Source organism: Prauserella cavernicola, assembly GCF_016595675.1.
GTDB lineage: Bacteria > Actinomycetota > Actinomycetes > Mycobacteriales > Pseudonocardiaceae > Prauserella_A > Prauserella_A cavernicola.
In genome coordinates, this window is the sequence record NZ_JAENJH010000006.1 from 226,829 (window position 1) to 283,080 (window position 56,252).

Genomic DNA, 56,252 nt, shown 5'->3' on the forward strand with positions numbered 1-56,252 from the left:
TGATCGTCCGCCCCCCGGCGGTGCGCACGCCGGCGGCTCTGCCGCCGGTACGGACCACCTCGGCGACGGTCTGCCGGTGCAGGAACGTCACGCCGAGCCTCCTGGCGGCCGCGGCGAGATTGTCCGCGGCCAGGCGCGGATCGTCGACGTACCCGGCGTCCGGGGTGAACACCGCGCCGAGATCCCCGTCGGGCCCGGCCCAGAACCGGTCGTCGTCGATCCGGGCAGGCGGCCAGTAGCGTCCGGTGTCGATGCCCGGCACCCGCGCGGCGAGCGTGGCCGGGTCCCACTCCTCGTACGGCACGCCCGCCCGGTCGAAGAGCGGGAGCGAGCGTTCCCGGGGCGCCACGTCGACGTCGAGCAGGGCGAGGCCGGTGCGGTGGTAGCGGGCCAGTGCCAGATCGTCGGGGGCCTCGAGGTGATCGCGCCAGTTCTCCCAGCAGAACTTTGATTCCCAGGAGGTGGCAACGCCGTCCCAGGTGGAGAAGTTGAAGCGCACCACCGCGCTGGAGGCGCTGGTGGAGCCGTGTCCCGGGCCCGCACCCTTGTCGACGACCACGACGCTGCGTCCGGCCCTGGCCAGTTCGAGGGCGATCGACGACCCGATCACGCCCGCTCCGACCACGACCACGTCCGCGTTCACGCGGCCTCGTGCGCTGCTGTGCGCGTCCTCTGTTCCATGTCCTCAGCCTGGCTCACCGGTCCGGAGCGGTGCGACAGACGAGTGTCGAAATGACGACCGGTCCGCTGTGACAGCTGACCATGGCGGAGGCGCTCGTCGCTGAGGCACGATGCTGGAATGAGCGATGCCGCACGCTGGTTCCACGACGTGACCATCATCGACGGCACCGGCCGGGACCCAGCCGAACGGACCGGGCTGCTGGTGGAGGACGGGCGCATCACCAGGATCGGCGGAACGGCTCCCGCCGGCGCCGATGTCGTCGACTGCGCGGGACTCACCGTCACGCCCGGTCTGATCGACGCGCACGTCCACCTGGGACTGTCCAGCCCGATCAGCGCGAGTCTGCGGCACGAGCTGTCCGTGGCCGAGCTCGCCGCCGACATGTTCCTCAACTGCGCGCGGACCCTCGACGCCGGATTCACGTCCGTGCGCGACACGGGAGGCATCGACGCGGGACTGGCCAGGGTGATCGAGTCCGGGAAGCTGCCGGGACCGCGGATCAAGCAGTGCGGGCCGGTGCAGTGCCAGACCGGCGGGCACGGGCATCTCGCCGCGGAGTGGGAGCCCACGGCGGACTGGCACCGCCACGACATCCCCGGGCTGCGCTCACTCGCGCTGCTCTCCGACGGCGCCGACGAGATGCGCAAGAACGTCCGGGAGACGTTCCGCCGCGGCGCCGACTTCATCAAGCTCTGCGTCACCGGTGGCGTGGTGTCGACCCACGACGAGCTCACCGACACCCAGTTCAGCGTCGAGGAGATCGCGATGGCGGTCGCGGAGGCGACGGCGCGCGGCAGCTACGTCACCGTGCACGCGCACAACAACGACGGCGTGCGCAACGCGATCTCGGCGGGAGTGCGCTGCGTGGAGCACGGTTCGTCGGTGGACGCGGAGATCGCCGAGCTGATGGCCGCCCACGACGTCGCGCTGGTTCCCACGCTCACGGTGGTCGAGGACCTCGTGGCCGACGCCACGGACACCGGTCTCCCCGGCGAGATCGGGCAGCGGGTCGGCATGGTGCGCGAGGGCCAGCGCAAGGCCATCGCGGCGGCTCGGGCCGCGGGAGTGCGCGTCGGGCTGGGTTCCGATCTCATCGGGCCGGAGCAGTCCCACCGGGGCCGGGAACTGGCGCTGCGTTGCGAACTGGAGCCGCCCATGGACGTACTGGTGTCGGCGACCCGCGTCAACGCCGACATCCTGGGAATCGAGGACGAGGTGGGCACGATCGAGGTCGGCAAGCGAGCCGACCTGGCGATCTTCGACGCGAACCCGCTCGACGAGCCCGCACTGTTCGGCGACCGTGATCGCGTGGTGCTGGTCGTCAAGGACGGCCGCGTCGTGAAGGGGTCGTAGCACAGGCCGGCTGGCCGATTCTGGCTCTGGCGGCGTGAGAGGTTCCGCGTCCGGATCAGGTCGTGGAGCCGAGCCAGTCTTCGGTGCGGCGGTGTCGGCCGAGTCCCACGGCGAACTCGTCGAAGTGGCCGCCTGTGCGGACGCCGAGTCTGCGCAGTGCCTGGGAGATCGGGCCGCCGTCGGCAGGGGCCGGTCATGGTCAGCGGTGTGCGGTGGGCCGAGGACCACCGCGCCGCGATCCCACACTTGGGCTGACTGTGTTCCGGCTCCACCGAAGAACTCCGCTTCGACGTAGGCGACGGGGCCGCTCGCCGAGCACGTTGCCAACGTGGTGGCGAATCCGGCGGGGGCTTTCCAGAATCCGTCGAGATCGGGAGCCCCGGCGACGGTGATCGCCGGGCAATACATGCCCTCATCCTCACCTGTGCGTCGAATCGCACGACGACACCCTCGAGTAGTCACTCTCGTCCACAGTCCGCACAACCCAACGGCAGCCGGGTCTTCTACTACTCTGTGGTCCCGGACGAACTGTTCGGGGTGCTCGATCGTCAGTACCGCTGGAGCAGCGATGTCGCAGAAGCTGACCGTGGATCTGCACCCGATCTTCCGCAGTGATCGGGACATCGACAGTGCGGTGCGCACCACCATCTTACGTGCGGCAGCGAAGAACGTGCCGCTCGTGGAGATCATCACGGGCAAGGGCTCCGGCAAGCTCAAGAGCCGCGTTCCCGCGATGCTGAAGCAGCCCCACATCAAGAAGCTGTGCCGGCACGTGGAGGTGGATCCGGGCAACGACGGACTAGTACTGGTGCACGTGCGCTAGGTCAAGTCGTTCGCGGTCACAGATAGTCGCGCCAGAACGGCACAGTCGCCTGCGGTGACCAGTCGTCAGGGCGCTCGGGCGGGGGTTCCTCGAATTCCCGGTCGACGTAGTCGATCAGGTCGGCGCCGTAGCAGATGATGTCCGTTCCCCACACGGAGAGAACCGGATGGCCGACCGTGCCGCGGCCTGCGGGCAGGAATCGATGCCCGTAGATCGGGACCAGCTTGGGCGCATCCGCCACACACCGTTGAGCCATCCGCACCGCCGTCTCAGGCGTGTCCGGCCGCGCACCCCAGGCGGGATTCCAGTGTCCGTCGGTCTCGACCGCTTGCACGATGCCCTCGATCGGCCAGTCGAGCCGCTCACGGAGCTCGTCCGGGTCGCCGTCGCGCCAGTCGGGCCACGGCCTCTGCCAGGCGTAGGTGGTCCCTGGTTCCGGCTCGAACGGGCTGTTCACCGGCAGCCCCGCTGCGAGAAACGCCCGGTGATCGTCGGAGAACTCGACACCGTGTTCGCCCTCGATGCGCGCGAACTCCGCGTCGGTCAGCCCGGGAGCGATCGCGCAGCAACCCAGTTCTGCCAGACGAAACGCGGCCACCGTCCCCAGGTTGACGTCCTCGTGCACGGTGGACTCCATTCGTTCTCGAACCCCTGGATCGGCAGCCGACTGACACCCTGTTGTGGCTTAATTGAATATATATTAAGCTCCCAGGAAGCGTTGACCTCGGAGGAGTCGCAGTGTTGGGAACCCTCGAAAAGACCGGGCGCGTCCTTGAACTCTTCAGCGCTGATCGCCCCGAGTGGGGTGTGACCGAGCTGGCCGAAGCGCTCGGCATTCCGAAGTCCAACGCGCACGAGCTGCTGTCCAGCCTGTTCTCCATCAACCTGCTCCAGCGGACCAAGTGCGGGCGCTACCGGCTGGGGTGGCGGATCATCTCGATGGCGAACTCCATGGACTACGCGGCCAAGCTGCGCCAGTGTTCGACGGGACTGCTGCGGGAGCTGGCCAGGTCGACCGGGCAGACGACGCACCTCGCGGTCTGGGACGGCGAACAGCAGTTGTTCATCGGCCGCGCGGTCACGGAGGGAAGCCTCGACCAGGGCCACGCGCAGCCCGGCGCCTTCGTCCCCGCATACTGCACGGCCTCCGGCAAGGTCCTGCTCTCGGAGATGCCGTGGCGCGAGGTCGAGCAGCGCGTCGCCAAGAGTGGCTTCGTGCCACGGACCGTGCACACGATCCGGAGCCTGGCCGAGCTGCGGGACGAACTGCGGGTCGTGTCGAGTCGCGGCTACGGCCTCAACCAGGAAGAGGTCGATCTCGGCGTGTGCTCGATCGCGGCCCCGGTGCGGGGCAAGGACGGTCACGCGATCGCCGCGGTGGGCGTGTCCGTGCGCACTCACGAGTTCGATGACTTCCTTTCCTCCCACGTGACAACGGTGCTGACGATGGCGGCACGGTTGTCCAGAGCCGTCAACACGTTCGGCGAAGCCTATGGCGTGCCTCCGCGCGTGGGAAGCTCTTACCGTGCGCGCGTGAACCGCGGCGGACGGTCACCGTACGCGTCCTTCACGTAGCGCGTTTCTTCCTCTCTGAACACACCTGTAGCCGAGCGCATGCGCTCGGCTACAGGCATTTCCGGAGTGCGCGGATCGACGTCGGCGCGCCGTCCGGGCATACCGGACGGCGTTTCCCGCTGAGGCCGGGTGTCCTGTACCTCATTCCCCATGGAATCCCTCAGCCAGCTTCCAGCGAATGCCGCGGCTCCGCTCGTCGACGTGGTCGAGTCGGCGAGCGACGCCGCACGACTGCGGCAGCCACCGTTGCTCATTCGCGGCTCGCTCGAGGACTACCTGGACGGGCTCGGCCTCGGGCGGGGTCCCCTCCGCGCACAGCGCATCGGTGAGGGTCATTCCAACGCGACGTTCGTCATCGAGCGCGACGGCTTCGAGGCGGTCCTCCGGCGACCGCCTCGGCCGCCCTATCCCAAGCACGCCCACAACGTGCTGCGCGAGGCGCGCGTTCAGGAGGCGCTGGCCGACACCGCGGTTCCGGTACCGCAGATCCTGGTGACGTGCCGTTCCGACGAGGTCCTCGGCGCTCCCTTCTACCTCATGGAACGCCTGCACGGGCAGGTCGTCACGGCGCGGCTGCCCGCCGAGCTGGACGACGCGGGCGCGCGCAGGCGGATGATCGACAGCCTGGTGGACTCGCTCGCCGCGTTGCACGCGGTCGACCCGGCGGCGGTCGGACTTCAGGACTGGAACCGTGGTCCGGATTTTCTCGAACGCCAGCTGAACCTGTTCGACAAGTTGTGGCTCGTCAACAAGGTGCGGGAGATCCCCGAGCTGAGCGGGGTTCGCGAGTGGCTGCGTGAGCATCAGCCCGCGGACGCGGCATCCACCCTCGTGCACGGCGACTTCCGGCTGGGCAACGTGATGTACGAGCCTTCTTCGAGCGGGACGATCGACGCGGTTCTGGACTGGGAGCTCATCACCGTCGGCGATCCCATGACCGATCTCGGATATCTGCTCTCGACCTTCACCGAGCCGGGGGATCCGGAGAGTCCGCTGCTGGGGCTCGGGGGAGTCCTGCGCGGCGGCGGATTCCCCGGCCGCGAGTACGTGGCGGCGCGCTACGCCGAGAAGTCCGGCCGGTCGCTCGAAAACCTGCGGTGGCACGTGGCGTTCGCGTTCTGGCGAACCGCGGTGGGGCTCGAGGGCTACTACAAGCGCGCGGTCGCCGGTCTCACGGACGACCCGTTCAACCACGCCCTGAAAACCGGAATCCCTCAACTCGCCAGCTGTGCCGCCGCGACCGCGTTCGACGGCGAGTTCGTCTGAACGTCCCGTTTTCCCGATCATCCAGCGATACCGGAGGTCACACCGTGTCAACGACGACTCTCGCCCACGACCCTCTCGTCCGGACGGCACCCGCCGGCATCGAACCCGGCTGGTTCGACCGCTTCTACGTCAACGTCCACGCGGGACCCGTTGCTCCGATGTTCATGATCGGCGCCGGTGTGTACCCGGCCGAGAGCCTGGTGGACGGCTACGCGGTCGCGGTCACGGCGAAGGAACAGATCAACCTTCGCGTGTCCGACGTCGTGACCGGCTCGACGCTGCCGGGCGCTGTGGGCCCGCTGTCGTGGGAGGTCGTGGAGCCCGCCGTGCGCTGGCGGGTCCGGGTGGCGGAGAACCCGTCGGGCATCGCGTGCGATCTGACCTGGACGGCCAGGACCGCGCCTTGGGGATGCGACGAGATCGTCCTCTCCGACGGCAACGAGGTCAGGACCTTCGACCACTCGTTCCAGTCGGGTCACCACGAGGGCTGGGTCGAGGTCGACGGCGTCCGGACCGAGATCGCCGGGTGGACCGGCCAGCACGATCGCTCGCGCGGCCGGCGCCACGCGACGGCGGGCCAGGGGCTGCACCTGTGGGTCCAGGGACAGTTCGCCGCCGATTCCGTGGCGTTCATGCTCGACCTCGACCGCGACAACGTCCACACACTGCTCGACGGTGCCGTCCTCGCCGCCGATGGCAGCACGGACCGGATCGTGGCGGTCGAGCACGAGTTGAGCTTCGACGACGACCTCGAGACGCCCGGCGGCAGGCTCGGCCTCACCACCGAGAGCGGACGTGCGTTCGAGCTACTTGTCGACTCGGCCGCCACCCGGGGCGGTTTCCTCGAGGGCGCGGGTTATGGCCGGTTCCACGGCAAGCCGCAGGGCAGCGGTCACGTCGAGCACGACCGGTGGGACCTGCTCGATCCCGCGAACATCCCGCGCAACCTCGGATATCCCCTCACCGACCGGCTTTCCGGCTTCACCCGCGTCGAGGGGGGAACCTCCGAGCAGGGCGCGGGGATCTTCGAGTTCGCCCACTCCCGCAGTCCCCGGTACCGCTACCGGCCCGGCTCCGCACGCCGATGAGAGCCGGCTCCCGACCACCTGTCAGCGCTCGTGACCAAGGAGGTTCACGCATGAGGTTGACCCAGGCACTGAGCCGTGCCGTCCAGCACCGGCCCACCGAGCCCGCGACGATCTTCCACGGCAGGACTCGCACCTGGGAGGAGTTCGGCACCCGCAGCCGCAGGGCGGCGGGTGCGCTCCAACGCCTCGGGATCACCGACGGCGAACGCGTCGCGATCCTCGGCGGCAACAGCGACGACTACGCGGAGCTGTTCTTCGCCACCGCGTGGGCGGGCGGGGTGACCGTCCCGCTGAACACGCGCTGGTCGGTCGTGGAGCTGGCCCGCTCGATCGCCGACTGCCGCCCGAGCGTCCTCGTGGTGGACGACGCGTGGGTGGACGAGATCGAGCTCCTGTGCGCGGACGTCGCGGACCGGCCCGTCGTGGTCACGATGGGCGAGCGGGAGCTCGCGGGGACCGAGACCTACGACCACTTGGCGACCACCGGCGTCGAGTGCCCGGAGTCGGACCGCTCGGGCGACGACCTCGCCTTCATCTGCTACACCGGCGGCACGACCTCGAGCGCCAGGGGCGTGATGCTCTCGCACTCCAACCTCATCAGCTGCGCGCTGATGTGGATCGGCACCCTGGACTTCAGCGACGAGACCCGGTTCCTGCACACCCCGGGTTTCTTCCACATGGCCGGTGCGGCGCCGCTGTTCGCGCTCACGCTGGCGGCCGGCACGCACATCATCCTGCCGAAGTTCGAACCGGCCGCGACGATGGAGACGATCGAGAAGGAGCAGGCGACCTACTGCCTGTTCGTACCGACCATGATCACCATGCTGCTGAACCACCCTGACTTCCCGCATCGGGACCTCACGAGTGTCAAGACCGTGGAGTACGGCGCGTCTCCGATGCCCGAGGCGCTGGTCCGGCGGGTGATGCGCGAGCTGCCGAGCTGGAACCTCATCCAGGGCTACGGGTGCACGGAGGCCACCGCGCTGGTCACGGCGTTGCCCACGCGCTACCACGTGCTCGACCAGCCCGAGTCGAGCAAGCTCCGGTCTGCGGGCCGGGCGGCCGCCGGGATCGAGGTCCGGATCGTCGACCTGGACGGCGAGGAGGTGCCGCGGGGCACCGTCGGCGAGATCGCGGTGCGCGGTCCGGCCGTGATGCTGGGCTACTGGGACAAACCCGAGGAGACCGCCGCGGTTCTGCGCAACGGCTGGCTGCACACGGGTGACGCGGCCTTCATGGACGACGAAGGGTTCGTCACCATCGTCGACCGGCTCAAGGACATGATCGTGACCGGCGGGGAGAACGTCTACAGCGGCGAGGTCGAGCAGGCGATCTACCACGACCTCCGGGTCGCCGAGTGCGCCGTCATCGGCATTCCCGACGGTCAGTGGGGCGAGCGCGTGCACGCCATCGTCGTTCCCCGGCCGGGCGCGACGCTCACGGCCGAGGACGTCATCGCCCACTGCAACGCGCTGATCGGGAGCTACAAGTGCCCCAAGAGCGTCGAGATCAGTGCCGAGCCGCTGCCGTTGTCGGGCGCGGGAAAGATCATGAAGCAGACCCTGCGGGCCCCCTTCTGGGAAGGCCAGACGCGCGCCGTGCACTGAGCCCCTAGCCAGCACCCCATCCCCCGGAAGGCGACCGCAGTGTCAGAGTCGAACGCAGTCGAAACCAGCCAGTCCACAGTGGAGAAACGAAGGCGGCTTCCTCGCCGCTGGTACGTCGTCGGGGCCAACTTCTCGGTCCTCACCCTGAACTACGCGGACCGTTCGGCGATCGCGGTCGCGGGTCCGCTGATGGTGGCAGATCTCGGCCTGAGCACGAGCACGTTCGGATGGATCCTCTCGGCGTTCTTCCTCGGCTACGTCCCTGGCGTGTATCTCGGCGGCTGGGCGGCCGACCGGTTCGGCCCCCGCTCGGTGATGGCGTGGGCGATCACGGGGTGGTCGTTCTTCACCGCGCTGACTGCCGCCGGATTCAACGCGATCTTCCTGATGGCCGTGCGTTTCCTCTTCGGCATCGCGGAAGGACCACAGGCACCGTCGACCACCAAATCGCTGTCGAACTGGTTTCCACGACGCAATCTCGCGACCGGAATCGGGTTCACCTACGCCGCGCAGCCGCTGGGCGGGGCCATCGGCGGTCCCGTCACGGTCGCGATCATCGCCGCCTTCGACGGTAGCTGGCGCGCTCCCTTCATCGCCTTCGGCCTGATGGGAGTGCTCTTCCTGATCGGCTGGTGGGTCGTCGTCCGCGACACCCCCGGCAAGGACCCGCGTGCCCTCCCCTCCGAGGTGGAGGAGATGCGGCGCGACGAGGCCGAGCAGCGCGCGGCCGAGGAGTCCGCGGGCGTGGTCGGCAAGGAGAACGTGCGCAAGCACCTGCTCAACCCGCAGGTCCTCACCGTCATGTTCGGCCTCTTCGGCGTGATCTGGCTGCTCTACACGTTCCTCAACTGGTTCCCGCTCTACGTCACGCAACAGCACGGCGTCGACCTCGGGGGCCTCGCCGTGGCCACCGCGGTGCCCTGGTTCTGCGGAGCGCTCGGGATGGCCTCCAGCGGCCTGCTGGCCGACTGGGTCGCGAAACGCACCGGAGGACGGATCTTCCTGGCTCGCAAGTGGACCTTCATCGTGACGGTCCTGATCGTCGGCGTGCTGCTCATGCTGGTCGGCATCACGACGACGGCCACCGCCGCGGTGGTTCTGATGGCCGCGGTGCTGTTCGTGCTCTACATCCCGCTCGGGCTGCCCCAGTCGCTGATCGCGTCGCTGGTGCCGAAGTCGGTGTTCGGCTCGGTATTCGGTTTCGTGCTCGGCACCGGGAACCTCGCGGGGATCTTCAGCCCCGTCGTCATCGGCTACATCGTCGACGGCACGGGCAACTGGATGCTGGTGTTCGGCATCGGTGCGGCCATCGCCGTCGTGCCGGCGCTGGTCCTGGCCATGCAGCGGACACCGGCCCACCTGGCTTAGCCGCGCCGGTGTTCACGGGGACGCGGCCGGACCGGCCGCGTCCCCGTCCTTCGGTCAGCCGAGGCCGTGGCGGACGAGGCTCTTGGCGGTGTCGATGACGTCGGTGAGCGATCCCTGGCGCGGGTTCCACCACTCCGGGGTCCAGTTCAGCGCCCCCATCACGAGCATCCGCGCCGCCCGGAGATCGAGGTCCGGCCGGATGAGACCCGCGGCCCTGGCCTGTTCGAGCAGCCGCCGCCACAGTCCGATGTACTCGGACCCCTCGGAACGCAGCCGCTCGCGCACGTCGTCGGGAAGCTGTCCCAAGTTCCGGGTCACCGCGGTGGCGAAGTCGGAGAGCTGGAGCTCCACCTGCAGGTGAGCCTGCACCGCGGTGTCGATGCGATCCATCGGGGCAGTGCCGGGAGGAAGGGCGGCCAAGGCACTCTCCACGTGCTCTCGGAGCCGTCGTTGACCGACCGCCATCACCTCGGCGATCAGCTCCTCGCGGGACGAGAAGTAGTAGTACAGCGCCGGAGCACGGACCTCGGCGAGCTGCGCGATGTCGGCCAGCCGCGTTGCCGAGTACCCCTTCTCGCTGAGGATCCTCGCCGCGGCGTCGAGGATGCGATCGCGCGTCGCCGACGGTGTGTCCGAGCCGTTTCTGCGCCTGTCCGCCGCCATGTCGTCGCGCCGCGTCACGGCATCGAGAATCCGCCGCTGACCGAGAACACCTGCCCGGTCACCTGCCTGGCGGCCCGTTCGGACGAGACCCAGACGACGGCCGCGGCGACGTCCTCGGCGGTGGTGAGCCTGCGCAGGGGGATCCCCTTCGTCAGCGACTCGATCTGCTTCTCGGTGAAGACCGAGTCGCGTCCGGTGGCCCACAGACTCTTCGTCCCGATCGCACCGTCGCCCTCCGGCAGCACCAGTCCAGGGCACACCACGTTGGACCGGATGCCGTGCCTGCCGTGTTCCTTGGCGAGCGTCCTGGCCAGCGCGAGCACGGCGGCCTTGGTGGCGCCGTAGACGCCCTGGCGGATCTCGCCGAACGCGGCGTCGCTGGAGATGAACACGATCGAGCCGCGGTTCGCCTCGCGCATCGGGCCGATCGCGGCCTGCGTGCAGTCGATGGCGGCGAACATGTTGACCTCGACCAGGCGCTGCCAGCGGGCGCGGTCGGTGTCCTCCGCGAGGAAACCCGGCACGCTCCACCCGGCGTTGTTGACCAGCGCGTCGATGCCGCCCCAGCGTTCCAGCACGTGACCGACGACGCGCGATCCCGCCCCCTGCAGGGTCAGGTCCTCCTCGATGACCTCGGCCGCGGCGGCTCCGCGCTCGAGCGCCTCCGCCCGCACCTTCGTGGCCTGGTCGCCGTCGACGTCGCAGATCGCGAGCCGCGCGCCCTCCTCGGCGAAGCCGTGGACGATGCCGCGGCCGATGTTGGACGCGCCGCCCGTGACGAGTACGCGGGCTCCACGCAGGTCGAGATCCATCCCTGCTCCTTCGCGGGGCCTCGCCCCGGTTGACGATGCGATCCCAACTAATTTATCTTAAATTCGAAAACGTCACCAGGCTCGGTGCGGCGAGGCGAAGCGATCTCGCACCTCGGAAACAGGTGGACACAGTGAGCAGTCAGGACAAAGTCGTCTCAGCACACGCGGACGGAGTGGTCGGGCACATCGTGCTCGACCGGCCGGAGGCGATGAACGCCATCACGGTGGAACTCGGCAGGCAGCTGGAGAACTCGCTGCGCGAGCTGGCCGGGGCCGTGACCGTCATCGTCATCCGTGGTGCGGGTGGCAACTTCTCGGTCGGCGGCGATTTCCGTGAGCTCGAACGACTTCGTGCCGAGGGCCCCGAGGCGCTCCGGCCGTTGTTCGAGAACTTCGGCCGCGCCTGCGGTGTCATCGCCGAGCTACCGGTGCCCGTGGTCGCGGCGGTCGAGGGCTACGCGATGGCCGGAGGTTTCGAGCTGATGCAGGCGTGCGACATCGCGGTGGTCCGAGCCGACGCGAAGCTGGCCGACAACCACGCGAACTTCGGCCAGGTGCCCGGAGGCGGCGGCTCGCAGCGGTTGCCGCGACTGGTCGGCAGGCAGCGGGCTCTCGGTCACATCCTCTCCGGCGAGCGACTGTCCGGAGCGCAGGCCGCCGAGTGGGGCCTGGCCTACCGCGGCTTCGCGCCCGAGGAGTTCGACGCGGGTGTCGCGGCGTTCGTGCGGCGGCTGGGGGAGCAGGACCCGGTCGCGCTGGGCCGGATCAAGCGGCTCGTGCACGACGGGCTCCGCGCGCCGCTGGCCGACGGGCTCGCCATGGAGCTGGCGACGGTGATCGAGCACGTCGGAAGCGCCACGGCCGGAGCCGGAATCGCCTCCTTCGGTACGGGTAAGGGAGCCTGACATGACCGATGAACTGATCGCCTCCGGCCCGGTGTTGCTGGAGCTGGACTCCGACGGAGTCGCCCGGCTGCGCCTCAACCGGCCGGACGCCGCGAACGGCATGAACATGGACCTGCTCCAGGCTCTGCACGCCGCGATCATGCGAGTGCACGGCGAGCCGGGGGTGCGGGCGGTGATCCTCTCCGGTGAGGGGCCGCACTTCTGCGCGGGCGGCGACGTCCGGGACTTCGCGAGCAAGGGCGAGGGACTGCCCGACTACCTGCGCGAGGCCACCGCGTGGCTGCAGATCGCGGTGTCGTCGCTGGTGCAGTTGAAGCCGCCGGTGATCGCCGCCGTGCACGGGTTCGCCGCGGGCGGCGGCGGGTTCGGACTGGCGTGCGCCGCCGACTTCGTGGTGGCGGCCGACTCGGCCAAGTTCATGTCCGGCGCCGTCCGCGTCGGCATGGCGCCGGATGCCGGCACCACCGTGACCCTCAGCAGGCTCGTCGGCCTCCGCAGGGCGATGGACATCCTGCTCACGAACCCGACCCTGACCGCGGCCGAGGCGCTCGACGCCGGTCTGGCGACCAAGGTCGTGCCCGGTGAGGTGCTGCACGACGAGGCGCTGGCTCTCGCACGCACCCTGACCGCGCTGCCTCCGCAGGCCCTCGCCGCGACGAAACGACTGCTGTGGCGGGGAACCGGCGCGTCCCTGGAGGCCCAGTTGCCCGAGGAGGCCAGGACGGTCTCGGAGCTGTCCGGCACCGCGGACGCCCGCGAGGGGCTCGCCGCGGTGATCGAGCGCAGGCCCGCGCACTTCACCGGAACGTAGTTCTTCCACGTCATCGACATTCGATTCCACAAGGAGGTGGCCGTGCCGACCGACATCGAGCGACGGCGCGCCCGTCTGCGAGCGAAGTTCTCCCGATGGGAACCGAGAACACTCGGCGGGTGGCTCGAGTACTGCGCCGGTGAGTTCGGCGACCGGCCCTTCGTCATCACCGACGAACGCACCATCACCTACGCCGAGACCGCCGTGTGGGCCACCCGCCTGGCGGACGGACTCGCCGCTGTCGGGGTGCGGCCGGGCGACCGGGTGGGCATCCTCATGGCCAACTACCTGGAGTTCGCGCCGGTGAAGTTCGCTGCCGCGAAGGCAGGCGCCGTGGCGATCCCGTTGAACTACCTGTACCGGGCCGAAGAGCTCGAGTACGTACTCCGGCAGTCGGAGTGCTCGGTACTGGTCACCATGACCGGCTTCGGGGACCTCGACTACCTGGACGTGCTCGACCGGATCGCGCCGGGCTGGGAGGAGGGCGAGGTCGCCGGGCTGCCGGTGCTGCGCCGGGTGGTGCTGCTGTCCACCGACGGCCGCGAGCGCGCGGGAGTCCTCACCGTGCCCGGGCTGGGCGAACTGGGCGAGGCGAACCCCGGCCGGGCCACGGACGAGGCGCACCCCGACGACATCGGCGACATGCTCTACACCTCGGGGACCACCGGATCGCCCAAGGGAGTTCTGGTCACGCACGACGCGGTGCAGCGGACGGCCTACGCCTCGGCGCTGACCCGCGCGTTCGAGGACGAGCGCAGGATTCTGTTCTCCTTGCCGTGCTACCACATGTTCGGCTACGTCGAGGGCCTGCTCGCCGCGATGGTCGTGGGCGGCGCGATCATCCCGCAGACCGCCTTCGACCCGGTGCGCTACTTCGAGGGGATCGAGCGGCACCGGGCGACCGACGTGCTGTGCGTGCCGACGATGACGGTCGGGCTGCTGGAGCATCCGCGGCGGGAGGACTTCGACCTGACGTCGCTGTCGGCGATCCTCTCCGGCGCCGCTCCCGCACCGGTCTGGTTGTGGGAGCGGGTCCGCGACGAACTGGGGGTCGACGAGATCGTCACCGGTTACGGGATGACCGAGTGCGGCGGGGCGATGACCCTCACGCTTCCCGAGGACGAGTTGACCTACACCTCCGTCACCGTGGGCAGGCCCAAGCTCGCGGGCAGCGCGGGCGTCGCCGGCCGGGACGCGCTGACCGAGTACAAGACGATCGACCCGACCACCGGCGAGGACCTGCCTGCGCACGTCGAGGGTGAACTCGCGTCGCGCGGGCCGACCGACATGATCGGGTTCTGGAACAAGCCAGAGGAGTCGGCCGCCGCGAAGCTGGACGGCTGGATTCGCTCGGGCGACCTCGGCCGGGTGCGTGAGGACGGCTACCTGGAGGTGACCGGCCGCAGCAAGGAGCTCTACAAGAGTGGCGGCGAGCTGGTGATGCCCAAGGAGATCGAGGACCTGCTGAGCGGCCACCCTGCCATCAGCCAGGTGTACGCGATCGGTGTCCCGGACGAGCGCTGGGGTGACGCGGGGTGCGTCTGCATCGTCGGCGCGCCCGGCGAGAGCATCACCGCCGCCGAGGTGCTGGCTCTGTGCAAGGACAAGCTCGCCCGCTTCAAGGTCCCCAAGCACGTGTTGTTCCTCGACCCGTCCGACCTGCCCATGACACCGACCGGAAAGGTCCAGAAGTTCCGGCTCGTCACGTGGGCGCAGCGGCGGTTGACGGAACCGGCCGACGAACTAGCGAAGAGGGTGGAAGCGTGACCGCCACAGTGCCCCGAGCAGGCACCGACCGTCCCGACTACACGAGGCTGATCCAGCCCGACCGCGTCCACGGGTCCCTGTACACCGATCCGCGGATCTTCACCGAGGAGCTGGAGCGGATCTGGTACCGCACCTGGGTGTACGTGGGCCACGAGAGCGAGGTTCCCCAGCCGGGCGACTACGTGCGCAAGAACATCGGGCCGCAGGACCTGGTGCTCACGCGGGACCGCGAGGGCCAGGTGCACCTGCTCGTCAATCGGTGCGCACACCGGGCGAACCTGGTGTGCGAGGACGAGAGCGGGAACTCGAACTCGTTCCGCTGCCCCTACCACGGCTGGACCTACCGCAACACCGGTGAACTGCTCGGCTATCCGTACAACAAGGGCTACGGCGGCAAGGGAAAGCTGGACCTGGCGATGGGCCGGGTGCCGAGGGTCGAGTCGTACCGGGGCTTCGTCTTCGGCAGCTTCGCGGCCGACGGGCCGAGCCTCGCCGAGCACCTCGGCGAGGCCGCCGGGGAGATCGACCGGCTCTGCAGGCTCGCGCCGGAGGGCGAGATCGAGCTCAGCGCGGGCTGGCTCAAACACCGGACGCGGGCGAACTGGAAGCTGTTGGCCGAGAACGAAACCGACGGCTACCACCCCCAGTTCGTGCACGGCTCGATCTTCAGCGTCACGGGCAGCCCGATCGGAGCGCTCTACAGCGACCGGTCCACCGCCGTCACGCGCAACCTCGGCCACGGCCACAGCGAGAACGACCTGCGCCCGGAGTTCCGCAAGTTCGGTGAACCGATGCGCTGGTTCGGAACCACCGAGGACCGCGTTCCGGAATACGCGGCGGCGATGCGCGCGCTGCACGGCGACGCCGCGGACGAGATCCTCGTCGAGGGCGCGCCGCACGTGATGATCTTTCCGAACCTGTTCATCGCCGAGATCCAGGTCTTCGTCATCCAGCCACTGTCGGCGGGGGAGTGTGTGCAGCACTCGACGGCGGTCCAGCTCAAGGGCGCTCCCGAGTTGAACCGGAGGATGGTCTCGCAGTCCGTCGGCTCGGTCGGGCCCGCGGGGATGCTGCTCGCCGACGACACCGAGATGTACGAGCGCAACCAGCGTGGAGCCGAGCAGCTGCGCCCGGAGTGGCTCGACATCCGTCGCGGGCTGGAACGGGAACGGGTCGACGAGCGCGGTCTGACGATCGGCACCGCGACCGACGAGACCGGCATGCGCGGCTTCTGGTCGCACTACAAGACGCTGATGGAGGACCAGACGTGACCGCCGTCGCCGGCGCCGGGCTGGAGCTGCGCCAGATCGAGCAGTTCCTGTACCGCGAGGCGCGCTACGCCGATGAGCACGACTACGACGCCTGGGAGGCGTTGTGGACCGACGACGCCCGCTACTGGGTTCCGGCCGGTGACGACGACGCCGATCCTCGAACGCGGGTGTCGGTCGTCTACGACAACCGGAACCGGATCTCGACCCGGCTCAAGCAGTTGCGCACCGGCAAGCGCTACTCGCAATCGCCGCCGTCGAACCTGCGCCGCGTGGTCTCCAACATCGAGGTCGTCGGGACCGCGGGCGAGGACGCCGGGGACACCGTGGTGCAGGCCAACTTCGTCCTCGCCGAGTCGCGCACGCGCGGACTGGAGACGTGGGCTGGGCGCGTCACCTACCACCTGCGCGTGGTGGACGGCGAGATCCGCCTCGCGTTCAAGAAGGTCAGCCTGGTGAACAAGGACCAGCCGCTGCCCACGATGGCGTTTTTGATCTGAGGAGATCCCATGGCTGACAACGATTCCCGGAGCGGGGTCGTGACGGGTCCCGGCTCGACGGCGCTGGTGGGCAGCGAGTTCGCGGAGGTCGCGGCCTCCGTCGACCACGCGGGCAACGGCCCCCGGCTGCGGCTGGAGGACCTGCGCAGCGGGCGGGTGCGGTTCCTCGACGCACTCGAACTGGAGTCGATCATCTGGTTGCCGGAGGGTCATCTGCGGCAGCTGCTGGATCCGTCGTCCGACCGGTGGCGGGAGGACGGATGACCGTTGCTGGGAGTGGCCGCGTGAGCGCGCTCGTCGCCTATGCGACCTACCTGCCGAGGCACCGGCTCCAGCGGGCAGCGATCGGTGCCACGCTCGGCGCGGGCGGGGGACGCGGTGCCCGCGTCGTCGCCTCGTTCGACGAGGACAGCACGACCATGGGCGTCGAGGCGGCCGGGGCGCTGCTGCGCGCCCACCCGGCGACGCCCGGCGCGCTCTACTTCGCCACCACCTCGCCCGCCTACGCCGACAAGACCAACGCCTCGGCCGTCCACGCCGCGATCGCGCTGCCGCAGGCCACGTTCGCGGCCGATCTCGCCGGTTCGTCGCGGTCGGCACTCGCCGCCTGGCGGGTGGCGCAGGCGGAGCGCGGGCTGGTCGTGCTGGCCGATGTGCGGACGGGCCTGCCGGGCTCCCGCGACGAGCGCGACGGCGGCGACGGCGCGGTCGCGCTGCTCTTCGGTGACCCCGAGGACGCCATCGCCGAGGTCGTCGCGCAGCGCTCGTGGACGGCCGAGCTGCTGGACCGCTGGCGCGCACCGGGCGAGGCCGCGGGCGGCCAGTGGGAGGAGCGGTTCGGGTTGGAGACCTACCTTCCCCTGCTGCGGCGGGCGGCGGCGGAGACCCTGGCCGCGGCGGGCCTGGACGAGGCGGACCATGTCGTGGTCGTCTCGCCGAACCCGGGAGTGCGCACACAGGCCCCACGGGTCTTTCCCGGCGCCTGCTCGTCCCCGATCGGGCACTCGGGCGCGGCGGATCTCGGGCTCGGCCTCGCGGCCGTGCTCGATCACGCCGAGCCCGGCAAGACGATCCTCGTGCTGTCCGCGGCCGACGGCTGCGACGCGCTGGTCCTGCGCACCACCGAGCGCCTGGCGCGGAACCGGCAATCGCGCCCGGTGGCCGACCAGTTCGAGGACGGCGTCGACGTCCCGTACGCCACCTACCTCACCTGGCGTGGCTGGCTCGACCGCGAACCGCCGCGCCGCCCGGAGCCCGACCGTCCCGCGGGACCGCCCAGCGCGCGGTCGGAGGCCTGGAAGTTCTCCTTCACCGGCAGTGTGTGCCGGTGCTGCGGGTTCACGCACCTCCCGCCGGTGCGGGTCTGCAAGAAGTGCGGGTCGGCCGACGACATGGACCAGCTCTCGCTCGCGTCGTCGACCGGCGCCGTGGCGACCTACACCGTGGACCGGCTGGCGTACTCGCCCTCGCCGCCACTGATCGACGCGGTCGTGGACTTCGACGGCGGCGGTCGCTACACGCTCGAGGTCGCCGACGCCCAGCCCGACGACCTGGCCGTCGGTGTGCCGGTGGGCCTGTCGTTTCGCAGGCTGTTCACCGCGGGTGGCGTGCACAACTACTTCTGGAAGGCGCGCGTGCTCGCGCCGGAGCGGGCCGTCGCCGAGGGAGGAGACACGTGAGCAGCAAGGGAATCCGCGACCGCGTCGCCGTCGTGTCGATGGGCTGTACCCGATTCGGCGAGCACTGGACCTCCTCGGCGGAGGACCTGCTGGTCGACGCCACCGAGGAGGCCTTCGGGTCGAGTCCGGTCCGCCGCGACGACGTCGACGCCTACTGGTTGGGCACACTGGGATCGGGACAGTCCGGTCTGACGTTGAGCAAGGCGCTCGCGCTCGACTACAAACCCGTCACCCGCGTGGAGAACTACTGTGCGACCGGTTCCGAGGCGTTCCGCAACGCCTGTTACGCCGTGGCGTCCGGGGCCTACGACCGGGTCATGGCCGTCGGCGTGGAGAAGCTGAAGGACTCGGGCTTCTCCGGGCTGCTGCGGTCCGACCCACCCGGCGATGGGACGGCGGCCGAGCTGAGCCTGACCGCTCCAGCGGCCTTCTCCCTGCTCGATCCCGCCTACTGTGCGCGCTACGGCGTCGACCCGGCCGAGCTGCGGTCCGCGATGACGCACGTGGCATGGAAGAACCACCACAACGGCGCGCTGAACCCCAAGGCACAGTTCCGTTCCGAGGTGACCAAGCAGCGCATCGCGAACGCCCCGACGGTGGCCGGGCGGCTGGGCGTGTTCGACTGCTCCGGCGTGTCGGACGGCGCGGCGGCGGCGCTGATCGTCCGCGCCGAGGACGCGCTCGACTACACCGACCGGCCGATGTATGTGAAGGGCCTCTCGCTCGCGGCGGGACCGGCGCTCGGCGCGGCGGATCCCGACTACGACTACACCACCTTTCCCGAGGTTATTCGCAGCGCGCGGGACGCGTTCGCACAGGCGGGCGTCACCGATCCTCGGCGCGAGATCTCACTCGCCGAGGTGCACGACTGCTTCACTCCGACCGAGCTGGTGTTGATGGAGGACCTGGGTTTCTCCGAGCGCGGCCAGGCGTGGAAAGACGTCCTCGACGGAGCGTTCGAACTCGGCGGGCGGCTACCCGTGAACCCCGACGGCGGTCTGAAGTCGTTCGGCCACCCGGTGGGCGCGAGTGGCCTGCGGATGCTCTACGAGTGCTGGCTGCAGTTCCGGGGAGAGGCGGGTCGGCGGCAGCTCGCCGACCCGAGGCTCGGGCTGACGCACAACCTGGGCGGACGGCCGGGCAGCTGCGTGTCCTTCGTGTCCGTCGTGGGGCCCGAACTCGACGGTTGACGCGACTTCAAAATTTTATCTACATTAAATTAGACACGATACGGAGGTGGAGTCATGGACCGGGCCGCGGCCGAGAAACTGGCCACCGAGCTCTACCGGGCGCTGGCCTCGGGAGACCGCGACGGCCTGGACCGGTTGCTGCACCCCGGCTTCGCGGGCCACGCCACCGAAGGGCTTCCGCTCGGGCTGGGAGGCGACTACCAGGGTCCGGACGCGATGCGACGGCAGTTCTGGGGCCGGATCGCCCGCAGCGTCGTCGCTCGTGCCGAACCGGCGGAGTTCGCCCTGCTCGACGACGGCCGCCTGTTCGTGCGCGGGCGCTACACCGGCACCGCGAGGACCGGCGCCGCGCTGGACGCGGAGTTCGTCCACGTGCTGTCCTTCGCCGACGGGCAGGTCTCCGGCCTGGTCCAGCTCACCGACAGCGGGCGGTGGAGCGAGGCGCTCGCGGAGCCGGGGCGGGACCTCGAGACGGTGGACTTCACCGTGACCGACGGCGTCGGCGTGCTCCGGCTCAACCGGCCCGACGTGCGCAACGCCATCGACCAGACCGTCGCGGACGAGCTCTACGAGGTCGCCCTGCGCTGTGCGGCGGACCAGAGCCTTCGGGCGTTGCTCATCAGCGGATCGGGTTCCACGTTCACCGTCGGCGGGGACGTCTCGGTGTTCGGTGGGGTGGGAGCGGACCTGCCCGCCGCGCTGCGCCGGATGACGACCCCGTACCACGACGCGCTGCGCATCCTCAGCGAACTGGACGCGCCGATCGTGACGGCCGTGCACGGCGCGGTCGCGGGTGGCGGACTGGGGCTGCTCTACGTCGCCGACCTCGCGTTTGCCGCCGAGAACACGAAGTTCGCCACCGGGTTCGCCGCATTGGGACTGTCGGGCGACGGCGGAAACTCGTGGTTCCTGCCGAGGCTCGTCGGTCCGCGCAGGGCCGCGCAGCTGTACTTCGAACAGCGGGTGCTCGACGCCGCCGACGCCGCCGAGTGGGGCCTCGTCTCGCACGTCGTTGCCGGCGACGCGCTCGAACACGAGGCGTGGGCGGCGGCCCGGCGGCTGGCCGACGGTCCTACTCGCGCCTATGGCGAGATCCGCAGGCTCCTGCGCGACTCGTGGTCGGCGACGCTGTCGCAGCAGCTCGTGGCCGAGACCGACGCCATCGCGCGCGCCGCCGCGACGGCCGACGCCCACGGCGCCGTGGCCGCATTCCTGGAGAAGAAGACTCCGACGTTCGAGGGACGGTGAACATGACGGGACTCGTCATCGACAACGACGACCACCGCCTGATCCGGGAGAGTGTCGCGAAGATCGCGGCCAAGTACGGACACGAGTACTACGCCGACCGCGCCCGCCGGGGCGAGCACATCGGCGAGCTGTGGAGTGAGCTGGGCGAGGCGGGGCTGCTCGGCGTGCACCTGCCCGAGGAGTTCGGCGGTGGTGGCGCGGGCCTGACCGAGCTCACCATCGTGATCGAGGAGCTGGCCGCGCACGGGATGCCGTTGCTGCTCGCCGTGATCTCGCCCGCGATCTGCGGGTCGATCCTGGCCGCGCACGGCTCCGCGGAGATGAAGGGCGAGTGGCTGCCCGGAATCGCGGACGGCTCGCGGAAGATGGCCTTCGCGCTGACCGAGCCCGACGCCGGTTCCAACAGCCACAACGTGTCCACAACGGCGCGCAAGGACACCGACGGCTGGGTCATCTCCGGTGGCAAGTACTACATCTCGGCGGCCGACGAGTGCGAGGCGCTCCTGCTCGTCGCGCGCGACGGCGACGTCGCCACGACGGGCCGCAACCCGTTGTCGTTGTTCGTGGTCCCGGTCGCCTCGCCCGGCGTGACACTGCAGCGGATCGACACCGCGCTGACCTCGCCCGACCGGCAGTTCACCGTGTTCCTCGACGACGTGCGAGTGGGCGCTGAGGCGCTGATCGGTGAGGTGGGCAAAGGTTTGCGGCAGGTGTTCGCCGGGCTGAACCCGGAACGGGTCCTGGCCGCCGCACTGTGCACCGGGGTCGGCCGCTACGCGGTGGCCAAGGCCCGGGACTACGCCTGTCAGCGACAGGTCTGGTCGGCTCCGATCGGAGCGCACCAGGGCATCTCCCACCCCCTGGCCGAGTCCCACATCGCCGTGGAGCTGGCCCGGCTCGCCACGATGCGCGCCGCCGAACTGTTCGACTCGGGACTCGACGCGGCCGAAGCCGCCAACATCGCGAAGTTCGCGGCGGCGGAGGCCGGACTGCGGGCACTGGACCAGGCGATCCAGACCCACGGCGGCAACGGCCTCGCGCGCGAGTACGGCCTGGCGGACCTGTGGTTCGTCATCCGTCTCATGCGCACCGCGCCGGTGAGCCGGGAGATGGTGCTGAACTTCGTCGCCCAGCGCAGCCTCGGGCTGCCGGACTCGTACTAGACCGAAGTGGACGAAAGGCGCACTGATGACCAGTAGCGAGAACACGTTCGATGCCCTCGTCGTGGGCGCCGGAGCAGGCGGGCTGCTCGCCGCGGCGCGGCTGACGCACCTCGGCTACCGGACGCTCGTCGTGGAACGCCTCGAGCACGTCGGTGGCCGCGCGTCCACGCGGGACATCGACGGGTTCCGGGTGAACAACGGGGCGATCGTGATCGAGGTCGACGGCATCACCCAGGAGACCTTCGACGAGGTCGGTGCGACGTTCGACGTGCGACGTCCCAGCCCGCCGATCCTGTACCGCATCGGCGGCAAGAACGTGGACGTCACCGGAGGGGGCTGGGGCTTTCTCCTGTCGAAGCTGACCCGGCAGGGTGCCAAGCTGCTCACCGGCCTCGGCGCCGCGCGCAAGGACGACGGGCTACCGGATCACGAGCTGTCCACAGCGGACTGGGTCGCGAAGTTCACCAAGAACGACGCCGTGCACGGCATCTTCCGCAACATGTGCGGTTCCGTCTTCGCGGTGGGCTCCGAGGAGCTGCCCGCACGGGTGTTTCTGACCTACTTCACCCGCAGGAGCGCCTTCAAGAAGTTCGGCTTCTGCCCGGAGGGCACCATCGGCATCTGGCGCTCGCTCGCCGAGACGATCACCGCGGGCGGTGGTGAGGTGTGGCTGTCGTCCGAGGTCCGCGCCCTGCATCTGCGGGAAGGGCAGGTCACCGGAGCCACCGTCGACCGGGGCGGGCAGCCGGTCGAGGTGACGGCGCGGTTCGCGGTGAGCGACGCCGGGCCGGCCGCGACCGTGAAGCTGGTGGGCGAGAGCAATCTTCCGGAGGACTATCTGGAGCAGGTGCGCGGAGGCGACCGGCCGTGCGCGATGCTGGCCGTCAACTTCGCCAGCCAGGAGCGCCTGGTCGAGGTGCCCGGCATGCTGAGTTTCGCCAGTACCCGGCGGCTCTGCTACGTCGCCAACTTCACCGACACCTGCCCGGAGATGGCGCCGGAGGGCTGGAACCTCTACGTCGGCACCTCGGTGCCCAAGCCCGCCGTCGGTGACTTCGACGAGGCCGAGGAGAAGGAGCTGCTGCTCCAGGATCTACGCGACGAGATCCCCGGCTTCGACCGTGCCCGGATCCTGTCCAGCGTCGTGACCCGCGACGACTGGCCGCCGCAGCGCGCGGTCTCGGGATTCGACCTGCCCAACACCACGCCCGTGCCGAACCTGTGGAACGTGGGCGACGGCGTCAAGGAGTACGCCAACGGCGGCACCACCGCGTGCGCGGAGACAGCCAAGCTCGTGGTCGAGCAGATCACGCAGCGATACCCGATCGGCGCGCGTGCCTGAACGGCGCCAGAGCCGCACCACAGTCAAGGAGACGAACCATGAGGATCACCGTCGACCGGAACAAGTGCACCGGTCTGGGTATCTGCGAGTCGCTGGCCCCCGACGTGTTCGAGATCAACGATGACGGCGAGCTGGTGCTCACCGCCGAGGTTCCCGACGGGCAGCTGGACGACGTGGAGGCCGCGGTGTCCGGCTGTCCCACCGAGGCGCTGCGGCTGGAGCAGAGCTGACCGCCGGACGCGTGGAGGGCAGGACGTGAGCGCGATGTCGCGAGAGAACCTGGTGGTGGTCGGTGCCTCGCTGGCGGGGTTGCGCGCCGTGGAGGCCGCCCGCAAGGCCGGGTTCCGGGGCGCGATCACACTCGTCGGCGCGGAGGAGCACCTTCCCTACGACCGGCCGCCGCTGTCGAAGTCCTTCTTGGACGATCGCGATCCTGAGCCGCCCGTGTTCCGCACGGAGTCGGTGTTGCGCGACGACCTCGGGGTCGAGCTGTCGCTGGGTACTCCGGCCACCGGGCTGGACGTCGCGGGCAAGCAGGTCCGGGTCGGCGAGCGGTGCCTTGACTACGACGCGCTGGTGATCGCGACCGGTGCCACCGCGCGGACGCTGCCGGGCTCGCAGCACCTCGCCGGGGTGCACACCGTGCGAACCCTCGACGACGCCGTCGCGGTCAGGAAGGCCCTCGACGCCGGTGCGCGAACCCTGGTCGTCGGCGCGGGGTTCATCGGCTCCGAGATCGCTTCGGGAGCGCGCGCACGCGGCCTCGACGTCACCGTGGTCGAGGCGCAGGCCACGCCGCTGGTGCGCGCCGTCGGCGAGGTCATGGGCAGCGCCTGTTCCCGCCTGCACCACGACAACGGCACCGATCTTCGCTGCGGAGTCGGCGTCCAGCGCGTGGAGGGAGACGGCCGGGTCGAGCGGGTGGTGCTGTCGGACGGCTCGGTGATCGACGCCGAGCTGGTGGTGGTCGGCATCGGTGCGACACCGGCGACCGACTGGCTCCGGGACTCGGGACTGACTCTGGACAGTCTCGACAACGGCGTGGTGTGCGACGAGACCCTGTGCACCGGCGCCGAGGGCGTCTACGCGGCCGGGGACGTCGCGCGCTGGCACAACCCCGTGTTCGAGCGCGCGATGCGCCTCGAACACTGGACCAGCGCGGCGGAGCAGGGCGCGCTCGCGGCCCGCAACGCGCTCGATCCGGCGGCGGCCACGCCGTACCGGACCGTGCCGTACTTCTGGTCGGACGTCTACGGCAGCCGCATCCAGTTCGTCGGCGTCCCCGCGAGCGACGAGGTGCGCGTCGTCGAGGGCGACCCCGACCGGGGCGGCCGGATCGTGGCGCTGTACCGGGAGGGCGACCGGCTCGCCGGAGCACTCACGATCAACGGGCAGAACGTCATCATGAAGTACCGCGGTCTGATCACGAAGGCAACGAGCTGGCCGGACGCGCTCGCGTTCGCGGAGCAGCGCCGGGCGGTGGCGACCTGACGACGATCGGGCGGCGCCCGAAATGCCCAGGTTCGCGCACCCTCAGCCCGCGGCTTTGGCCGTCTTGCGAGCGCGAGTCCGCTGCGGTGCCGGTGCGGCGGTCTCCGCCTCCGGCGCGGTGCTCAACCCCGCGCGCACGATCGACTTGGCGGTCCGGATCACCTGGTCCAACGATCCCCGCCGGGGGTTCCACCACTCCGCCGCCCAGCTGAGCGCACCCAGCACGAGCATGCGAGCGGCCCTCGGGTCGAGTTCGGAGCGCAGCGAACCTTCGCGCTTGGCCTCCTGGAACAGCTTTCGCCAGATGTCGCCGTAGCGGTTGGCCTCGGCGCTGTAGCGGACGCGGATGTTGTCCGGGATCTGCCCGGCGTTGCGGATCGCCGCGGTGGTGTAGTCCGAGATCTCCAGTTGGTAGCGCAGGTGCGCCTCGACGGCCGCCTCGATGCGGTCCAGCGAGCTGGTGTCGGGCGGGAGCGCGTCGAGCTGCTCCTGCACGTGCTCGGCCATGTTCGAGATTCCCGACCACATGACCTCCTCGATGAGGTCCTCGCGGGAGGGGAAGTAGTAGTAGATGGCGGGTGCTTGCAGCTCGGCGGCCTCGGCCACGTCGGTGAGGCGGGTACCGGCGAAGCCCTTGCGGCTCAGTACGTGAGCGGCGGCGTCGAGGATCCGCTGCCGGGTGCGGGCGGACTTGGCCACGCCGGCCTCGTCGTGCTCCTTGCGAGCTGGTTTTCTAGCCACGGATCAATACTAGCCGCTGGCCGGTGGTTCGCCGCGCCCGGCGTTTTCGAACACCGAGTAAGCGGCCGGGGCCTCACGCCGCGCTGTAGCGGCGAACCGGGCGCGTGTCGGTCGCGCTCACCCGGCCGAGCATCACCAGTACGTCGAGGTGGGCGTCGATCTCCATGACCGCCGACATCTGGTGCTCGAGCGCCAGGACGTCGAGTCGCCGGCGGTGCCGGGTCCACGGAAGCTGCTCGGCGACCTCGAACGCGGTGGTCGCGCCGGTCGTCAGGATCTGCGCCACCTCGTCCAGCCGCTCGCTGTGGTGGTGGAGAAGCTCCTCGACGCGGGTGTGCGTGCTCGCGCTCGGCCTGCCGTGAGCTGGCAGCAGGACGGTGTCGGGCTGGGCGAGCAGCAGTTCGAGCGAGCTGAGATAGGACCGCAGCGGACGGGGCTCGGGCGCCAGTTCGAAGCCGAGCGACGGCGTGATCGTGGGCAGCACGTGGTCGCCGGAGAACAGCGCCCCCGCGGCGGAGTGCCGATAGACCACGTGTCCACGGGTGTGGCCGGGTGTGGCGACCACCTCCAGTTCGCCGTGCTGCAGCGTGATCCGGTCGCCGTGGTCGAGCCAGCCGTCGGGCGGCCCGTACGGCACGTGCTTCTCGTGTTCCGGGATCTCGTCGGCGTGCAGGCGTTCCGCGAGGTCCGTGGCCCCGCAGCGGTACAGGAGTTCGCGGTGGTTGGGGAACCTGCCGGTCTGTTTGCCGTAGGCCTCGATGCTGGGGCGTTCGTCCCGGCCGATGAGCAATCGGGTGTGCAACGTGTCGCGCCAGGCGTAGGCCTGTGTGTAGTGGTCCCAGTGGTGATGAGTCACCAGGCAGGTCACGAGGTCGCCGAGCCGGTGACCGAGCGCGCGCAGTGCGGACTCGATCGCGCGCTCGTTGGCCTCACCCGTCCAGCCCGGGTCGATGAGGATCAGTCCGTCCTGGCTTTCGAGCAGGTAGGCGTTGACCGCGCTCAGGCCGGTCAGGGGGAGTGGCAGAGGGATCCGGTGAACGCCGGGCACCACGCCGTGTGCTCCGGGCTCGGTCCAGTCCTCCGGCTGTTCGTGCATCTGGGTGGTCATCCTCGCCTGCCCTCGTCAGCGTCGTCCGGGACCTGCTGAGATTAACCTACGTTAGAAAAAATTGAGACCCTGTGGTGGCCCATCGCACGCATGGATTTCCACGGCCGTGCCGAATGGTCCCAGTTGGACCCGGTACGCCACGACCCCCGAGCCGAGGGGCGGCCGGACGTGCGCGAGGTGCCCGGCCTGAGCGTTACCTGGCCGCGTACCGCCTGACGTACTCGGTCGGCGAGATTCCGAAATGTCCCTGGAACACCCGCCGGAACGCATTCACGTTGGTGTAGCCGACTCGGTGGGCGACGGCGTCGAGGGTCGTGTCCGAGCGCAGCAGGATGCTCGCGGCCTCCATCCGGTTGTGAATGCGCCACTGTCGCAGACTCATGCCGGTCTCGGTTTCGAACGCACGTCGGATGGTGCGCGAGGACGCGTGCACCGACTCCGCGAGTTCCACCGCGCTGCGGGTGTCGCCGGGGTTGAACCTCAGGGTCTCCGCGATGATCTGCGCAGGTTCGCTGGTCGGCATCGGCAGAGTGGTGGACAGCACGGGGCTCTCCTCGATCAGTCCCAGGATCTGGCGAGCGAGATTCGCCTCGGGTTTGATGATCGAGTTCCACGCCGTCACATAGGCGAGCATCAGCGTCTGCAGTTCCTGGCTCACCGTCACCAGTCCTGGTTCGTGGAGGGTGGTGGCGGTGTCGGCGGCATCGAAGATGACGGGCATCAGTACGGAATCGGCGTGCACGGTGAACTCGTGTCGAGCGCCGAGCGGTACCCACAGGGCGTGGCCCGTGGTCAGTGTGATCACTTCGCCCTCCACGACGAGGTCGGAGGTCCCTGCCATCTGCCACAGCAGAATGTGCACCCGATCTTCCCGTCGACCGGTGATCGAGATCGCCGGTATCCAGATCCGCCACGGAGTGTCGCCGTCGTCCGTCGCCTGCCCGTGATCGCCCTGTTTCGGCATCCCTCTACTCTCGTCCGGCTCTGCCATGCCCCGCGCCGGCCTCGCGCGACGTGGCCAAATCAGTGCATCAATCGGCCAAAACGGAGCACCTTCAAAGGTTAGGCTGTCCTAAGCTTAACGTGATGCTGACGCGTGCCTGTGCGCCGCCGTACGTCGCATCCCTGAGAGGAGCACTGGATGACCGAGATTCGACGCGCGCGGCTCCGTGGTCTGTGCGCCGTCGCGCTGACCGCCGTCCTCACGCTGACCGGGTGCGCCCCCGGCGCGACTGACTCAGGTGAGACGCCTGACTCGACCGGCCTGCTTCCCGCGGGCGAGGGTAGGACCCAGTACCCGCTGACGGTGCAGTCGCGGGAGGACGCGGTCCTGGAAGAGCGGCCGGAGCGGATCGCGGTGATCGGTTTCTCCACCAACCTCGACGTGCTGGAAGTGCTCGGAGCGACCCCGGTGTACGCGCAGCGGGAAGAGGCCGAGTGGGAGTGGCGCGACCAGGACTGGCTCGCCGACATCGAGGTCGTGGACACCGCGACCCGTCGTGACCCTGTCAACGTCGAGGGAATCGCCGCCACGAACCCGGATCTGATCCTGTCCCTGAACTATGCCGTCGACGATGCCGACTACGAACGGCTCAGCGCGATCGCGCCGGTGCTGGAGAAGGAACCGGATGTCTCCGCCGACCAGGTGGACTGGCGCGACCTGCACCGACTCGCCGGAGAGGCGCTCGACCTCAGCGACGCCTCCGAACGGGCCATCGCCGAGGCCGAGCAGGCGATAGCGGACGTTGCCTCGCAGCACCCGGAGTTCGCCGGCAGGACCATCACGATGGCCACCGAGTACTCCACCGGCCTGGAGTACTACACGGTCTCCGGTGGTACCGCCGAGACGTTCGTGACGGACCTGGGCTTCGCGCCGAACCCCCTCGCGGAAGCTTTCGTCGCCGCTCCTGAGGTCTCCGACGAGCAGGTGCGGTCCTTGGATGCCGATGTGCTCGTGGTCGGCTACGGGGATCAGGCGACCCGCGAGCGGCGCGAGGCGGATGAGCTGTTCCAGACCATCCCTGCCGTCTCGGAGGGCCGCTACGCGGCGGTCGTCGATGGCGAGGATGGCTCGGGCGCCAACGCCATCTGGGTGATGCGCCGGGGAGCGAGCGCACTCAGCCTGCCGTGGGCGGCCGAGACTGCGGCGAACGTGTGGCTGAGCGACGTCGGTCTCACGGAATGACCTCGACGACGATCGCGCAGGACGCCCGGCGGCAGACGGCTCGCGCCGGGCGTTCGTTGCGTGGTCGCCGAACGATCGGACTGGGATTCGTCCTGGCCGCCCTGGTGGCGGCGGTGCTCGCCAGCCTGGCGTTCGGGGCGAACGCCCTGTCCCTCGGTGACGTGTGGCAGGTGCTCTGGGACCGCGACCGGTCCGAGGCGGCCATCATCGTGTGGACTCAGCGGTGGCCCCGGACGATCGTCGCGATCCTGGTGGGCGCGGCGTTCGGAGTGGCAGGTGCGCTGATCCAGGCCCTGACCCGGAACCCGTTGGCAGACCCGGGAATCCTGGGCGTGAATGCCGGAGCAGGGTTCGCCGTCACCCTGGGCGTCGGCGTGTTCGGCTTGTCGGGGATCACGGGATACATCTGGTTCGCGTTCATCGGTGCCGCGGCGGCGACGTTCGTGGTGTACCTCGTCGGCTCAGCTGGGCGAGGGCTGGTTTCTCCCGTGACGCTGGTGCTGGCGGGCGTGGCGCTGGGGGCCGTGCTCAACGGTTTTGCGACGTTTCTGACCTTGATCGACCCGGAGACGTTCCAGTCCATCCGGGACTGGGGCCTGGGGTCGATCGCGCGAACGAGCCTGGACGACACCCTTGCTGTCGTGCCGTTCCTGGTGGTGGGACTGGTACTCGCGGTGCTGCTGTCGGGGGCGTTGAACTCGATCGCGCTCGGGGATGACCTGGCGGCGTCACTGGGTACGAAGGTGGTGCGCACCCGGGTGCTCGGCGTGCTCGCGCTGACCCTGCTCGCCGGTGGTGCGACGGCCCTGACGGGAGGGCTCGCGTTCGTCGGGCTGATGGTGCCGCACATCGTGCGGTGGTTCGTGGGCCCGGATCAGCGGTGGATCATTGTCTGCTCGGCGCTGACGGCACCGGTGCTGGTGTTGACCGCGGATGTGCTGGGCCGGGTGATCGCCCGGCCGGGCGAGGTCGAGGTGGGCATCCTGACGGCGGTGATCGGGGCGCCGGTGTTGATCGCGCTGGTGCGCAGCCGGAAGGCGAGCGGTCTGTGACGGGCACTGATGTCTCACCGGAGTCCCGGAAGCCGACGGTGGATTTCGGGTACGCCACCCGCACCGTCCGCTCGGGCTGGTTCTCCGCCCGGCTTCCGGTACGGGTGCTGGCCATGTCGGCGGCGCTGTTCATCATCTCGGGGTCCGTCGCGGTGGTCGCGATCACCTACGGGGACTATCCGCTCGGCCTGGATCAGGTGCTCGCCGCCCTTGCCGGTAGCGGGGAGCAGTTCCACAGGATGATCGTGGTCGAGTGGCGGCTCCCGGTCGCGGCCGCCGCCGTGGTCTTCGGCGCGCTCTTGGGCATCGGCGGTGCGATCTTCCAGTCCCTGACCCGTAACCCGCTGGGTTCGCCGGACGTGATCGGATTCGACGCCGGTTCCTACACCGCCGTGGTTGTCACCATCCTCGTGCTCGGCTCGGGGAGCTACTGGTCGGTGGCCTCGGCGGCGATCATCGGCGGGCTCGGCACGGCGTTCGCGGTCTACGCCATCGCCTATCGGCGCGGAATCCAGGGATTCCGGCTCATCGTCGTCGGGATCGGTGTCTCCGCGATGCTCGGTGCGATCAACGCCTATCTGATCACCCGTGCCGATGTCGACGACGCGATGGTCGTGGGGTTCTGGGGTGCCGGCTCCATCGCGCGGGTGTCGTGGACGAGCATGATCCCCTCACTGGTCATCGCGCTCCTGATCGTCGTCGCGGCGAGCTTGCTGTCGCCTGCGCTGCGCACACTGGAGCTCGGTGACGACGCCGCGACCACCCAGGGAGCACGTCCAGGTCTCGCGCGTCTGGCGCTCCTGACCACCGGTGTCGCCACGGTCGCACTGGTCACCGCTGCGGCCGGACCGATCGGATTCGTCGCTCTGGTCGCTCCGCAGCTGGCCAGGCGCCTGACCGGGTCGCCGGGGGTGAGCCTGCTGGCCGCATCCGGGATGGGCGCCGCGCTGCTGGCGTGTGCGCACTTGCTGTCGCTGGTGATCGCACAGTTCTACCGCGCCATCCCCGTCGGGCTGATCACCGTGTGCCTGGGCGGCATCTACCTGGTCTGGCTGCTCATCCGCGAAGCACGCACACAGTACGGCACCCCCCGATGATCCCGAAGAGAAGCCTGATGACGACGAACGGACACCTGGACCCGCCGGACCACCCCGGCAGCTCGACCGCAGCCCATGTGGTCGTACAGGACGCGACGATCGGATACGACAGGCGCGTCGTGTCCGAGGAACTGTCGGTACACATCCCCGACCGGTCGTTCACCGCGATCATCGGCCCGAACGGGTGCGGAAAATCGACGTTGCTGCGCGCCCTCGCCCGCGTCCTCACCCCCACGAGCGGGCAGGTTCTGCTGGACGGCAAGGAGATCAGCTCGTATCGGTCCAAAGAGGTCGCTCGCCGACTCGGGCTGCTTCCGCAGCTGTCACTCGCGCCCGATGGCATCCGGGTGGCCGACCTCGTCTCGCGAGGAAGGGCGCCGTACCAGAACTTGATCCAGCAGTGGCGTCAGTCCGATGAGGACGCCGTCGCAGCGGCGCTGGAGGCCACCCGGCTCACGGAGCTGTCCGGCCGGTTGGTCGACGAACTGTCCGGCGGGCAACGGCAACGAGTGTGGGTGGCGATGCTGCTGGCGCAGGACACCCCGATCATGCTGCTGGACGAGCCGACCACGTTCCTGGACATCGCGCACCAGTACGAGCTGATGGAGCTGTTCCGCGGCTTGCACGACGACGGCAAGACCCTCGTCGCCGTCCTGCACGACCTGAACCAGGCCGCCCGCTACGCCGACCACCTCATCGTCATGAGCGAAGGGCAGGTCGTCACCACCGGCAGGCCCCACGAGGTCGTCACCGCCGAACTGATCGATGAGGTCTTCGGGCTGCGCGCACTGGTGGTGCCCGATCCGGTCGCCGGCACCCCGACCGTCGTGCCCCTCGACCCCCGCACCTCCACGGTCCACCCCGTTGAGCCGACAGAGGAGAACCAGCATGACCGACCGTGAACCGTCCGCCGGACCGAACCTCACCGGTGAGCTCCTGCACCGTTTCCAGCCCAAGATCGTGCGCCGGGACCTGCGGGTGGCGCGGGTCGAGGAGATCACCCCTCGGTACCGACGCGTCGTGCTGACCGGTGATGTGCTGGCCGATGGGTTTCCGTTCGTGCGGTTCGCCTGCAACGACCACGTCAAGGTGTACTTCCCCCACCCACGGACGGGACAGATCGTCGCCTACCGGGAAGCCGCCGACGACAGGTGGGAAGTGGACGGTGACGGCGGTGAGCCGATCCGCCGGGACTACACCCCGCGAGCGTGGAACCCCGGTGCGTGCGAGCTGACGGTGGACTTCGTGGTGCACGAGCACGGGATCGCCGGAGCATGGGCGCGCGATGCCGAAGCCGGGGACGAGCTCGTGGTGATGGGCCCGCGAGCGAACTGGCTGCTGCCCGAGAACTACTCCCGCTACCTGGCCGCCGGCGACGAGACGGCGATACCCGCGATCTCGCGGCTCATCGAGGAGGCTCCGTCGGGTACGCGGGTGACAGCCGTGATCGAGGTTGCCGACGCGGCCGAGGAGCAGCACCTCGTCCCGGCAGCCGGAGTCGGACTGGAGCTGCGTTGGGTGCACCGCGACACCGCCACCGTCGGCGCGGGTCACGGCAGCGCGCTGGAGGCCGCGGTGCGGCGGTGTGAGCTACCCGATGACACCGGTGAGCTGTACGTCTTCGCGGCGGGGGAGGCAGGCGCGATGAAGCCGATCCGCCGGTACTTCAGACGGGAACTCGAGCTGCCCAAGCGCCAGCTCAACGTCGACGGGTACTGGAAGCGCGGCACCGCCGATCACGACCACCACACCGACGACGAGGACTGATCCGCGACAGCCCTGCCGGGGCGTGATCCAGGAGGCTGACGCACCGCGAGGGTCTCCGGCCAAGACGTTCGCCTGGGTTCTCCCGGTTTCCGCGACGAAGGGCTCCGCGCCGTGCTGCGAGCCCGGGAGGAACGCCTGGTGACGGACGCGGCGCGCCGAGGTTGTCCAGATTACTGTGGCTGGAGTGACCTCCGAGTTGCTGCACCGCGCTCTGACCGACGATCCGGCTCTGCGCCCGCTGCCGACCCGCGCGAGGCGCCTGCTCGAGGAACTTCAGGCTCCGCCCCGTTTGGCCGCGCACCTGCGAGCGGTTCACGATGTGGCTTGCCAGCTGGCTGACTGGCTCCAGCGGCACTGTCCGGGCCTTGAACTCGACCGCGAGGCTGTGGCGTTCGGCGCGGCGGTTCACGACATCGGGAAAGTCTTGTACCCCAGCGAGTTGTCCGGGCCCGGCTCGGCTCATGAGGAAGCGGGCTACGAACTGTTGCTGGCACACGGAGTCGAGAGCGAACTCGCGCGGTTCGCTCGCACGCACGCCGCGTGGACGGCTGACGACGTGGGCACGGAAGACCTGGTGGTCAGCCTGGCCGACAAGGTATGGAAGGGCAAACGCGTCGCGGAGCTGGAGAACCTGGTGACCGCGAGCCTGGCGACGGCCGGCGGACAGCAACCCTGGGAGGTGTTCCTGGCGCTGGACGACATCCTCGATCGCATCGCGGCGGACGCCGACTCCAGGCTTGCCTTCCAGGCCGGCTATCCGGTCGCGGTGTGACCGGATAGCCCGCTGTCGGCACGTCCTTCTCAGCTCGCATTGCCCAGCGACGGCAGCCACGTGGCGATGTCCGGCACCAGGATCAGCAGGATCGCGTACGCGATACAGAGGGGGAGGAAGAAGAGCGCGGCCATGAAGACGTCGCCGATCGTGATCTTCTGTCCCTGGCTCACCTCGGGATCACGCACGATGCCTGCGATGATGAACGCGACGATCCCGACCGGTGGCGTGATCACCGCCAGTTCGCCCATGAAGACCGCGAACACGCCGAACCAGAGCACCGAGATGTCCAGCGCCTCCAGCGTCGGCAGCAGCACCGGCACGGTGAGCAACAACAGAGCCATGCCCTCGAGGAACGTCCCGAGCGCGAGGTAGACCACGATCATCAGCAGCAGGAACCCGGTGGCCCCGAGCCCGGCACTCACGACCCAGTCCGTGAACACCGACGCGATCCTGGTGACGGCGAGCAGGCGGGTCAGCACCTCGGCGCCGAGCAGCAGGAAGAAGATCGTCCCCACCGCCGCGAGGGTGCCGATGGCCGCCTGACCCACCGCCCTGACGGCGCCGTCGCCCCGGCGCTTCCAGAGCGTGAGCAGCAGCGCGCCCAGCGCACCGGCGGCTCCCGCCTCGGTGGCGGTGAAGATCCCGCCGAACATCCCGCCGATGACGATCGCGATGAGGGCGGGCACCGGCCAGACCACCCGCAGGGTCCGGCCACGCTCGGCCCACGACGTCCGCGGCCGGGCGCGGCCCGTGCCCACCAGGCTCGGGCGCAGCAGCGCGAGCCCCACGAGGGTCGCTGCGCAGATCACCGCGATGAGGATCCCCGGCACGATCCCGGCCAGCAGCTGGGGCCCGATCGGCGACTCCGAGATCCCGGCGTAGACGACCAGCAGGATGCTCGGTGGCACCAGCTGGCCGGGCAGCCCGGCCACGATGACGGAGCCGATCGCCATGCGCTTGTGGTAGCCGGCCTTCAGCATCTCGGGGATGCCGATGCGCGCGAGTGCGTAGGTCGTGCCCGCGGTCGACCCGCTGACCGCCGACAGGCCCGCGCCCGCGGCGGTGGTCCCGACGCCGAGGCCACCGGGCAGCCAGCTCAGCCACTGCTTGCCCGCGTCGTAGAGCTGCTCGGTGATCCCGCTGCGCCACAACAGCAGTCCCATGAAGACGAACATCGGGATCACCGACATCGTCCACTCGGCGACGCTGTCGTAGGGCAGGGTCAGCAGCACGTTCTCCAACGCCAGCGGCCCGCTGACGGCGACGAGCCCGGCCATGGCGGGCAGCGCCAGCGCCAGTCCGATGTGCATGTTGAGAAAGATCAGCACGAGCATCGCCGCGATGGCGCACACGCCGATCATCTCCCGGCTCATGCCGGGCACGAACATCACGGCGAGCGCCGCGGCGAGGATGGCGCCGCCGACGACGAGGACGGGCGCGCTGCGGCGCTCCCGCGCGGGTGTCCCAGTGGGCGACGGTGCCTCGGTCGCGGGGGTGGTCATCGCTCGTCCTCCGTCCGGGCCGGGGCCTGCCGCGCAGCGGTCCTGAGCTGGATCAGGTAGAGAACCGCGAGCAGTCCGAAGGCCACCGGCACCAGGAAGGTCACCGGCCAGATGATCAGCGGGGAGGCGCCGGCGGTCAGTTCGAGCCCGGCGTTGTGCCAGGCCTCCTGCAGGCCGTACCACGCGTAGGCGGCGCACACGACGGCCGCGACGAGGTACAGCGCGACCCGCACGATCCGCTGGGTCCGCGGGGTCAGGCGGTCGAACAACAGCGGAGCCGAGAGGTGCTCGGCCCGCCGGGCCGCCGCGACGAACCCGACCAGCGCGATGATCGGCATGTACCAGTAGGTGGTGATCTCCAGCGTTTCCGGCAGGGACTGTCCGGTGATCGTGCGCGACAACGCGTTCGCGACCACGTGCAGCACCATGACGACGAGGACCACCGCGGCGGGGATCTCGAGCAGCACCCGCACGAACGGAAGCGGTTCCCTGGCCGGGGCGCTCATGCCGGTGCTCCCGGGCGGTCCTCGCGCAGCACCTCGGAGAAGAGCCGGTCGACAAAGGGACTCACGTCGATCGACCCGGGTTCGTACTCGGCGGCGAAGTCGGCGTAGCCCGGTTTCCCGTCGCGGTAGCCCATCTCCTCGGTGATCCGGCCCCAGCGCTCGACCGCACCGGCCAGGGCGTCGACCATCCCGTCGGGATCGCTCACCTTGTCGTTGTGCCGCGTCTGCTCCCGGATCCGGTCGTTGGCCTCCGTCAGTGCCGCCTCGGCGTCCGCGGACAGGTCCACGACGTCACCGCCCGACGACTCGACCTGCTGGAGTGCCGACTTGAACGACTCGAGGCCGCTCTCGAGGCTCGCCTCGTAGAACACGTCGAGCCGGTCGAACATCAGCTGCTGCGCGGCGAGCGGGAGTGAGGACCACATCGCGGTGCTCACCCCGAACACGGCTCCGGACACCTGGAACCCGGTCTCGTCGTCGATCACCAGGTACGGCGCCGCCGGGATGTAGCCCTGGAGTCCCGCGACCGTGAGACTCGCCGTGGCGCACTGCACGACGCCGCGTTCGAGGCCCTCGAACAGCTCACCGTAGGTCAGCGAGGTCGGCGCCCCGCCCAGCGCCTCGACCTGCGTGTTCTGGGTGCGTGCGATCGTCGCCACCGCGGCGCCCGCGAAGCTCGCCAGATCGTTCCTCGGCGTGGTGCACAGCATTCCGGTCGCACCGGAGCTGAACGCCGGTGCGAGCACGGTGATGCCGCGGGCGGCGAACTCCTCGGTGGTCTCGGGAACCCGGCTCGACGCCTCCAGGTACGCGCCGTGGAACTGGAGGAACCCGTCGACCGGGGTCTGCCTGCCGACGAAGGCCATGTCCCACAGCGCCGCGTGCGCGGGATAGCGCGACGGCTCGCTGCTGGGGGTGATCGAGCCGAGGTCCAGCCTGCCGTCGGCGAGTGCGTCGTCGACGTCGGCCGAGGAGGCGATGGCGTTGCTGAACGCGATGTCCACCGAGATCCGTCCGCCGGACCAGTCCTCGAGTGCGGCGGCGTAGGCCTCGAACCGCCGTCCGACGGCCGCGCCCTGGGTGGCCGAGCTCTGCAGCGTCAGCGTCACCGGCTCCATGTCGGCCAGCGCCGCACGATAGTCCTGTTTGGATGTTCCAAAAGGGACACCGGGCCCGCCCGCCGAGCGGGCTTCGGCTCCCTGGCCCCTCGTCGCGCACCCGGTCAGACCGAGTACGACGACGCACAGCGCCGCGGTGAGCAGGTGGAGGGCGGGTCGGCGGTGCGGGGAGCCGCCGGGACGGTGGGTTCGCATGACACCTCTTCGTCGAAGTGGGGGACGCGCGGAGCTGAGGTCAGGGAGTCGGGGTCATTCGGGCTGCCGTTCGTGGTCGAGGAACTCCACCCAGCCGGGCAGCGACTCGGGCAGGTCGGCAGCTCCGGCGGGGCGGCCCGGCCAGCGGGCCCGGCTGCCGTCCGGGGTGAGTGTGTGGAGCTCGCCGGCTGGGCAGGCGTAGTACATCCGGCTGAGACGACGGGCGAAGCGCCAGCCGTCCGGCTCCCGCCGGTAGGTGTCGGAGTACCGGTGGGCGATCACGAACAGCCCGTCGGGCCGGACGATCTCGGAGCGTGCGACGACCCGCCCGCTCGCGTGGTCGGTGTGCAGCTCGTCGAGGACCAGCCGGTGCGCGAGGTGCACGGTGGGGTGGGGGCCGAGCCGGTCGCGGTAGGTGCGCAGCAACGCGGCGCGGCCCCGCACCGGACCGCCGACGGAGTCGAAGATCCCGTCGTCGGTGTAGCAGTCCGCGAGCGCGTCGAGGTCCCGGTCGTCGCAGGCCAGCGCGTAACGGCCGATCAGGTCCTCGAGGTTCTGCCGCGCCTCGAGCCGGTCCAGTCGCTGTTCGACGGTCATGACGCGAACCGGAATCCGGGATAGCCGTCCGCGGCGACCCGCTCGCAGTGCTGCCGGTAGGTGCCGACACCGCCCACGTAGGGCATGAACACCCTCGGCTTGCCGGGCACGTTCGCGCCCAGGTACCAGGAGTTGCCACGCGGGAAGAGCGTCCGGGCGGACAGTTCGTTCACGTGCTCCACCCAGGCGTCCTCGGCCGCGACGTCCGCCTCGACCACCGGCCTGCCGGTCTCCGCGGCGTGGCGCAGCAGGTCCGTGATCCAGTCCACGTGCTGCTCGATGGAGACGACCATGTTGCTCAGCACCGATGGGCTGCCCGGTCCGGTCACGAGGAAGAGGTTGGGAAAGCCCGCTGTCATCACGCCGAGCAGGGTGCGCGGCCCGGCGTGCCACTTCTCCCGCAGCGTCGGGCCCGTACCGCGGATGTCCACGGCGAGCACGGCGCCGGTCATCGCATCGAACCCGGTGGCGAGCACGAGCGTGTCCAGCTCGTGCAGGCCCCTGCCGGTCCGCACGCCGCGCTGTTCGATCAGGGAGATCGGGTTCGCGCGCAGGTCCACGAGCGACACGTTCGCGCGGTTGTAGGTGGCGTAGTAGCCCGTGTCCACCGTGACCCGCTTCGCGCCGATCGGGTAGCCGCGGGGTTGCAGCGCGGCGGCCGTGTCGGGGTCGGCCACGATGTCGGCGATCTTGCCGCGCACGAAGTCCGCCGCCGTCTCGTTGGCGCGCTCGTCGTCGAGCAGGTCCCGGAACGCGCCGATGAAGCCACCGCCGCCCGCCTGCCAGCGCTGCTCGTACTCCTTCTCGCGCTCGTCGGCGGTGACCTCCAGCGCGGACTTCTCGCCCCACGCCCGGAGCTGTCCGTTGCGGCTGTAGCGGGCCCGCCTGCGACGCTCGGGATAGGTCCGCTTGAGCTCGGCGAGCGCGGCTGGGTCGAGCGGCTGGTTCACCGCGGGCAGGCTGAACGTGGGCGTGCGCTGGAAGACCGTGAGGTGCGCGGCCTGCTTCGCGAGCAGTGGGATCGCCTGGGTTCCCGACGATCCGGTGCCGATCACCCCGACCCGCCTGCCGGTGAGATCGACCCCGTCGCGGGGCCAGCGCGCGGTGTGCAGCAGCTGCCCGGAGAACTCGGCCAGCCCGGGGATGTCCGGGTCGCGCGGTTCCGACAGGTTGCCGGAGGCCATCACCAGGTAGCGCGCCCGCACTGTCAGGCCGTCCTCGGTGCGCACCGTCCAGTGCCAGCCGGAGAACCGCGCGTCCTCGACCGTGGAGGAGAAGCGGATGTCGCGGCGCAGATCGAAGCGCTCGGCCACGTGCTCCAGGTAGCGCAGGATCTCCGGCTGCGCCGCGTAGCGCTCGGTCCACTGCCAGTCCTGTTCCAGCCCGGCGGAGAACGAGTACGAGTAGTCGACGCTCTCCACATCGCAGCGCGCGCCCGGGTACCGGTTCCAGTACCAGGTGCCGCCCACGTCGTCGCCGCGTTCGAGGACCAGCACCCGCCAGCCCGCCTCGCGGAGCCGGTGCAGCGCGTAGAGCCCGCCGAACCCGGCGCCGACCACCACGACGTCACGCTCCAGCGGCGCTGTCACGACGCGCGCCCGAGGGCGATCGACTTCAGTTCCTGGTACGCGGCAAGACCTTCCGGCCCCATCTCGCGGCCGAGGCCGGACTGCTTCATGCCGCCGAACGGCGTCCCGAACGCCTGCGGTGCGCCGTTGACGCTGACCATCCCGGTGCGGATCCGGCTGGCCACGGCGAGCGCACGATCGGAGTCGGCCGACCAGACCGAGCCCGACAGCCCGTACGGCGAGTCGTTGGCCAGCGCGACGGCGGAGTCGACGTCGTCGTAGGCCACGAGCGCCATGACCGGGCCGAAGATCTCCTCCCGCACCGCTCGCATGGAGTTCGACGCTCCCGCGAGCAGAGCGGGCGACACGAACCAGCCCGGCAGGTCGGGGACGTCGCCACCGAGCACCCGGGCGCCCTCCTCGCGGGCGAGGTCGAGATAGTCCCGCACCCGATCCCGTTGCGCCGCACTGACGAGCGGCCCGATCCGGGTCGCCGGGTCGAAGGGATCGCCGACGGGCAGCGCCTGCAGCCGAGCCCACAGCGCGTCGGTGAACTCGGCCTCCCGGTGGCGCGGTACGAGCAGGCGACTCTGCGCGATGCACAGCTGACCGTTCACGGTCATCGCCATCGGCAGCAGGGCGTCGAGCACGGTGTCCGGGTCGGCGTCGTCGAGCACCACGGCGGCGGACTTCCCGCCGAGCTCCAGCGTCACCCTGGCGACGCGGTCCGCGCAGAGGCCCAGGATTCGCTTTCCCGCGGCGGTACTGCCGGTGAAGGCGATCTTGTCGACGCCGGGGTGCCGGACCAGGTGCTCACCCACCTCGCGGGTCGCGGGCAGCACGCTCAGCGCGCCCTCCGGCAGCCCGGCGACCTGCATGGCGTCCGCCAGCAGCAGCGCCGTCAGCGGCGTCTCCGGCGGTGGTTTGAGCACCACCGAGCAGCCCGCCGCGAGTGCGGGCGCGACCTTGAGCACCGGCGAGCTGAGCGGACCGTTCCAGGGCGTGATCGCCCCGACCACGCCGACGGGCTCGCGCACCACCAGGCTCCGCCACGTCCCGTCCTCGCGGATCTGTTCGGCGGGTCCGGCCTCGATGAGGTCGGCGTAGTAGCGCAGGTGCCTGATCGGGTTGGGGACGTGGGCGGCGGCCGCGAAGCCGCGCACACAGCCGAGTTCGTGGGTGAGCAGGTCCACCGCCAGGTCGCCGAGCCCCTCGAGGTGATCGGCCGCCCGGCGCAGCACCGCGGCACGCTCGGCCGCCGGGCGGCCCCGCCAGGTCCCGGACTCGAACGTGGCGACGGCGGAGTCCACGGCGACGTCGACGTCCTCGGCCGAGGCGAGCACCGCGGTGCCGACCGGACGCAGGGTGGCGGGGTCGCGGACCTCGACCGGGGTGCCGCCCGCGGAGTCCCGCCAGACGCCGCCGACGAAGACCTGTTCGCGGGTCCGGATCTCGGTCGTGGGGAGCGCCATCAGAAGACCACCACCGTGCGGGCCGCGGTCGAGGTGTCCATGCCCGCGAGGGCGTCGCCGGCCTCGGCCAGCCCGACGCGGTGGGACAACAGCTCATCGAGCATGATCCGGCCTTCCAGGTAGAGGCGTGCGTAGAGGTCGACATCGATCCGGAAACGGCTGGATCCCAGCCTGCTGCCCTGCAGCCGCTTCTCCTGCAGCAGCTCGGGCAGCGGGATCGACGCGCGGTCGCCCGCGCCGGGGACGCCGACCATCGTGGTGGTGCCGCGGGGTCGCAGCATCGCGAAGGACTGCTCGACGGTCTCCGGACGCCCGACCACCTCGAAGGCGTGCTCGACACCGCCGCCGGTCAGCTCGCGGACCTGCTCCGCCGCGTCGCCCTCGGAGGCGTCGACGACGTCGGTCGCGCCGAAGTGGCGGGCGCGCTCCAGCTTGGCGGGCTGCCGGTCGAGCGCCACGATCCGGGCCGCGCCCGCGAACCGGGCGGCCTGCACGACGTTGAGCCCGACACCACCGCAGCCGAGCACCGCGACCGTGGCACCCGGCCGGACCTCGGCGGTGCGCAGCACCGCGCCGAACCCGGTGACCACCGCGCAGCCGAGCAGGGCCGCACGGTCCAGCGGCAACTCCGTGGGCACCGGACACAGCGCGCTCTCGTGCACCAGCAGGTACTCCGCGAAGCCGCCCAGCCCCACGAACGCCGTGACGGGGGCGCCGTCCATCGACAGCCGCGACGGTTGTCCCGCCGGCCGGGTCCGCCCGTTCGCCGCGCAGTGGTGCGACAGTCCGGACAGGCACCAGTCGCAGCGTCCGCAGAACCCGGAGGGAGCGGTCACCACGTGGTCGCCGGGCCGCAGCCCCCGCACGTCCGCGCCGGTTCGCTGCACGACCCCGGCGACCTCGTGACCCAGCACCGCGGGCAGTGGCATTGACTGGCCGCCGTCGTAGGCGTGTTTGTCCGAGTGGCAGATCCCGGACGCCGCGACCCGGACGACGACCTCGTCCGGAGCCGGATCGGCGAGTTGCACGTCCAGCAGTTCGAGAGGACCCGAGATCCGGGTCAGCACCGCAGCCTTCATCGTCGTCTCCTGTCTGCTCAGCGGATGGGCTCGCCGGTCCGCGCGTAGTCCCGGATGCTCAGCAGCGCGACGAAGCTGATCACCGCCGTCCCCATCAGGAAGTACGCGGGAGAGCTGGGGTCGCCGGTCTGCACGGTGAGCAACTGGGCGAGAAACAACGCCGGGCCGCCGAAGAGCGCGCCGCCGATGTTGTAGCCCACGGCGAAGGTCGCCATCCGGGTCCGCGACGAGGTGAACTCGGTGAAGAAGCAGATCACCACGGCCACGGCGCCGCCCAGTCCCACTGCCAGCAGGCTCATCCCGACCATCGCCGCCGCCAGCGACCCCGACGCCATCAGCCCGAACAGCGGATAGCTGCCGACTGCGAAGAACACGGCCGCCGCCAGCGCCACGGGTTTGCGTCCCACGCGGTCGGACAGCGCACCCATCAGCGGCTGGGTGACGACGCTGGCCGCCAGACCGACGGTGGTGACCAGGAACGCCTCCTGGCTGGTCAGTCCGGCGGCCCGCAGCATCGTCGGGAAGTAGGTGAGGAACACGAAACTGGAGCCGAACGTCAGCGCGACCACGCCGATGCTCTGCACGATCAGCCACGGCCGTCCGGTCAGCGCGTCCCGCAGCGGGGTGCGCGAGATCTCGCCCTCGGCGCGCAGCTGGGTGAAGACCGGGCTCTCGTCCAGTCGGAACCGCAACCACAGCGCCAGCACGCCCAGCGGCAGCGCCAGCAGGAACGGGATGCGCCAGCCCCAGACGTCGAACGCCGACTCCGGCACCACGGCCGAGACCAGGTACACCACCAGCGAGGCGAGCAGGAACGCCCCGGTGGACCCGCTCTGCAGGAACGCCGTGAGCAGCCCCCGGCGCTTCGCGGGGGAGTGCTCCGCCACGTAGGTCACCACGGAGATGACCTCGCCTCCGGCCGAAAAGCCCTGCAGCAGCCGCAGCAGCACCAGCAGGATCGGCGCGGCGACACCGATCGCGGACGGTCCCGGCAGGATCCCGACGAGGAAGGTCGCCACGGATATGCCCGCGACCGAGGCCAGCAACACGGTGCGCCGCCCGAAGCGGTCGCCGAGCGGGCCGAGCACCAGCCCGCCCAGCGGCCGCATCACGTTCGCGACGCCGAACACGGCGAACGCGGCGAGCACCCCCGAGGCCGGATCGTCGGCGGGGAAGAACACCCGCGCGATCGAGGCGGCGAGCAGCCCGTAGAGCGCGTAGTCGTAGAACTCGATGATCTGCCCCGCGACGCCGCCGAGCACCACGCGGCGCAGGTCGGATCCGGTGCTGGGAGCGGAGAGGCCCGGCGGTGGTGACGCGACCGGGCCCACGTCCTGGACGTGCTCACTCATCTGCGGTCCTCCTCGACCGAGCGGTCGGCGACGGATCGCCGGCACACGAGAGAAAACGCGGTCGGTTGCCGACCTCGTCAGTCACACCACGTGCGATACCGCCGCCCCCGGGCGGCGATCTCAGATCAGCAGGGTCCCCATGTCGACCGGCAGCGCCGTGCCGGTGACGAAGGCCGCCTGGTCCGAGCACAGCCACAGCACCGCGTCGGAGATGTCGCCCGCGTCCACGAGTCCGTGTTCCATCACGTTCGCCATCCACCCGCCCGGGGCGTCGCTCGCGAGTTCGGCGCGGAAGTACTCGTTGTTGGTCATCGGGGTGTCCACGCCGGCCGGGATCACGGTGTTGACGCGGATCCGGTACTTGCCCAGGACCATCGCGAAGTTCTTCATCAGCGCGAGGACGCCGTGTTTGGCGGCGCCGTAGGCCATGTGCCCGGGGCTGAGCATCTCCGGCTTGTAGGCCACGCCGCGAAAGCTCGACGTGGAGCCGGTGATGCACACGGCGGCGGGAACCCCCGCCTCGATCAGCCGCGGCGCGAAGGCCTTCAGCGTGTAGTACACCCCGGACAGGTTGGTGGCGATGGTGTCGTGCCAGGCGCTCATCTCCTGGGCCTGTGGCCCGGTGGAGGGCAGGATCCCCGCGTTCGCCAGCACCACGTCGACCCGTCCGAACTCGGCGTAGGCCTGCTCCACCGCGGCGTCGACCTGGGCCTGGTCGCGCACGTCCGCGGTGATGCCCAGAAACCGCCTGCCGAGATCGCGGACGGCCTGCTCCGTCTCGGCGAGGTCGGCTGGCGTGGCCATCCGGTACTGCACCGAGGCGAGCTGGTCCACAATGTCCACGGCCACCACGTCGGCGCCCTCGCGGGCGAGCCGCAGGGCGTGGGACCGGCCCTGTCCCCGCGCGCCCCCGGTCACGAACGCGACCTTGCCCTCGAAGCGGTTCATCGGCGGCTCTCCCTCGTCATCGGCGACGTTCGGACACACGCTAGACATCTCTTGTCATGATTGCAATCATCCTTTGCGTCTTCCGAAGTGCGGGCGCACGCGGAGGCATCCTGGTTTCACGGTCGAGGAGGACCGCATGACCGAAGTGCAGAACCGGCGACGCAGCGGCACGCTGGTGGCCGTCATCTGTTGCCTTGCCGTGGTCTTCGACGGCTACGACCTGTCCGTCTACGCCACGACGATCCCGGCGCTGCTGGAGTACGAGCCCTGGGGACTCGACGCCGTCCAGGCCGGGGTCATCGCGAGCTACGCGTTCGTGGGCATGCTCGTGGGCACCCTGATCTGCGGCATCGCCACGGACCTGCTGGGCCGCAAGAAGATGCTGATCTTCTCCATCAGCTGGTTCTCGCTGTTCATGCTCGGCTGCTCGCTCGCGCCGAACCCGGAGGTGTTCGGCCTCCTGCGGTTCCTGTGCGGGATCGGGCTCGGCGGACTGCTGCCGACGGCGCTCGCACTGACCGTGGAGTACGCGCCGAGGCACCGCCGCAACCTGTTCAACGCGCTCGTCAGCTCGGGTTTCTCGGTGGGCACCATCGCCGCCGCCGTGCTCGGCCTGTTCGTGATCGAGGACCTCGGGTTCCGGCCGATGTACGGCGTCGGGATCGTCGCGATGGTCGTGCTCGTGCCCATCGTGGTGTTCGCGCTGCCCGAGTCCGTGGACTTCCTCATGGCGAAGGGGCGGATCGAGGAGGCCCGGCGGACGGCGGCTCGCTACGGGCTGCCGGACCCGGTGGTCACGGCGCGGGAGCAGACCGAACGGCAGCGCGTGCACCTGCGGGACCTGGCCCGACGTCCGTTGCTGCTGGCCGCCGTCGTGTTCGGTCTGACGACGCTGATCGGCCAGCTGTTCATCTACGGGCTCAACACGTGGCTGCCGCAGATCATGCGGACCGCCGGGTATCCGCTGGGCTCGGCGCTGAGCTTCCTCGCGACGATGAGCCTCGGCGCGATCGTCGGTGCCACCGTCCTGTCCTGGTTCGCCGACCGGGTCGGCCCGAGACGGATGGCGCTGTGCGGGTTCGGGGTCGGGGTGGCCGCGCTGCTCGTGATGAGCGCGAGCCCGCCGACCGCCGTGCTCTACGGGGCCGTGTTCCTGGCCGGGGTCGGAGCCAACGGGACGTCGGTGATCCTCAACGGCTTCTGCGCCATCTGGTTCCCGCCCGCCGTCAGGGCGACCGCGATGGGCTCGATCATGACGGTGGCGCGCCTCGGCGGCATCATCGGCCCGATCCTGGGCGGAGTGATCAGCGCGGCCGGGCTGCCGTTCCAGTGGAGCTTCTACGTCTTCGTGATCCCCGCGGCGGTCGGTGCGGCGCTGGTGCTGGCGCTGCCCCGCAGGCACCTGGACGGGCGCAGACTCCAGGACCCCGAGTCCGCCGCGGACCGGGACGAGGTCCGGGCCTGAACCGCCCGCCGCCGCTCGCCGGTGCGCACCACGCGTGCGCACCGGCGGGAGCCCTGCCGTCAGCGGCCCTGCCAGCGCGGGGCGCGCTTCTCGCGAAACGCCGCCGCGCCCTCCCGCGCGTCCTCGGAGGCCCGCACGGGCTCGCTGAGCTCGCGCTGCCGGTCGAAGGCCTCCGCGGAGTCCCAGTCCTCGCCGCGTGCGAGGATCTGCTTGGTCGCCCGGACCGCGAGCGGCCCGTTGGCGGCGATGGCGGTGGCCAGTTCGAGCGCCGCATCGAGCGCGCCGCCCGGTTCGGTGAGCCGGTTGACGAGGTGCACCTCGTGCGCGGTCGAGGCCGGGACGAGCGCCCCGGTAAGCGCCCACTCGGTCGCGAGCTGGCGGGGCACCCGCTTCGGCAGCCGCAGCAGCCCGCCTCCTGCCGCGACGAGCCCGCGCCGGACCTCGGGGAGCCCGAACCGGGCGTCCGAGGAGGCGACGATCAGGTCGCAGGCGAGCGCGATCTCGAAACCACCCGCCACCGCCGCGCCCTCGACGGCGGCGATCAACGGCTTCTCCGGCGGTCCCTCGACGATCCCCGCGAAGCCCCGGCCCGGCACCGACGGCCGTTCGCCGGCCAGGAACGCCTTGAGGTCCATGCCCGCGCAGAACACGCCGCCAGCGCCGGTGAGCACGCCCGCGACGAGGTGATCGGTGGCGTCGAGCTCGTCCAGTGCGGCGGCGATGGCCCGCGCGGTGGCCGTGTCGACGGCGTTGCGCACCTCGGGCCGGTCGATCGTGATGACTTGGACCCCGTCGCGCTGCTCGACCCGCACCGGCGCGCTCATCGGGCGGCCATCCGGATCGCGCCGTCGAGCCGCAGCGTCTCGCCGTTGAGCATGGCGTTGTCGATGATGTGGTGCGCCAGCGCGGCGAACTCGTCCGGCCTGCCGAGCCGCTGCGGGTGCGGCGTCTGTGCGGCCAGCTTGTCCAGCACCTCGTCGGGGAAGCGCGACAGGATCGGGGTGTCGAAGGTCCCCGGGGCGATCGAGCACACGCGCACGAGCTTGCGGGCCAGGTCCCTGGCGGCGACCAGGGTCATCCCGACCACACCCGCCTTGGCCGAGGCGTACGGGATCTGCCCGATCTGGCCCTCCCACGCCGCGACCGACGCGGTGAGCACGCACACGCCGCGCTCGCCGTCGACCGGCTCGTTGGCGACCATGCGGGCGGCCGCGAGCCGCAGGACGTTGAACGTCCCGACCAGGTTGGTGCGCACGATCGACTCGTACGTCTCCAGCGAGCCGGGGGAGCCGTCCTTCTCGACGACGCGGACGGTGCCGCCTCGCCCGGCGCAGTGCACCAGCGCGCGGATCGGCGAGCGGGCGAGGTCGAGGCCCGCGTCGACGGCCGCGGGATCGGTGACGTCGGCGGGCGCGAAGGTCACGAGCTCGCCGAGCTCCTCGGCGACCCGCTGCCCGTCCGAGCCGGGCAGGTCCAGCACGACGGTCGGCACACCGCGTTCCACGAAGCGCCGGACCGTGGCCAGGCCCAGTCCGGAGGCGCCGCCGGTGACGACGGCGGAGGCGTTCTGCAGTTCCATCGGGTTCCTCTCCTCTGGGTGGTCAGAGCCGTTCGAGCACGGTCGCGTTCGCCATGCCGCCCGCCTCGCACATCGTCTGCAGCCCGTACCGGCCGCCGGTGCGCTCCAGGTGGCCGAGCAGGGTCGTCATCAGCCGCGTCCCGGACGCTCCCAGCGGGTGGCCGAGCGCGATCGCGCCGCCGAGCGGGTTCATCCGTTCGGCGGCGGCCCCGAGCTCGCGCTGCCACGCCAACGGCACCGGCGCGAACGCCTCGTTGACCTCGAAGGCGTCGATGGCGTCGACGGACAGGCCTGCGCGGTCGAGGACCTTGCGGGTGGCGGGGATGGGGCCGGTGAGCATGAGCGTCGGGTCGTCGCCGACGACGGCGCTGGCCACCACACGGGCGCGCGGACGCAGGCCCAGTGCCGCCGCTCGCTCCTCGGACAGCACGAGCACCGCGGCGGCGCCGTCGCTGATCTGCGACGAGTTGCCCGCTGTGATCGTCCATTCGTGGCCGGGCAGGCGGCCGAGGTGGGGCTCGACGGCGAAGGCGGGGGAGAGGCCTGCCAGCTTCTCGACCGTGGTGCCGGGGCGGATGGTCTCGTCGCGCTCGACCGTGCCCGCGGGTGTGGTGATCGGGACGATCTCGGCGGCGAACAGACCGTCGTCGCTGGCGCGGGCGGCGAGTGCGTGCGAGCGCGCCGCGTACTCGTCGAGCTCGCGGCGGCTCAGGCCCCACCGTTCGGCGACGAGCTCGGCCGCCACGCCCTGGGGAACCAGGTCCGGGAACCGGGCCGTGACACCGGGACCGTGCGGATCGGCGCCCATCCGCGCCGAGCCCATCGGTACCCGGCTCATCGACTCGACTCCCGCGGCGATCGCCACGTCGTAGGCACCCGCGAGCACGCCCTGGACGGCGAAGTCGACGGCCTGCTGGCCCGACCCGCACTTGCGCTCGACGGTCACCGCGGGGACGTGCACGGGAAAGCCCGCCGCCAGCACGGCCTGCCTGCCCGGCGTGGCGGACTGCTCGCCGTTGCCTCCCACGCACCCGACGACGACGTCGTCCACCGCTGCCGGGTCGATCCCGGTCCGCTCGATCAGGCCCCGCAGCACCTTTGCCAGCAGGTCGACCGGGTGCACGTCGGCCAGCGCCCCTCCCGGCCTGCCTCTGCCGACCGGAGAGCGCACGGCGTCCACGATGACCGCCTGCCCCATGGGGTGACTCCAATCTCTTATGATGATTCCAATCATCAGCCTTGCATCTCGGGCTTTGTCAGAGCAAGCTTCGAACGAACGAACCATGACGATGGTCATGAGAAAAGGAGGCGGGATCGGTGACGACGACAGCCGGCATCGGCAGCGAGGAGCAGCAGGCGCTGGAGGCCGTCGCGGCAGACGTCGCGGCCAAGCGCTACGCCCCGCTGGCGGAGCAGTGGGACCGCGACCGCACCGCGTTCCCGCACGAGGAGCGCCGGTACCTGGGCGAGCTGGGCTTTCTTGGACTGGCACTGCCGGAGGAGCACGGCGGGGGCGGCGCGCCGCTGACCGTGGCGCTCGCCGTGATCGAGCAGCTGGCCAAGGAGTGCAGGCCTGCGGCGTTCCAGGTCTTCGAGTCCAACACCGGCCCGGCGCAGGTGATCGCCCGGCTGGGCACCGAGGAACAGAAGTCGCGGATCCTGCCCCGGATCTGCACGGGCGAGGCCACGATGGCCGTGGCGATCTCGGAACCCGACGCCGGCTCGGCGGCCACCGACATGCGCACCACCGCGCGCGTCGAGGGCGACACGGTGATCGTCAACGGCTCGAAGCGGTGGATCTCGAACGGCAGCGAGGCCGACTACTACCTGGTCTACGCGCGGATGAGCGACGCGCCCGGCTCCAAGGCCATCGGCGCCGTGGTCGTCGAGGCGGACCGCAAGGGCGTGAGTTTCGGCGAGCGCGAGAAGCTGATGGGCTTTCGCGGAATCCCCTCCGCGGACGTGATCTTCGACGACGTCGAGGTGCCCGCGGAGAACCTGGTGCTCGGAGCGGGCCGGTTCAGGGAACTGTTCGGCACCTTCGCGATCGAGCGGCTCGGCAACTCCACGATGAGCCTGGCGATCGGGCAGGCCGCGCTGGATCGCACCGTGCGCTACGTGCAGGAGCGGGAGCAGTTCGGCAAGCCACTGGTCGAGTTCCAGAGCGTGCAGATGAGCCTGGCCGACATGCTGCTCCAGGTGGAGGCGGCCCGGTTGCTGATCCGCCGCGCCGCGGAGGGGGTCGGCCCCGGCACCCTGCCGGACTCGCTACAGGTGTCGCTCGCCAAGTGCACGGCCAACGAGACGGCCAAGCGGGTCACTGACCTGGCAATGCAGCTGCACGGCGGCAACGGCTACACCGAGGAGTTCGGCCTGGAGCGGCTGCACCGCGACTCGCACGGCTGGGCGCTGGCCGGCGGCACGCCGTCGATGCAGCGGATCCGGATCGTGTCGGAGTTGCTGGGCCGCTCCTTCGACCAACGTCGCTGATCGCCAGAGAGGGGAACGCATCGATGCGTACCTACGAGGGCTTCCGCACGCTGTTCGCGGACCCCGCCGACTGGGCACTGCCCACGGTGCTGCGCCACCACGTCGAGGCCACCCCGGACGCCACGCTCCTCATGACGCCGGAGGAGGGGCTGGAGTGGACCTACGGTGAGGCGCTCGCCTCGGCCGAGCGGATCGCGGGTGCCTTCCACGACGCGGGCGCCGTGGCGGGTGACCGGGTCGTGCTGATGGCCGCCAACTCGTCCCGGTTCGTCCGCAGCTACCTCGGCGCCGCCGTCGGCGGGCTGGTCGAGGTGCCCGTGAACACCAACTACGAGGGCGAGTTCCTGCGCCACCAGGTCGTCACGGTGGACGCGCGGTTCGCGGTGATCGACGACGACCAGGCCGCCCGCTTCGTCGCGATCGCCGAGCACGCCCGCGGCATCGAGCGGTTCTGGGTGATCGACAACGGAGGCGGACCGGCCGCGGTCGCCCTGTTGCGCGAACACGGCTGGGCCGCCGACGCGTGGGACGTGCTCGAGGACGGCACCCCGCGCACGCTGCCCGCGCCGCGCCCGCAGGACCTGGGCGCGGTGTTCTTCACCTCCGGCACCACCGGCCCGTCCAAGGGCGTGGCCATGCCGCACGCGCAGCTGCACTTCTTCGGCGAGGTCGTCGCCAACCTGATGAAACTGACCAGCGCGGACACCTACCTGGCCACGACCCCGCTGTTCCACGGCAACGCGCAGTTCATGGCGGTGCTGCCCGCGATCGTCGCGGGCGGACGCGCCGTCGTGCGGCCGAAGTTCAGCGCGAGCCGCTGGGTCGACCACATCCGGGAGTCCGGGGTGACGGTCACGAACCTCGTCGGCGTGATGATGGACTTCGTCTGGAAGCAGCCGCCGCGCGCCGGCGACGCCGACAACACCCTGCGGGCCGTCTACGCCGCGCCCACCGCGTCGAGCATCGTGGACGAGTTCCGCGAGCGCTTCGGCATCGAGTCCATCGTGGACGCCTTCGGGCTCACCGAGACCTGCACGCCGATCCTGTCGCCCTACGGCGAGCAGCGCCCCGCCGGAGCGGCGGGCCTGGCGAACGCGGACTGGTTCGACCTGCGGCTCGTGGACCCCGACACCGACCAGGAGGTCGAGGTCGGCGAGGTCGGCGAGCTCGTCGTGCGCCCGGTCCAGCCCTGGACCACCAGCGACGGCTACTACAACATGCCCGAGAAAACCGTTGAGGCGTGGCGCAATCTCTGGTTCCACACCGGGGACGCGCTGCGCAAGGACGCCGACGGCTGGTTCTACTTCGTCGACCGCTACAAGGACGCGCTGCGCCGCCGCGGCGAGAACATCAGCTCCTACGAGGTGGAGCAGGCGGTGCTGGCCCATCCGGGCGTCCGCGAGTGCGCGGTGATCGGTGTGCCCGCCGGGATCGAGGCCGGCGAGGACGAGGTCATGGCCGTGATCGTCGCCGACGGCGCTGTAGACCCGGACGAGGTGCTCGGCTGGTGCCGGGGCCGGATTCCCGAGTTCGCCATCCCGCGTTTCGTCCGCACCGTGGACGCGCTGCCCAAGACGCCGTCGGAGAAGGTCCGCAAGGCGGCCCTTCGCCAGGACGGCGTCACCACCGACACCTTCGACCGGACAGGGGCCCGTTGATGGATTTCTCCTCCGACACCACTCACGACGACATCCGCGAGGCCGTCCGTGCCCTGTGCGCGAAGTTCCCCGACGACTACTGGGCCGAACACGACGACTCCCAGGAGTTCCCGTGGGAGTTCTACGACGCCGTGGTCGAGGGCGGCTGGCTCGGGCTGACCGTGCCGACCGAGTACGGCGGTGGCGGGCTCGGTGTGACCGAGGCGGCCATCGTCGAGCAGGAGATCGCGAAGTCCGGGGCGGGAATGGGCGGCTGCAGTGCCGTGCACATCGGCATCTTCGGCTTCGAGTCGATCATCAAGCACGGCAGCGACGACCTGAAGCGGCGCTTCCTGCCCCGGCTGGTGGCTGGCGACCTGCACGTCTCCTTCGCCGTGACCGAGCCGGACGCCGGGACCGACACCACGACCATCTCCACGTTCGCCACGAAGGTCGACGGCGGCTGGTCGATCTCGGGCAAGAAGGTGTGGATCACCAAGGCGCAGGAGGCCGAGCGGCTGATCATCCTGTGCCGCACCGCACCCCGCTCCGAGGGAGCCAAGCGCACGGACGGGATGACGCTGTTCTTCGCGCCGATGGACCGGGACAAGGTCGTCGTGCGCAAGATCCCGAAGATGGGGCGCAACGCCGTCGACACCAACGAACTGTTCATCGACGGGCTGTTCGTGCCGGACGGCGACGAGATCGGCGAGGTCGGCAAGGGCTTCCGGACCATCCTCGCCGGGCTCAACGCCGAGCGCGTGATCTCCGCGAACGCCGCGATCGGCATCGGCCGTGCCGCGCTGCGCCGGGCCACGACCTACGCCCAGGACCGCGTGGTGTTCGGCAGGCCCATCGGGCAGAACCAGGCGATCTCGCATCCGCTGGCCAAGGCGCAGGTGCAGCTCGACGCCGCGGATCTCATGTGTCACAAGGCCGCCTGGCTGATCGACAACGACGAGCCGGCGGGCAAGGAGGCGAACGAGGCGAAGTTCCTGGCCGCCGAGGCCGGTTTCTTCGCCGCAGACGCGGCGCTGGGCACCCACGGCGGCTACGGGTACTCGAAGGAGTACCACGTGGAGCGCTACTTCCGGGAGTCGCGGCTGATGCGGATCGCGCCGATCAGCCAGGAGATGGTCCTCAACTACATGGCCGAGCACGTGCTGGGCCTGCCGAGGAGCTACTGATGCGGCCCTATCGCTCCGTCCTGTTCGTGCCCGGTCACCGGCCCGCGTGGGTGGACAAGGCGCTGCGCGCCGGTGCCGACGCGATCGTGCTGGACCTCGAGGACTCGGTTCCCGACGCGCAGAAGGCCGCGGCACGGGCGACCGTGGCGGACTCGATCGCGCGGGTCCGTGCCGACACCCGGGACGTCGGCGTGTTCGTGCGCGTCAACCCGTTGCACACCAGGCTCACCGGCGGCGATCTCGAGGCCGTGGTGGTGCCGGGGCTGACGGGTGTCTTCGCGCCCAAGATCGAGACCGCGTCGGACGTGCTGCGCTACGACGCGCTGCTCGATCACTTCGAAGTTCGTTCGGGCGTCAGGGATCTGGAGTACATCGTTCCCGTCGAGACGGTCCCCGCGATCCAGAACTGCCGGGAGATCATCGCCGCCTCGCCTCGGGTCGGCGCGATGATCGGCCCCACGGCCGAGCACGCCGACATCGCCCGTGCCGTCGGCTACGAGTGGACCCCCGAGGGCACCGAGACGCTCTACCACCGCAGCCGCATCCTGCTCGCGTGCCGCGAGGCGAACATCCACGCACTGACCGGACTGTGGGAGGCCCTCGCGGACCTGGACGGCCTGCACGACTTCGCGACCCGCGGTCGCAGGCTCGGATTCCGGGGCATGATCGCGATCCACCCGAGCCACGTCGGCGTCGTCAACGAGGTCTTCACGCCGTCGGAGGCCGACATCGACTTCCACCGCGGCCTGGTCGAGGCCTACTCCAACGCCGCGGCAGGGGGATCCGGCGCGCTGCGCTACCGCGGCGTGCACGTCGACAAGGCGCACTACGACAAGGCGCTGGAATGGCTGGCGCGCGCCGACGCACTCACCACCGGAGGAGATCACCGATGACCGCACCGACCCAGCGGCCACCGATGCGCGGGCTCTACTTCGAGGAGTTCGAGGTCGGCGCCGAGTACAGGCACGCGTTCCGGCGCACGATCACCGAGATGGACAACGTCATGTTCACGTCGCTGACGATGAACCTGGCGCCGCTGCACCTCGACGAGGAGTACGCCAAGACCACCATCCACGGCGGCCGGGTGCTCAACAGCCTGTTCACCGTGGCGCTGATCGGCGCCTTCCACGTGCCCGAGCTGACCATGGGCACCACGCTCGGCAACCTGGGCTACGAGAAGATCGAGTTCCCGCACCCCGTGTTCCACGGCGACACCCTGCGCGGCGAGACGACGATCCTCGACAAGCGGGCGTCGAAGAGCCGTACCGACTCCGGGATCGTGTGGTTCGAACACCGCGGTTACAACCAGGACGACGTGCTGGTCATGCGCTGCACGCGGGTCGGGCTGATGTCGACGATGCCCGGCGGGGAGAGCGACTCGTGACGGCGGCGGTCACCGCGGACCGCCACTACGTCCCGTCCGCCCGCGAGCTGACCATCGGCGGCAGGGCCGTCGTACCCGAGGGCACCGAGTGGGAGGTCCACAACCCCGCCACCGAAGCGCGCCTCGCCGTCGTGCGCGGGGCCTCCTCAGTGCAGGTCGATCGGGCGGTCGCCGCGGCCAGAGCCGCGTTCCCGGACTGGTCCGAGGCCACGGGCGAGCAACGGCGTGCCGCCCTGCACCGGCTCGCGGACGCGATGGAGGCCCGGCTGCCCGAACTGCTCGCCTCGATCGTCAACGAGGTGGGCACGCCCGTCTCGCTGGCCGAGCCGATGCAACTGCGACTGGGACTCGAACACCTGCGGTGGCAGGCGGACGCGGCGCCGAAGGACCGCACGGTGCACCTCGGCGCCCACGCCACGCCGGTGCCCACGGTGAGCGAGGTCGACCACTATCCGACCGGCGTCGTCGCCGCGATCACCGGCTACAACTACCCACTGAACCTGGCGGTCTTCAAGTTCGGCGCGGCGCTGGCCGCGGGCTGCACCGTGGTGTTGCTGCCCTCGCCGCGCACGCCGTTGACCACGCTGCTGCTCGGCGAGATCGTGCGGGAGTCCGGGCTGCCCGCGGGCGTGCTCAACGTGATCGCCGGCGACGCCGACACCGGGCGGCAGCTCTCGTCGCACGCCGGAGTCGACAAGGTCACCTTCACCGGATCCGACGCCGTGGGCGCCCGGATCATGGCTCAGGCGGCGACGACTCTCGCGGGCGTGACCCTGGAGCTGGGCGGCAAGTCCGCGAACATCGTGCTCCCCGGCTGCCGGGTGGAGGACTTCGCACTCGAACTGCACCTGCGGTGGTCCCGCAACGGCGGGCAGGGGTGCGCGGCGCTCGCCCGGCTGCTGGTGCACGAGGGGCTCTACGACCGGTTCCTCGCGGCGAGTGCGGACGCGTTCGCCCAGCTGACGGTCGGTGACCCCTGGGACCCGGAGACCACCGTCGGGCCCATGATCCGGCCGGACCACCGCGACCGGGTGCGGAGCTTCGTTGACGACGCGCTCGCCGATGGTGGGCGGGTGCTGCTGCGCACCGGAACACCGTTGCCGGACAAGGGCTGGTACGTCGAACCGGTGCTGCTCGGCGGTCTCCCGCACAGCGCGGCCGCGGTGCAGCAGGAGATCTTCGGGCCGGTCGCCGTGGTGGTGCCCTTCGCCGCCACCGACGAGGCGGTGCGGCTGGCCAACGACACCGCCTACGGGCTGGCGGCGAACGTGTGGGCGCCGGAGCTCGCACAGGGCCGTCGGGTCGCCCAGTGCCTGCGGGCGGGCACGGTGTGGGTCAACGGCGGTGGCGGGATGCGGCCGGACGCCCCCTTCGGCGGCTCGGGCCGCTCGGGCGTGGGCCGTGAGCTGGGCGAGTGGGGCATCCACGACTTCCTGGAACCCCGGCACATCCAATGGCGAGTCGAGGGAGAGAGCCGATGACGGGCACACAGGGACCGCTCGCCGGGGTGCGGGTTCTGGAACTGGGCGCGGGCTACGCCGCGCCCACCGCCGGGCGGATGCTGCGCGACTTCGGTGCCGACGTCGTCAAGGTGGAGGACCCCACGGGCGGCGACTACGCGCGCCAGTGGGTTCCGCAGAAGGACGGGCTCTCGCTCGGGTTCTGCCGCCTCAACGCCGGTAAACGCTCGGTCGGTGTCGACCTCCGCACGGTGGATGGCCGCGCCACGATCCGGCGGATGGCCGCGCACTTCGACGTCGTCGTGGAGTCGTTCCGGCCGGGCAGGCTCGAGGAGTGGGGCCTCGGCTACCCCGAGCTCAGTGCGGACAACCCCGGGCTCGTGCTGGCGCGGGTGTCCGGCTTCGGGCAGACCGGCCCGTACCGGCAGCGTCCCGGCTTCGGCACGGTCGCGGAGACCTCGAGCGGGTTCGCCCACATCAACGGCTGGCCCGAGCTGCCGCCGACCTCGCCGCCCTTCGGGTTCGCGGACTCCATCGCCGGGATCTCGGCGGCGATGGGTGTCGGCATGACCCTGTTCCAGCGCAGCGCGAGCGGCCGCGGCGGAGTGGTGGACGTGGCGCTCTACGAGCCGCTGATGTTCATCGTGGGCGACATGTTGCTCAAGTACTCGGGTCTCGGGGAGGTCCAGGGCCGGATCGGCAACGCCACCGGCGCGGCCTCACCGCGCGGGATCTACGAGGCCGCGGACGGGCGCTTCCTCTCGATCGCCGCGTCGAACCAGGCCATCGCGGTGCGGCTGTTCCAGGCGATGGGCCGCTCGGAGCTCGTGGCCGATCCTCGGTTCGCCACGGGTTCGGCCCGGCTGGAGCACAACGACCTCGTCCAGCAGGAGGTCCGCGACTGGGTGCGCTCGCTGGACCGGGACGCGGCACTCGCCGTGCTGGAGGAGTACGAGGTGGTCAGCGCGCCCGTCAACGACGCCGCCGACATCGTGGCCGACCCGCACTTCCGGGAACGGACACTCGTCGGGCTGGGCGGGGGACTGGTGATGCCAGGGCCGATCCTGCACCTCGATGGCTACGCGGGACCGGCCTACGACGGTGTTCCGGGGGTCGGGGAGCACACGGCGGAGGTCTTCGCCGAACTCGGGATGGACCCGACGGCCAAGGCGGGCTGACCGGGTGGGGGCGGCGCTACCGCCCCCACCCGCCGCTCAGGGCTGGCCGCCGTCCACGGTGAGCACGGCGCCCGTGGTGAAACTCGACGCGGCAGAGGCCAGGTAGAGCGCGGTTCCCACGATCTCGTCCGGCTCCCCGCCCCGGCCCAGCGCGAAGGCACTGGCGCGCTGGGCGAACGCGTCCTCGTCCCAGGAGGAGCTGACGTCGG

54 protein-coding genes (2 of these 54 running past the window's edge) are annotated in these 56,252 nt (G+C 70.4%); 34 read left to right on the forward strand and 20 right to left on the reverse strand.

Going from position 1 to position 56,252, the window contains the following annotated elements:
• On the reverse strand, positions 1-643 hold the 5' end (the start) of the coding sequence (locus JHE00_RS23435) for an NAD(P)/FAD-dependent oxidoreductase (protein ID WP_200321736.1). 644 nt of this gene lie to the left of the window's left edge; only the first 643 of its 1,287 coding nucleotides appear in the window; it begins with the start codon at positions 641-643; its stop codon lies beyond the left edge, outside the window.
• Positions 644-799: 156 nt separating this feature from the next.
• Here JHE00_RS23435 and JHE00_RS23440 point away from each other — a divergent pair, with 156 nt between their 5' ends.
• Together JHE00_RS23440 and JHE00_RS23445 are read left to right on the forward strand one after the other, a co-directional pair.
• Positions 800-2,035 (forward strand): metal-dependent hydrolase family protein, encoded by a 1,236-nt coding sequence (locus JHE00_RS23440; protein ID WP_200321738.1) that lies wholly within the window; start codon positions 800-802, stop codon positions 2,033-2,035.
• Positions 2,036-2,603: 568 nt separating this feature from the next.
• Entirely contained in the window at positions 2,604-2,858 is a 255-nt protein-coding gene (locus JHE00_RS23445; RefSeq protein WP_200321740.1) for a Smr/MutS family protein, read from the forward strand.
• 16 nt (positions 2,859-2,874) lie between these two features.
• On the opposite strand, the gene JHE00_RS23450 is transcribed toward JHE00_RS23445, so the two are convergent.
• Positions 2,875-3,483 carry a hypothetical protein gene (locus JHE00_RS23450; protein ID WP_307832071.1) on the reverse strand — a complete coding sequence of 203 codons (609 nt, stop codon included), beginning with the start codon at positions 3,481-3,483 and terminating at the stop codon, positions 2,875-2,877.
• A gap of 116 nt (positions 3,484-3,599) precedes the next feature.
• On the opposite strand from JHE00_RS23450, the gene JHE00_RS23455 reads away from it, so the two are divergent.
• The 5 genes from JHE00_RS23455 to JHE00_RS23475 all read left to right on the forward strand — a co-directional run bounded on the left by JHE00_RS23455 (position 3,600) and on the right by JHE00_RS23475 (position 9,762).
• The gene (locus tag JHE00_RS23455; RefSeq protein ID WP_200321744.1) at positions 3,600-4,433 is read left to right on the forward strand and encodes an IclR family transcriptional regulator; all 834 of its coding nucleotides are present in this window, start codon (positions 3,600-3,602) and stop codon (positions 4,431-4,433) included.
• 150 nt (positions 4,434-4,583) lie between these two features.
• Entirely contained in the window at positions 4,584-5,699 is a 1,116-nt protein-coding gene (locus JHE00_RS23460; protein WP_200321746.1) for a phosphotransferase family protein, read from the forward strand.
• Between the two features lie 44 nt (positions 5,700-5,743).
• Complete coding sequence (locus JHE00_RS23465; RefSeq protein WP_200321748.1) at positions 5,744-6,787, forward strand: Rv3169 family protein; 1,044 nt, start codon at positions 5,744-5,746, stop codon at positions 6,785-6,787.
• 50 nt (positions 6,788-6,837) lie between these two features.
• A complete protein-coding gene (locus tag JHE00_RS23470; RefSeq protein WP_200321750.1) occupies positions 6,838-8,394 on the forward strand; it encodes an acyl-CoA synthetase in 1,557 nt (518 codons plus the stop codon).
• A 78-nt stretch (positions 8,395-8,472) separates the two neighbouring features.
• Complete coding sequence (locus JHE00_RS23475; RefSeq protein WP_200321752.1) at positions 8,473-9,762, forward strand: MFS transporter; 1,290 nt, start codon at positions 8,473-8,475, stop codon at positions 9,760-9,762.
• Positions 9,763-9,816: 54 nt separating this feature from the next.
• On the opposite strand, the gene JHE00_RS35225 is transcribed toward JHE00_RS23475, so the two are convergent.
• Both JHE00_RS35225 and JHE00_RS23485 read right to left on the reverse strand, forming a co-directional pair.
• A complete protein-coding gene (locus JHE00_RS35225; protein WP_307832072.1) occupies positions 9,817-10,443 on the reverse strand; it encodes a TetR/AcrR family transcriptional regulator in 627 nt (208 codons plus the stop codon).
• Positions 10,440-11,237, reverse strand: coding sequence for an SDR family NAD(P)-dependent oxidoreductase (locus JHE00_RS23485; RefSeq protein ID WP_200321754.1), 798 nt, complete (start codon positions 11,235-11,237; stop codon positions 10,440-10,442). The genes JHE00_RS35225 and JHE00_RS23485 overlap by 4 nt, the downstream gene beginning before the upstream one ends.
• Positions 11,238-11,368: 131 nt before the next feature.
• Here JHE00_RS23485 and JHE00_RS23490 point away from each other — a divergent pair, with 131 nt between their 5' ends.
• Genes JHE00_RS23490 through JHE00_RS23550 form a run of 13 tightly spaced genes read left to right on the forward strand, consistent with a single transcriptional unit; the run spans position 11,369 to position 24,601 of the window.
• Positions 11,369-12,142: an enoyl-CoA hydratase/isomerase family protein gene (locus JHE00_RS23490; RefSeq protein ID WP_307832073.1), complete on the forward strand. Its 774-nt coding sequence runs from the start codon at positions 11,369-11,371 to the stop codon at positions 12,140-12,142.
• 1 nt (position 12,143) lies between these two features.
• A complete protein-coding gene (locus tag JHE00_RS23495; protein ID WP_200321757.1) occupies positions 12,144-12,953 on the forward strand; it encodes an enoyl-CoA hydratase/isomerase family protein in 810 nt (269 codons plus the stop codon).
• A 42-nt stretch (positions 12,954-12,995) separates the two neighbouring features.
• On the forward strand, positions 12,996-14,720 hold the full coding sequence (locus JHE00_RS23500) for a class I adenylate-forming enzyme family protein (protein WP_200321759.1): 1,725 nt from the start codon (positions 12,996-12,998) through the stop codon (positions 14,718-14,720).
• On the forward strand, positions 14,717-15,991 hold the full coding sequence (locus JHE00_RS23505) for an aromatic ring-hydroxylating oxygenase subunit alpha (protein WP_200321766.1): 1,275 nt from the start codon (positions 14,717-14,719) through the stop codon (positions 15,989-15,991). Before JHE00_RS23500 ends, JHE00_RS23505 begins: the two co-directional genes overlap by 4 nt.
• Positions 15,988-16,488, forward strand: coding sequence for an aromatic-ring-hydroxylating dioxygenase subunit beta (locus JHE00_RS23510; RefSeq protein ID WP_200321768.1), 501 nt, complete (start codon positions 15,988-15,990; stop codon positions 16,486-16,488). Before JHE00_RS23505 ends, JHE00_RS23510 begins: the two co-directional genes overlap by 4 nt.
• A gap of 9 nt (positions 16,489-16,497) precedes the next feature.
• Positions 16,498-16,752 (forward strand): hypothetical protein, encoded by a 255-nt coding sequence (locus tag JHE00_RS23515; RefSeq protein WP_200321770.1) that lies wholly within the window; start codon positions 16,498-16,500, stop codon positions 16,750-16,752.
• A complete protein-coding gene (locus JHE00_RS23520) occupies positions 16,749-18,167 on the forward strand; it encodes an OB-fold domain-containing protein (RefSeq protein WP_200321784.1) in 1,419 nt (472 codons plus the stop codon). Before JHE00_RS23515 ends, JHE00_RS23520 begins: the two co-directional genes overlap by 4 nt.
• Positions 18,164-19,357, forward strand: coding sequence for an acetyl-CoA acetyltransferase (locus JHE00_RS23525; protein WP_307832074.1), 1,194 nt, complete (start codon positions 18,164-18,166; stop codon positions 19,355-19,357). Before JHE00_RS23520 ends, JHE00_RS23525 begins: the two co-directional genes overlap by 4 nt.
• A gap of 54 nt (positions 19,358-19,411) precedes the next feature.
• The gene (locus tag JHE00_RS23530) at positions 19,412-20,605 is read left to right on the forward strand and encodes an enoyl-CoA hydratase-related protein (protein WP_200321786.1); all 1,194 of its coding nucleotides are present in this window, start codon (positions 19,412-19,414) and stop codon (positions 20,603-20,605) included.
• Between the two features lie 2 nt (positions 20,606-20,607).
• A complete protein-coding gene (locus tag JHE00_RS23535) occupies positions 20,608-21,768 on the forward strand; it encodes an acyl-CoA dehydrogenase family protein (RefSeq protein WP_200321788.1) in 1,161 nt (386 codons plus the stop codon).
• A 25-nt stretch (positions 21,769-21,793) separates the two neighbouring features.
• Positions 21,794-23,110 carry a phytoene desaturase family protein gene (locus JHE00_RS23540; RefSeq protein WP_200321790.1) on the forward strand — a complete coding sequence of 439 codons (1,317 nt, stop codon included), beginning with the start codon at positions 21,794-21,796 and terminating at the stop codon, positions 23,108-23,110.
• Between the two features lie 38 nt (positions 23,111-23,148).
• Positions 23,149-23,340, forward strand: coding sequence for a ferredoxin (locus tag JHE00_RS23545; protein ID WP_200321792.1), 192 nt, complete (start codon positions 23,149-23,151; stop codon positions 23,338-23,340).
• A 34-nt stretch (positions 23,341-23,374) separates the two neighbouring features.
• Positions 23,375-24,601: an NAD(P)/FAD-dependent oxidoreductase gene (locus JHE00_RS23550; RefSeq protein ID WP_200322098.1), complete on the forward strand. Its 1,227-nt coding sequence runs from the start codon at positions 23,375-23,377 to the stop codon at positions 24,599-24,601.
• 42 nt (positions 24,602-24,643) lie between these two features.
• Here JHE00_RS23550 and JHE00_RS23555 read toward each other — a convergent pair whose 3' ends face one another.
• From JHE00_RS23555 to JHE00_RS23565, 3 genes are all read right to left on the reverse strand, one after another.
• Entirely contained in the window at positions 24,644-25,342 is a 699-nt protein-coding gene (locus tag JHE00_RS23555; protein WP_307832075.1) for a TetR/AcrR family transcriptional regulator, read from the reverse strand.
• Positions 25,343-25,415: 73 nt separating this feature from the next.
• Complete coding sequence (locus JHE00_RS23560; protein WP_230424821.1) at positions 25,416-26,450, reverse strand: MBL fold metallo-hydrolase; 1,035 nt, start codon at positions 26,448-26,450, stop codon at positions 25,416-25,418.
• Positions 26,451-26,643: 193 nt separating this feature from the next.
• Positions 26,644-27,414 (reverse strand): helix-turn-helix domain-containing protein, encoded by a 771-nt coding sequence (locus JHE00_RS23565; RefSeq protein ID WP_200321794.1) that lies wholly within the window; start codon positions 27,412-27,414, stop codon positions 26,644-26,646.
• Between the two features lie 177 nt (positions 27,415-27,591).
• Here JHE00_RS23565 and JHE00_RS23570 point away from each other — a divergent pair, with 177 nt between their 5' ends.
• The 6 genes from JHE00_RS23570 (at position 27,592) to JHE00_RS23595 (ending at position 33,323) form a co-directional block, all read left to right on the forward strand.
• Positions 27,592-28,635 carry an ABC transporter substrate-binding protein gene (locus JHE00_RS23570; protein ID WP_200321796.1) on the forward strand — a complete coding sequence of 348 codons (1,044 nt, stop codon included), beginning with the start codon at positions 27,592-27,594 and terminating at the stop codon, positions 28,633-28,635.
• A complete protein-coding gene (locus JHE00_RS23575) occupies positions 28,632-29,687 on the forward strand; it encodes a FecCD family ABC transporter permease (protein WP_200321798.1) in 1,056 nt (351 codons plus the stop codon). The genes JHE00_RS23570 and JHE00_RS23575 overlap by 4 nt, the downstream gene beginning before the upstream one ends.
• A 38-nt stretch (positions 29,688-29,725) precedes the next feature.
• A complete protein-coding gene (locus tag JHE00_RS23580) occupies positions 29,726-30,784 on the forward strand; it encodes a FecCD family ABC transporter permease (RefSeq protein ID WP_307832076.1) in 1,059 nt (352 codons plus the stop codon).
• A 17-nt stretch (positions 30,785-30,801) separates the two neighbouring features.
• Entirely contained in the window at positions 30,802-31,686 is an 885-nt protein-coding gene (locus JHE00_RS23585; protein WP_200321800.1) for an ABC transporter ATP-binding protein, read from the forward strand.
• Entirely contained in the window at positions 31,673-32,551 is an 879-nt protein-coding gene (locus JHE00_RS23590; RefSeq protein WP_200321802.1) for a siderophore-interacting protein, read from the forward strand. The genes JHE00_RS23585 and JHE00_RS23590 overlap by 14 nt, the downstream gene beginning before the upstream one ends.
• A gap of 184 nt (positions 32,552-32,735) precedes the next feature.
• Positions 32,736-33,323 (forward strand): HD domain-containing protein, encoded by a 588-nt coding sequence (locus JHE00_RS23595; RefSeq protein ID WP_200321804.1) that lies wholly within the window; start codon positions 32,736-32,738, stop codon positions 33,321-33,323.
• 29 nt (positions 33,324-33,352) lie between these two features.
• On the opposite strand, the gene JHE00_RS23600 is transcribed toward JHE00_RS23595, so the two are convergent.
• From JHE00_RS23600 to JHE00_RS23640, 9 genes are all read right to left on the reverse strand, one after another.
• Positions 33,353-34,828 (reverse strand): TRAP transporter large permease, encoded by a 1,476-nt coding sequence (locus JHE00_RS23600; RefSeq protein ID WP_200321806.1) that lies wholly within the window; start codon positions 34,826-34,828, stop codon positions 33,353-33,355.
• The gene (locus JHE00_RS23605; protein WP_200321808.1) at positions 34,825-35,334 is read right to left on the reverse strand and encodes a TRAP transporter small permease; all 510 of its coding nucleotides are present in this window, start codon (positions 35,332-35,334) and stop codon (positions 34,825-34,827) included. Before JHE00_RS23605 ends, JHE00_RS23600 begins: the two co-directional genes overlap by 4 nt.
• Positions 35,331-36,647, reverse strand: a complete 1,317-nt coding sequence (gene dctP, locus JHE00_RS23610; protein ID WP_200321810.1) for a TRAP transporter substrate-binding protein DctP — start codon at positions 36,645-36,647, stop codon at positions 35,331-35,333. The genes JHE00_RS23605 and dctP overlap by 4 nt, the downstream gene beginning before the upstream one ends.
• A gap of 54 nt (positions 36,648-36,701) precedes the next feature.
• Positions 36,702-37,244 carry a nuclear transport factor 2 family protein gene (locus JHE00_RS23615; RefSeq protein WP_200321812.1) on the reverse strand — a complete coding sequence of 181 codons (543 nt, stop codon included), beginning with the start codon at positions 37,242-37,244 and terminating at the stop codon, positions 36,702-36,704.
• Entirely contained in the window at positions 37,241-38,833 is a 1,593-nt protein-coding gene (locus JHE00_RS23620; RefSeq protein WP_200321814.1) for a flavin-containing monooxygenase, read from the reverse strand. The genes JHE00_RS23615 and JHE00_RS23620 overlap by 4 nt, the downstream gene beginning before the upstream one ends.
• Positions 38,830-40,284 carry an aldehyde dehydrogenase gene (locus JHE00_RS23625; protein WP_200321816.1) on the reverse strand — a complete coding sequence of 485 codons (1,455 nt, stop codon included), beginning with the start codon at positions 40,282-40,284 and terminating at the stop codon, positions 38,830-38,832. Before JHE00_RS23625 ends, JHE00_RS23620 begins: the two co-directional genes overlap by 4 nt.
• On the reverse strand, positions 40,284-41,363 hold the full coding sequence (locus JHE00_RS23630) for a Zn-dependent alcohol dehydrogenase (RefSeq protein WP_200321818.1): 1,080 nt from the start codon (positions 41,361-41,363) through the stop codon (positions 40,284-40,286). The genes JHE00_RS23625 and JHE00_RS23630 overlap by 1 nt, the downstream gene beginning before the upstream one ends.
• A gap of 17 nt (positions 41,364-41,380) precedes the next feature.
• Positions 41,381-42,715 carry an MFS transporter gene (locus JHE00_RS23635; RefSeq protein ID WP_200321820.1) on the reverse strand — a complete coding sequence of 445 codons (1,335 nt, stop codon included), beginning with the start codon at positions 42,713-42,715 and terminating at the stop codon, positions 41,381-41,383.
• A 120-nt stretch (positions 42,716-42,835) separates the two neighbouring features.
• A complete protein-coding gene (locus JHE00_RS23640) occupies positions 42,836-43,663 on the reverse strand; it encodes a mycofactocin-coupled SDR family oxidoreductase (RefSeq protein ID WP_200321822.1) in 828 nt (275 codons plus the stop codon).
• A 136-nt stretch (positions 43,664-43,799) separates the two neighbouring features.
• On the opposite strand from JHE00_RS23640, the gene JHE00_RS23645 reads away from it, so the two are divergent.
• Positions 43,800-45,128, forward strand: a complete 1,329-nt coding sequence (locus JHE00_RS23645) for an MFS transporter (RefSeq protein ID WP_200321824.1) — start codon at positions 43,800-43,802, stop codon at positions 45,126-45,128.
• A 59-nt stretch (positions 45,129-45,187) separates the two neighbouring features.
• Here JHE00_RS23645 and JHE00_RS23650 read toward each other — a convergent pair whose 3' ends face one another.
• Genes JHE00_RS23650 through JHE00_RS23660 form a run of 3 tightly spaced genes read right to left on the reverse strand, consistent with a single transcriptional unit; the run spans position 45,188 to position 47,905 of the window.
• Complete coding sequence (locus JHE00_RS23650) at positions 45,188-45,952, reverse strand: crotonase/enoyl-CoA hydratase family protein (RefSeq protein WP_200321826.1); 765 nt, start codon at positions 45,950-45,952, stop codon at positions 45,188-45,190.
• Positions 45,949-46,707 carry an SDR family NAD(P)-dependent oxidoreductase gene (locus JHE00_RS23655; protein WP_200321829.1) on the reverse strand — a complete coding sequence of 253 codons (759 nt, stop codon included), beginning with the start codon at positions 46,705-46,707 and terminating at the stop codon, positions 45,949-45,951. The genes JHE00_RS23650 and JHE00_RS23655 overlap by 4 nt, the downstream gene beginning before the upstream one ends.
• Positions 46,708-46,729: 22 nt before the next feature.
• The gene (locus tag JHE00_RS23660) at positions 46,730-47,905 is read right to left on the reverse strand and encodes a thiolase family protein (RefSeq protein ID WP_200321831.1); all 1,176 of its coding nucleotides are present in this window, start codon (positions 47,903-47,905) and stop codon (positions 46,730-46,732) included.
• 119 nt (positions 47,906-48,024) lie between these two features.
• On the opposite strand from JHE00_RS23660, the gene JHE00_RS23665 reads away from it, so the two are divergent.
• The 7 genes from JHE00_RS23665 to JHE00_RS23695 are packed head-to-tail and all read left to right on the forward strand — an operon-like array spanning position 48,025 to position 56,043.
• Positions 48,025-49,197 (forward strand): acyl-CoA dehydrogenase family protein, encoded by a 1,173-nt coding sequence (locus JHE00_RS23665; RefSeq protein ID WP_307832077.1) that lies wholly within the window; start codon positions 48,025-48,027, stop codon positions 49,195-49,197.
• Between the two features lie 23 nt (positions 49,198-49,220).
• On the forward strand, positions 49,221-50,855 hold the full coding sequence (locus JHE00_RS23670) for an AMP-binding protein (RefSeq protein WP_200321833.1): 1,635 nt from the start codon (positions 49,221-49,223) through the stop codon (positions 50,853-50,855).
• Positions 50,855-52,021, forward strand: coding sequence for an acyl-CoA dehydrogenase family protein (locus tag JHE00_RS23675; protein ID WP_200321835.1), 1,167 nt, complete (start codon positions 50,855-50,857; stop codon positions 52,019-52,021). Before JHE00_RS23670 ends, JHE00_RS23675 begins: the two co-directional genes overlap by 1 nt.
• A complete protein-coding gene (locus tag JHE00_RS23680) occupies positions 52,021-52,914 on the forward strand; it encodes an HpcH/HpaI aldolase/citrate lyase family protein (protein ID WP_200321837.1) in 894 nt (297 codons plus the stop codon). The genes JHE00_RS23675 and JHE00_RS23680 overlap by 1 nt, the downstream gene beginning before the upstream one ends.
• Positions 52,911-53,405, forward strand: a complete 495-nt coding sequence (locus JHE00_RS23685) for a MaoC family dehydratase (protein WP_230424822.1) — start codon at positions 52,911-52,913, stop codon at positions 53,403-53,405. The genes JHE00_RS23680 and JHE00_RS23685 overlap by 4 nt, the downstream gene beginning before the upstream one ends.
• Positions 53,402-54,886 carry an aldehyde dehydrogenase family protein gene (locus JHE00_RS23690; protein ID WP_200321839.1) on the forward strand — a complete coding sequence of 495 codons (1,485 nt, stop codon included), beginning with the start codon at positions 53,402-53,404 and terminating at the stop codon, positions 54,884-54,886. Before JHE00_RS23685 ends, JHE00_RS23690 begins: the two co-directional genes overlap by 4 nt.
• On the forward strand, positions 54,883-56,043 hold the full coding sequence (locus tag JHE00_RS23695; RefSeq protein ID WP_200321842.1) for a CaiB/BaiF CoA transferase family protein: 1,161 nt from the start codon (positions 54,883-54,885) through the stop codon (positions 56,041-56,043). The genes JHE00_RS23690 and JHE00_RS23695 overlap by 4 nt, the downstream gene beginning before the upstream one ends.
• Positions 56,044-56,079: 36 nt before the next feature.
• Here the strand turns inward: JHE00_RS23695 and JHE00_RS23700 are convergent, their stop codons facing one another.
• A protein-coding gene (locus JHE00_RS23700; protein WP_200321844.1) for an SDR family NAD(P)-dependent oxidoreductase crosses the window boundary here: on the reverse strand, positions 56,080-56,252 show its end. It continues 589 nt past the right edge of the window; the window shows 173 of its 762 coding nt (coding positions 590-762); its start codon lies off the right edge, out of view — the gene reads right to left on this strand; the stop codon is at positions 56,080-56,082.

What these genes read in the sequence shown, in the direction of transcription:
- JHE00_RS23630 (WP_200321818.1), bottom strand. Translation starts at nt 41,363, where the DNA reads ATGAAGGCTGCGGTGCTGACCCGGATCTCGGGTCCTCTCGAACTGCTG.
- JHE00_RS23680 (WP_200321837.1), top strand. Translation starts at nt 52,021, where the DNA reads ATGCGGCCCTATCGCTCCGTCCTGTTCGTGCCCGGTCACCGGCCCGCG.
- JHE00_RS23520 (WP_200321784.1), top strand. Translation starts at nt 16,749, where the DNA reads ATGACCGTTGCTGGGAGTGGCCGCGTGAGCGCGCTCGTCGCCTATGCG.
- JHE00_RS23660 (WP_200321831.1), bottom strand. Translation starts at nt 47,905, where the DNA reads ATGGGGCAGGCGGTCATCGTGGACGCCGTGCGCTCTCCGGTCGGCAGA.
- JHE00_RS23670 (WP_200321833.1), top strand. Translation starts at nt 49,221, where the DNA reads ATGCGTACCTACGAGGGCTTCCGCACGCTGTTCGCGGACCCCGCCGAC.
- JHE00_RS23585 (WP_200321800.1), top strand. Translation starts at nt 30,802, where the DNA reads ATGACGACGAACGGACACCTGGACCCGCCGGACCACCCCGGCAGCTCG.
- JHE00_RS23545 (WP_200321792.1), top strand. Translation starts at nt 23,149, where the DNA reads ATGAGGATCACCGTCGACCGGAACAAGTGCACCGGTCTGGGTATCTGC.
- JHE00_RS23685 (WP_230424822.1), top strand. Translation starts at nt 52,911, where the DNA reads ATGACCGCACCGACCCAGCGGCCACCGATGCGCGGGCTCTACTTCGAG.
- JHE00_RS23640 (WP_200321822.1), bottom strand. Translation starts at nt 43,663, where the DNA reads ATGAACCGCTTCGAGGGCAAGGTCGCGTTCGTGACCGGGGGCGCGCGG.
- JHE00_RS23655 (WP_200321829.1), bottom strand. Translation starts at nt 46,707, where the DNA reads ATGGAACTGCAGAACGCCTCCGCCGTCGTCACCGGCGGCGCCTCCGGA.
- JHE00_RS23625 (WP_200321816.1), bottom strand. Translation starts at nt 40,284, where the DNA reads ATGGCGCTCCCCACGACCGAGATCCGGACCCGCGAACAGGTCTTCGTC.
- JHE00_RS23675 (WP_200321835.1), top strand. Translation starts at nt 50,855, where the DNA reads ATGGATTTCTCCTCCGACACCACTCACGACGACATCCGCGAGGCCGTC.
- JHE00_RS23635 (WP_200321820.1), bottom strand. Translation starts at nt 42,715, where the DNA reads ATGAGTGAGCACGTCCAGGACGTGGGCCCGGTCGCGTCACCACCGCCG.
- JHE00_RS23575 (WP_200321798.1), top strand. Translation starts at nt 28,632, where the DNA reads ATGACCTCGACGACGATCGCGCAGGACGCCCGGCGGCAGACGGCTCGC.
- JHE00_RS23440 (WP_200321738.1), top strand. Translation starts at nt 800, where the DNA reads ATGAGCGATGCCGCACGCTGGTTCCACGACGTGACCATCATCGACGGC.
- JHE00_RS23445 (WP_200321740.1), top strand. Translation starts at nt 2,604, where the DNA reads ATGTCGCAGAAGCTGACCGTGGATCTGCACCCGATCTTCCGCAGTGAT.
- JHE00_RS23590 (WP_200321802.1), top strand. Translation starts at nt 31,673, where the DNA reads ATGACCGACCGTGAACCGTCCGCCGGACCGAACCTCACCGGTGAGCTC.
- JHE00_RS23485 (WP_200321754.1), bottom strand. Translation starts at nt 11,237, where the DNA reads ATGGATCTCGACCTGCGTGGAGCCCGCGTACTCGTCACGGGCGGCGCG.
- JHE00_RS23550 (WP_200322098.1), top strand. Translation starts at nt 23,375, where the DNA reads ATGTCGCGAGAGAACCTGGTGGTGGTCGGTGCCTCGCTGGCGGGGTTG.
- JHE00_RS23565 (WP_200321794.1), bottom strand. Translation starts at nt 27,414, where the DNA reads ATGCCGAAACAGGGCGATCACGGGCAGGCGACGGACGACGGCGACACT.
- JHE00_RS23540 (WP_200321790.1), top strand. Translation starts at nt 21,794, where the DNA reads ATGACCAGTAGCGAGAACACGTTCGATGCCCTCGTCGTGGGCGCCGGA.
- JHE00_RS23600 (WP_200321806.1), bottom strand. Translation starts at nt 34,828, where the DNA reads ATGACCACCCCCGCGACCGAGGCACCGTCGCCCACTGGGACACCCGCG.
- JHE00_RS23515 (WP_200321770.1), top strand. Translation starts at nt 16,498, where the DNA reads ATGGCTGACAACGATTCCCGGAGCGGGGTCGTGACGGGTCCCGGCTCG.
- JHE00_RS23650 (WP_200321826.1), bottom strand. Translation starts at nt 45,952, where the DNA reads ATGAGCGCGCCGGTGCGGGTCGAGCAGCGCGACGGGGTCCAAGTCATC.
- JHE00_RS23560 (WP_230424821.1), bottom strand. Translation starts at nt 26,450, where the DNA reads ATGACCACCCAGATGCACGAACAGCCGGAGGACTGGACCGAGCCCGGA.
- JHE00_RS23695 (WP_200321842.1), top strand. Translation starts at nt 54,883, where the DNA reads ATGACGGGCACACAGGGACCGCTCGCCGGGGTGCGGGTTCTGGAACTG.
- JHE00_RS23615 (WP_200321812.1), bottom strand. Translation starts at nt 37,244, where the DNA reads ATGACCGTCGAACAGCGACTGGACCGGCTCGAGGCGCGGCAGAACCTC.
- JHE00_RS23460 (WP_200321746.1), top strand. Translation starts at nt 4,584, where the DNA reads ATGGAATCCCTCAGCCAGCTTCCAGCGAATGCCGCGGCTCCGCTCGTC.
- JHE00_RS23470 (WP_200321750.1), top strand. Translation starts at nt 6,838, where the DNA reads ATGAGGTTGACCCAGGCACTGAGCCGTGCCGTCCAGCACCGGCCCACC.
- JHE00_RS23535 (WP_200321788.1), top strand. Translation starts at nt 20,608, where the DNA reads ATGACGGGACTCGTCATCGACAACGACGACCACCGCCTGATCCGGGAG.
- JHE00_RS23530 (WP_200321786.1), top strand. Translation starts at nt 19,412, where the DNA reads ATGGACCGGGCCGCGGCCGAGAAACTGGCCACCGAGCTCTACCGGGCG.
- JHE00_RS23495 (WP_200321757.1), top strand. Translation starts at nt 12,144, where the DNA reads ATGACCGATGAACTGATCGCCTCCGGCCCGGTGTTGCTGGAGCTGGAC.
- dctP (WP_200321810.1), bottom strand. Translation starts at nt 36,647, where the DNA reads ATGCGAACCCACCGTCCCGGCGGCTCCCCGCACCGCCGACCCGCCCTC.
- JHE00_RS23570 (WP_200321796.1), top strand. Translation starts at nt 27,592, where the DNA reads ATGACCGAGATTCGACGCGCGCGGCTCCGTGGTCTGTGCGCCGTCGCG.
- JHE00_RS23645 (WP_200321824.1), top strand. Translation starts at nt 43,800, where the DNA reads ATGACCGAAGTGCAGAACCGGCGACGCAGCGGCACGCTGGTGGCCGTC.
- JHE00_RS23605 (WP_200321808.1), bottom strand. Translation starts at nt 35,334, where the DNA reads ATGAGCGCCCCGGCCAGGGAACCGCTTCCGTTCGTGCGGGTGCTGCTC.